General features: G+C 74.8%; 36 protein-coding genes and 1 riboswitch. Of the genes, 12 read left to right on the forward strand and 24 right to left on the reverse strand.

Annotation, left to right across the window (positions count from 1 at the left end):
• Positions 1–506: 506 nt before the first annotated feature.
• The 4 genes from AB0L40_RS06400 to gltB form a co-directional block, all read right to left on the reverse strand.
• The gene (locus tag AB0L40_RS06400) at positions 507–1565 is read right to left on the reverse strand and encodes a hypothetical protein (RefSeq protein WP_364350914.1); all 1059 of its coding nucleotides are present in this window, start codon (positions 1563–1565) and stop codon (positions 507–509) included.
• A gap of 91 nt (positions 1566–1656) precedes the next feature.
• Positions 1657–2295 carry a TetR/AcrR family transcriptional regulator gene (locus AB0L40_RS06405; protein ID WP_364350917.1) on the reverse strand — a complete coding sequence of 213 codons (639 nt, stop codon included), beginning with the start codon at positions 2293–2295 and terminating at the stop codon, positions 1657–1659.
• A 133-nt stretch (positions 2296–2428) separates the two neighbouring features.
• Complete coding sequence (locus AB0L40_RS06410; RefSeq protein ID WP_364350920.1) at positions 2429–3913, reverse strand: glutamate synthase subunit beta; 1485 nt, start codon at positions 3911–3913, stop codon at positions 2429–2431.
• Positions 3914–8539: a glutamate synthase large subunit gene (gene gltB, locus AB0L40_RS06415; protein ID WP_364350923.1), complete on the reverse strand. Its 4626-nt coding sequence runs from the start codon at positions 8537–8539 to the stop codon at positions 3914–3916.
• Between the two features lie 158 nt (positions 8540–8697).
• Here gltB and AB0L40_RS06420 point away from each other — a divergent pair, with 158 nt between their 5' ends.
• Positions 8698–9693, forward strand: coding sequence for a YihY/virulence factor BrkB family protein (locus tag AB0L40_RS06420; RefSeq protein WP_364350926.1), 996 nt, complete (start codon positions 8698–8700; stop codon positions 9691–9693).
• A gap of 7 nt (positions 9694–9700) precedes the next feature.
• Here AB0L40_RS06420 and AB0L40_RS06425 read toward each other — a convergent pair whose 3' ends face one another.
• The 4 genes from AB0L40_RS06425 to AB0L40_RS06440 form a co-directional block, all read right to left on the reverse strand.
• On the reverse strand, positions 9701–13471 hold the full coding sequence (locus AB0L40_RS06425) for a UvrD-helicase domain-containing protein (RefSeq protein ID WP_364350929.1): 3771 nt from the start codon (positions 13469–13471) through the stop codon (positions 9701–9703).
• Positions 13468–16533, reverse strand: coding sequence for a PD-(D/E)XK nuclease family protein (locus tag AB0L40_RS06430; RefSeq protein ID WP_364350932.1), 3066 nt, complete (start codon positions 16531–16533; stop codon positions 13468–13470). Before AB0L40_RS06430 ends, AB0L40_RS06425 begins: the two co-directional genes overlap by 4 nt.
• A 105-nt stretch (positions 16534–16638) precedes the next feature.
• Entirely contained in the window at positions 16639–18981 is a 2343-nt protein-coding gene (locus AB0L40_RS06435; protein WP_364350935.1) for a DNA topoisomerase 3, read from the reverse strand.
• Positions 18982–19108: 127 nt separating this feature from the next.
• Entirely contained in the window at positions 19109–20284 is a 1176-nt protein-coding gene (locus AB0L40_RS06440) for a MarP family serine protease (protein WP_364350938.1), read from the reverse strand.
• 67 nt (positions 20285–20351) lie between these two features.
• Between AB0L40_RS06440 and AB0L40_RS06445 the strand changes: the two genes are divergently transcribed.
• Positions 20352–22235 (forward strand): penicillin-binding transpeptidase domain-containing protein, encoded by a 1884-nt coding sequence (locus AB0L40_RS06445; RefSeq protein WP_364350940.1) that lies wholly within the window; start codon positions 20352–20354, stop codon positions 22233–22235.
• A 346-nt stretch (positions 22236–22581) separates the two neighbouring features.
• Here AB0L40_RS06445 and AB0L40_RS06450 read toward each other — a convergent pair whose 3' ends face one another.
• The 3 genes from AB0L40_RS06450 to AB0L40_RS06460 form a co-directional block, all read right to left on the reverse strand.
• Positions 22582–23235: a hypothetical protein gene (locus tag AB0L40_RS06450; RefSeq protein WP_364350943.1), complete on the reverse strand. Its 654-nt coding sequence runs from the start codon at positions 23233–23235 to the stop codon at positions 22582–22584.
• A 62-nt stretch (positions 23236–23297) separates the two neighbouring features.
• Positions 23298–23885, reverse strand: coding sequence for an SRPBCC family protein (locus tag AB0L40_RS06455; RefSeq protein ID WP_364350946.1), 588 nt, complete (start codon positions 23883–23885; stop codon positions 23298–23300).
• A 149-nt stretch (positions 23886–24034) separates the two neighbouring features.
• Positions 24035–24304 carry a hypothetical protein gene (locus tag AB0L40_RS06460; RefSeq protein WP_364350949.1) on the reverse strand — a complete coding sequence of 90 codons (270 nt, stop codon included), beginning with the start codon at positions 24302–24304 and terminating at the stop codon, positions 24035–24037.
• Positions 24305–24394: 90 nt separating this feature from the next.
• Between AB0L40_RS06460 and AB0L40_RS06465 the strand changes: the two genes are divergently transcribed.
• A complete protein-coding gene (locus AB0L40_RS06465; RefSeq protein WP_364350952.1) occupies positions 24395–25183 on the forward strand; it encodes a ParA family protein in 789 nt (262 codons plus the stop codon).
• An 87-nt stretch (positions 25184–25270) separates the two neighbouring features.
• Here the strand turns inward: AB0L40_RS06465 and thrB are convergent, their stop codons facing one another.
• Positions 25271–26140: a homoserine kinase gene (gene thrB / locus AB0L40_RS06470; protein WP_364350955.1), complete on the reverse strand. Its 870-nt coding sequence runs from the start codon at positions 26138–26140 to the stop codon at positions 25271–25273.
• A 95-nt stretch (positions 26141–26235) separates the two neighbouring features.
• On the opposite strand from thrB, the gene AB0L40_RS06475 reads away from it, so the two are divergent.
• The gene (locus AB0L40_RS06475) at positions 26236–27201 is read left to right on the forward strand and encodes a polysaccharide deacetylase family protein (RefSeq protein WP_364350958.1); all 966 of its coding nucleotides are present in this window, start codon (positions 26236–26238) and stop codon (positions 27199–27201) included.
• Positions 27202–27288: 87 nt separating this feature from the next.
• Here the strand turns inward: AB0L40_RS06475 and thrC are convergent, their stop codons facing one another.
• From thrC to AB0L40_RS06505, 6 genes are all read right to left on the reverse strand, one after another.
• Complete coding sequence (gene thrC, locus AB0L40_RS06480) at positions 27289–28317, reverse strand: threonine synthase (protein ID WP_364351017.1); 1029 nt, start codon at positions 28315–28317, stop codon at positions 27289–27291.
• An 89-nt stretch (positions 28318–28406) separates the two neighbouring features.
• Entirely contained in the window at positions 28407–29660 is a 1254-nt protein-coding gene (locus tag AB0L40_RS06485; protein ID WP_364350961.1) for a homoserine dehydrogenase, read from the reverse strand.
• Positions 29661–29788: 128 nt separating this feature from the next.
• The gene (gene lysA / locus AB0L40_RS06490; protein ID WP_364350964.1) at positions 29789–31069 is read right to left on the reverse strand and encodes a diaminopimelate decarboxylase; all 1281 of its coding nucleotides are present in this window, start codon (positions 31067–31069) and stop codon (positions 29789–29791) included.
• Positions 31070–31114: 45 nt separating this feature from the next.
• Complete coding sequence (locus AB0L40_RS06495) at positions 31115–31762, reverse strand: hypothetical protein (protein ID WP_364350967.1); 648 nt, start codon at positions 31760–31762, stop codon at positions 31115–31117.
• Between the two features lie 77 nt (positions 31763–31839).
• Positions 31840–32601 carry a prolipoprotein diacylglyceryl transferase family protein gene (locus tag AB0L40_RS06500; protein WP_364350970.1) on the reverse strand — a complete coding sequence of 254 codons (762 nt, stop codon included), beginning with the start codon at positions 32599–32601 and terminating at the stop codon, positions 31840–31842.
• Between the two features lie 24 nt (positions 32602–32625).
• Complete coding sequence (locus AB0L40_RS06505; RefSeq protein ID WP_364350973.1) at positions 32626–33855, reverse strand: peptidoglycan DD-metalloendopeptidase family protein; 1230 nt, start codon at positions 33853–33855, stop codon at positions 32626–32628.
• Between the two features lie 254 nt (positions 33856–34109).
• On the opposite strand from AB0L40_RS06505, the gene htpX reads away from it, so the two are divergent.
• Both htpX and AB0L40_RS06515 read left to right on the forward strand, forming a co-directional pair.
• Positions 34110–35018, forward strand: coding sequence for a zinc metalloprotease HtpX (htpX, locus tag AB0L40_RS06510; RefSeq protein ID WP_364350976.1), 909 nt, complete (start codon positions 34110–34112; stop codon positions 35016–35018).
• Between the two features lie 4 nt (positions 35019–35022).
• A complete protein-coding gene (locus AB0L40_RS06515; protein ID WP_364350979.1) occupies positions 35023–35610 on the forward strand; it encodes a hypothetical protein in 588 nt (195 codons plus the stop codon).
• Between the two features lie 98 nt (positions 35611–35708).
• Here the strand turns inward: AB0L40_RS06515 and AB0L40_RS06520 are convergent, their stop codons facing one another.
• The 3 genes from AB0L40_RS06520 to AB0L40_RS06530 all read right to left on the reverse strand — a co-directional run bounded on the left by AB0L40_RS06520 (position 35709) and on the right by AB0L40_RS06530 (position 37464).
• Positions 35709–35999, reverse strand: a complete 291-nt coding sequence (locus tag AB0L40_RS06520; RefSeq protein ID WP_364350982.1) for a hypothetical protein — start codon at positions 35997–35999, stop codon at positions 35709–35711.
• Positions 35996–36790 (reverse strand): PspA/IM30 family protein, encoded by a 795-nt coding sequence (locus tag AB0L40_RS06525; RefSeq protein ID WP_364350985.1) that lies wholly within the window; start codon positions 36788–36790, stop codon positions 35996–35998. The genes AB0L40_RS06520 and AB0L40_RS06525 overlap by 4 nt, the downstream gene beginning before the upstream one ends.
• A gap of 200 nt (positions 36791–36990) precedes the next feature.
• Positions 36991–37464 carry a peptidoglycan endopeptidase gene (locus AB0L40_RS06530; protein WP_364350988.1) on the reverse strand — a complete coding sequence of 158 codons (474 nt, stop codon included), beginning with the start codon at positions 37462–37464 and terminating at the stop codon, positions 36991–36993.
• Between the two features lie 198 nt (positions 37465–37662).
• Positions 37663–37811, reverse strand: a riboswitch (cyclic di-AMP (ydaO/yuaA leader).
• 195 nt (positions 37812–38006) lie between these two features.
• On the opposite strand from AB0L40_RS06530, the gene AB0L40_RS06535 reads away from it, so the two are divergent.
• The 4 genes from AB0L40_RS06535 to AB0L40_RS06550 all read left to right on the forward strand — a co-directional run bounded on the left by AB0L40_RS06535 (position 38007) and on the right by AB0L40_RS06550 (position 41762).
• On the forward strand, positions 38007–39314 hold the full coding sequence (locus tag AB0L40_RS06535; RefSeq protein WP_364350991.1) for a hypothetical protein: 1308 nt from the start codon (positions 38007–38009) through the stop codon (positions 39312–39314).
• A 53-nt stretch (positions 39315–39367) separates the two neighbouring features.
• Positions 39368–39649, forward strand: coding sequence for a hypothetical protein (locus AB0L40_RS06540; protein WP_364350994.1), 282 nt, complete (start codon positions 39368–39370; stop codon positions 39647–39649).
• A gap of 55 nt (positions 39650–39704) precedes the next feature.
• Positions 39705–40793 carry a hypothetical protein gene (locus AB0L40_RS06545; protein ID WP_364350997.1) on the forward strand — a complete coding sequence of 363 codons (1089 nt, stop codon included), beginning with the start codon at positions 39705–39707 and terminating at the stop codon, positions 40791–40793.
• A 174-nt stretch (positions 40794–40967) separates the two neighbouring features.
• Positions 40968–41762, forward strand: a complete 795-nt coding sequence (locus AB0L40_RS06550) for a 3-hydroxyacyl-CoA dehydrogenase family protein (RefSeq protein ID WP_364351000.1) — start codon at positions 40968–40970, stop codon at positions 41760–41762.
• A gap of 408 nt (positions 41763–42170) precedes the next feature.
• On the opposite strand, the gene AB0L40_RS06555 is transcribed toward AB0L40_RS06550, so the two are convergent.
• Entirely contained in the window at positions 42171–42452 is a 282-nt protein-coding gene (locus AB0L40_RS06555) for a 4a-hydroxytetrahydrobiopterin dehydratase (protein WP_364351003.1), read from the reverse strand.
• Positions 42453–42463: 11 nt separating this feature from the next.
• Here AB0L40_RS06555 and AB0L40_RS06560 point away from each other — a divergent pair, with 11 nt between their 5' ends.
• A complete protein-coding gene (locus AB0L40_RS06560) occupies positions 42464–43417 on the forward strand; it encodes a cobalamin-binding protein (protein ID WP_364351006.1) in 954 nt (317 codons plus the stop codon).
• On the forward strand, positions 43414–44589 hold the full coding sequence (locus AB0L40_RS06565) for a glycosyltransferase (RefSeq protein ID WP_364351009.1): 1176 nt from the start codon (positions 43414–43416) through the stop codon (positions 44587–44589). Before AB0L40_RS06560 ends, AB0L40_RS06565 begins: the two co-directional genes overlap by 4 nt.
• On the opposite strand, the gene AB0L40_RS06570 is transcribed toward AB0L40_RS06565, so the two are convergent.
• Both AB0L40_RS06570 and AB0L40_RS06575 read right to left on the reverse strand, forming a co-directional pair.
• Positions 44582–45817, reverse strand: a complete 1236-nt coding sequence (locus AB0L40_RS06570; RefSeq protein ID WP_364351012.1) for a hypothetical protein — start codon at positions 45815–45817, stop codon at positions 44582–44584. The two genes, AB0L40_RS06565 and AB0L40_RS06570, sit on opposite strands and share 8 nt — an antisense overlap.
• Positions 45814–46554: a rhomboid family intramembrane serine protease gene (locus tag AB0L40_RS06575; protein ID WP_364351015.1), complete on the reverse strand. Its 741-nt coding sequence runs from the start codon at positions 46552–46554 to the stop codon at positions 45814–45816. The genes AB0L40_RS06570 and AB0L40_RS06575 overlap by 4 nt, the downstream gene beginning before the upstream one ends.
• Positions 46555–46772 lie beyond the last annotated feature (218 nt).

Here is a 46772-nt window from a genome sequence, read left to right on the forward strand (position 1 = left end):
CGGCCGATCTGGCCGGGGCCCGCCGGCGTGGCGCGCCCGCGGCCGTGCTCCGGCGCCGGAGCACCCGGCAGCGGCAACGGCACGGCGGACGCGGCCACGGGCGGCTGGGCGGGCGCGCCGGCGGGGGTGCCGGCGGCTGATCGGGACGGGTCGGTCGGGACGTCGGGCATGGGGCGGTGTCCGGTTCGGGGACGGCTCACCCGGAGGACCCCCGAGGGCGCATCAAATCACCCCCCGACCTGTGTCGCCACCGTCTCACGCGCCGCGTACGCGCCGCCGATCACCGCGCGGACCAGGTGACGCCGTTCGCCGAAATCCCCGTGCCAGACGGCGGATGCGGCCGGTGCGGCCGAACACCGGGGCCGCCTCGTCCGGGCCCGCGCGCCGCCGCGGGTGGTGCGACGTCGCCCGGCGGCGGCCGCGTCATGCGGCCGCGGTACCGCCGGCCGGACGCGGGTCGACCGGACGCCGCGGGCGTCGGCCGGCGCCCGCGGATCCGCCGGTCGCTACTCCGCGACGGGCGCGGGGGTCTCGAGGCCGAGCTCGGCGGCCAGGAGGGCCACCTCCTCGGCGTCTGGGGCGCTCGGGACGCCGCCCTCGAGGTAACCGAGCGGGACCGACGGGCCGGGACGGAGGTCCCAGTTGCGCAGGCCGAGATCGAAGGCCGCCACCGGGACGCCGACGGCGCGGGCGAACGCGCCGAACCGGCGCTGGAGGAGGACCGCGTCGCCGGTCAGGAAGGCGCGCTTGGCGGCGACGGAGACCGGGTCCCGGCCGGCGTCGAGCAGCAGAGACCACGGCGCCGCGTCCAGCAGGCCGGTCGCGCCGAGCGTCACGAGGAACTCGAAGCGCGCGTCGCGGTGCAGCCCCGGGAGCGCCAGGGCGCGGAAGGCGGCGTCGAAGCGGCGGGCGGGGTCCGTCCCGCCGGCGCCGAGGCCCTTGAGCTGGCCGCCGACGCGCTCCGCCCAGTCGCGGTAGCCCTGCAGCGTCGCGACGCCACGGTCGTGCGCGTGTGCGCCGCGCGGGCCGACGCTGACGCCCGAGAGCACCTCGGCGGCGGGCAGCGCCTCCTCGCGGCGCACGAGCAGGCGGTCGATCTCGCGGAACGGCTCGTCGCCCTCCAGCGGCCCGTAGTAGGCGACCTGGAAGAGGATCCACGTCGCCTCCTCGCGGTCGTCGGCCTCGCCGCCGGCGAGCGCCCGTGCCGTGGCGTAGGGACCCGGCGCGTCGGTCGCGAGGTGGTCGAGGCGCACGCGGGCGCGGGAGAGGTGCCCGAGCAGGTCGAGCGCCTCGCCGCTGGAGCGCAGACCCGGGAGCAGGTCGTGGCCCCAGCCGTCCTCCGCGTGCCGGGTCATCTTCTTGACGCGGACGCTCGACGACGCGGCGGCGCGGCGGGCTCCGACGGCGCCGGCGGCGGCGGTCCGGGACGCGGCGCGGGAGGTCGCGGCGCGGCGGGCGCTCGAGATCTTCCCGTTCGCCTTCTTGGTGGCCGCCTCCCGAGCGCGACGGCGCTCCCCGAGACAGACGATGCAGCGGTCTTCACGGCGACCATGACGGCAGAACACCCACCGATTGTACGGCCCGGCCGCCGTGCCGGACCTCCCCCACCGGACCGCACCGGACGTGCGTCCGTGCTTGTGGGTTCCCGCTCCCGGCTCAGCCGTCGGCGCGGCCGAGGATCCCGTCGACCAGGAGCGCCCGGAGGACCGCGAGGGCGACGGCGGGGTCGTCGCCGCCCCGCTCCGCGAAGCGCATCGCGATGTCCATGCCGGCGCCGATCACGCCGGAGGCCAGGAGCTCGGTGTCGAGATCCGCCGCACCGGCGTCGGCGAGCAGGCGGTCGAGGTCCTCCCGGAAGCTCGCGATCACGTGCGTGAGCATGTCCCCCGCCGCGTAGGCGCGGATCGTCCCGGCGTTGCGGCGGAACATCGCCAGCAGGTCCGCGCGCTCCATCAGGAGCCCGAAGTACGCGGCCGCGCCGCGCTCGACGGCCTCGCGCGGGGTGGTGGCCGCGGCGCGGGCCGCGGTCATCCGCCGGTCGGCCTCCGCCACGTGCTCGCCGACGAGCTCCGTGAGGATCGCGTCCTTGTCGGCGTAGTAGTTGTAGAAGGTGCCCGACGCCAGGGACGTGCGGCGCACGATGTCGCGGACCGTCGTGGCGCCGAAGCCGAGCTCGGAGAACGCATCGACGGCGGCGGCGCGGATCTCCTCGCGGTTGGCGGCCTTCGTCTGCTCGCGCTTGCCGCGCGGCGGGACCGGGGTGTCGAGGGTGCCGCTACGGGGGACGTCGGTCATCGCGAGGACCCCACCCTAGAGAACCGGCGGCCGTCGCCGGAGCCGCATCGGCCGCCCGTTGGCGCCGGGCACGACGCCCCCGGTGGACGACCCGTCCACCGGGGGCGGCGCGGTGACCCGCGCCGCCCGTCGCTCAGGTGCCCGAGAGGGCGGCGGGCCGCGCCTTGCGGCCGGCCTGCTGGGCGAGGTACCGGTCCGTCACGCGGGCGCACTGGCGGCCCTCGTTGATCGCCCAGACGATCAGCGACTGACCGCGGCGGCAGTCGCCGGCGGCGAAGACGCCGTCGACGGACGTCGCGTAGGTCGGCGCCTTGAAGTTGCCGCGCTGGTCCTTGGCGAGGTCCAGGTCGCCCAGCACCGCCGGGTCGGGGTGCAGGAAGCCCATCGCGAGCAGGACGAGCTCCGCGGGCTGCTCGCGGGCGGTGCCGTCGACCGGCCCGAACGGCGGGGCCGGCTGGGCCTGGGCGTAGCGCAGGGTCGCGACGCGGCCCTGCTCGTCGCCGTCGAGCCCGAGCGTCGCGACCGAGAAGTTCTGGACGCCCTTGCCGATGGCCCGGGCCTCCTCCATCGCGTAGCTCAGGCGGAACTTCTGCGGCCACAGCGGCCACGGCGTCCGGTCGTCGGGACGTGACGAGGGCGGCTCGGGGAGCAGCTCGATCTGCACGACGGACGCGGCGTCCTCGCGGATCGACTGCGCGACGCAGTCCGCGCCGGTGTCGCCGCCGCCGATGACGACGACGTGCTTGCCGCGGGCGCTGATGCCGCGGGGCTCGGGCCGGGGCGCCTGGTGGGGCACGCCCTGCTCGTCCTGCGCCCAGCGGGTGCGCTCGTAGAGGAACTCCATGGCGAAGTGCACGCCGTCGAGCTCGCGGCCGTCGACCGGGAGGTCGCGCGGGACGCGGGACCCGGTCGCCAGGACGACGGCGTCGAACTCCTCGCGGAGCTCCTCGAGCGTCACGTCCACGCCGACGTCGACGCCGCAGCGCAGCTCGACGCCCTCGTCGACGAGCTGCTGGACGCGGCGCTCGACGAGGTGCTTCTCGATCTTGAAGTCCGGGACGCCGAAGCGGATCAGGCCGCCGGCGGCCTCGTCGCGCTCGAACAAGGTCACCGCGTGGCCGGCGCGGCGCAGCTGCGGCGCCGCGGCGAGGCCGGCGGGGCCACCGCCGACGACGGCGACCGACTGGCCCGACTCCGCCGCGGGCGGCTGGGCGGCGACCCAGCCCTCGGCCCAGGCGCGGTCGATGATCGTGTTCTCGATCTGCTTGATTGTGACGGCGTCGCCCTCGTTGATCTCCAGCACGCAGGCGGCCTCGCACGGGGCCGGGCAGACGCGGCCGGTGAACTCCGGGAAGTTGTTCGTCGCGTGGAGCTGGTCGATGGCCTCGCGCCAGCGGCCGTTGTAGACGAGGTCGTTCCAGTCCGGGATGAGGTTGCCCAGCGGGCAGCCGTTGTGGCAGAAGGGCACGCCGCAGGACATGCAGCGCGCTCCCTGCTGCTGGACCTCCTCCACCGGACGCGGGGCGATGAACTCCGTGTAGCGGCCGACCCGCTCGCGCGGATCGTCCCACTTCACCGGGGAGCGGTCGATCTTCAGGAACCCACCGAGCTCGCCCATCTAGTACTTCTCCTCGTCGGTCGTCTGCGGAGCCCCGACGGCCTCCGTCGTCTCCTCCTTCGCCGCGCGTGCGCCCACCGCGGCCTCCTCGCGCGCCAGTTGCTCCAGCACCCGGCGATAGTCCGCCGGGAAGACCTTCACGAAGCGCTGCGACAGGTGCTCCCAGTCGCCCAGGACCCGCTCCGCGACGGCCGAGCCGGTGCGGTCGCGGTGCTCGGCGATCAGGTCGCGCAGCTCGATGAGGTCGGCCTCGTCCGGACCCTCCAGCTGGTCGGCGATCGTCGGGTTGACGTTGCGACGGAACGTGTTCTGCTCGTCGAGGACGAACGCGAAGCCGCCGGACATGCCGGCGCCGAAGTTGCGCCCGACCTCGCCCAGGACGACGACCCGGCCGCCGGTCATGTACTCGCAGCCGTGGTCCCCGACGCCCTCGACGACCGTCGAGGCCCCGGAGTTGCGGACGGCGAAGCGCTCGCCGGCCCGGCCGCGGAAGAACGCGCGGCCCTCGGTGGCGCCGTAGAGCACCGTGTTGCCGACGATCTGGTTGTCCTCGGCCACGTAGGTCGCGGACTCCGGCGGGGTGACCGACAGCACGCCGCCGGACAGGCCCTTGCCGGTGTAGTCGTTCGCGTCGCCCGAGAGCGAGAACTCGACGCCGGGCGCGAGCCAGCCGCCGAAGCTCTGGCCCGCGGAGCCGGAGAACGCGATCTTCAGCGTCCCCTCCGCGAGGCCCTCGATGCCCTGCGCCGTGGCGATCCGCGACGAGATGATGCCGCCGACGCAGCGGTCGACGTTGCGGATCTTCGACGTCAGCTGCACCGGCTCGCGCCGCTCGACGGCCGGCAGGGCGTCGGGCAGGAGCTTCCAGTCGAGGTGGTCGTCGAGGTGCCCGGTCAGCTGCGGGTCGATGCCGTACAGCGTGGCGCCCTCGGCGATCTCCGGACGGTGGAAGAGGTTCGCCAGGTCGACGCCGCGCGCCTTCCAGTGGTCCACCGCCTCGTCGGCCTGCAGGAGCTCGACCTTCCCGACGATCTCGTCGATCGTGCGGGCGCCGAGCTCGGCCAGGATCTCCCGGACCTGCTCCGCGACCATCAGGAAGAAGTTGACGACGTGCTCCGGGGTGCCCTTGAAGCGCTTGCGCAGCTCCGGGTCCTGGGTCGCGATGCCGACCGGACAGGTGTTCAGGTGACAGGCGCGCATCATGATGCAGCCCGTCGCGATCAAGGGGGCGGTCGAGAAGCCCATCTCGTCAGCGCCGAGCAGCGCCGCGATCACGACGTCGCGGCCGGTCTTCAGCTGGCCGTCGGTCTGGACCCGGACGCGCGAGCGCAGGTCGTTGAGCAGCAGCGTCTGCTGGGTCTCGGCGAGGCCGATCTCCCACGGCACGCCGGCCGAGACGATCGACGACAGCGGCGACGCGCCGGTGCCGCCGTCGTGACCGGCGACCACGATGTGGTCCGCCCCGGCCTTCGCGACGCCGGAGGCGATCGTGCCGACGCCGACCTCGGAGACGAGCTTCACCGACACCGACGCCTCGGGGTTGCCGCAGCGCAGGTCGTAGATGAGCTGCTTGAGGTCCTCGATCGAGTAGATGTCGTGGTGCGGCGGCGGCGAGATCAGGCCGACGCCCGGCGTGGTGTGCCGGACGGAGCCGATGTACTTGTCGACCTTGTGGCCGGGCAGCTGGCCGCCCTCGCCGGGCTTCGCGCCCTGCGCCATCTTGATCTGCAGCTGGTCCGCGTTGGCGAGGTAGTGCGACGTGACGCCGAAGCGGCCCGACGCGACCTGCTTGATCGACGAGCGCTTGCGGTCGCCGTTGGCCTCGGGCGTGAAGCGCCGCGGGTCCTCGCCGCCCTCCCCCGTGTTGCTGCGACCGCCGAGGCGGTTCATCGCGATGGCGAGGTTCTCGTGCGCCTCGGTCGAGATCGAGCCGAGGGACATCGCGCCGGTCACGAACCGCTTGACGATGGCCGAGGCGGGCTCGACCTCCTCCAGCGGGATCGGCTCGACGCCGTCGGTGTTGAAGGCCATCAGGCCGCGCAGCGTCGCCTTGCGGGTCGCGTCGCCGTTGCTCGTGTCCGAGAACTCGCGGAACTTCGCGCGGGCGTCGTCGTCGGGCTTGTCGCGGTCGCCGACGCGGACCGCGTGCTGAAGCAGCGAGATCGTGGTCGGGTTCCACATGTGGTGCTCGCCGTCGCGGCGCCACGAGTACATGCCGCCGACGGGCAGGAGGGCCTCGACGCGGGCGCCGACCTCGGTGGGGTCGTGCTCGGCGTCGAGGATCCAGGCGCGGGCGTGCCGCTCGAGCGTCTCCTGCGCGAGGACCTCGAGGCCGACGCCGCCGATGCGGGACGCCGTGCCGGTGAAGAAGCGGTCGATGAGGTCGGCGTGCAGGCCGACGGCCTCGAAGATCTGCGCGCCGGAGTACGACGCGATCGTCGAGATGCCCATCTTCGAGATGGCCTTCAGCAGGCCCTTGCCGATGGCCTTGACGACGTTCTTCTGGGCCGTGGCGGCGTCGGTGACGCCGGGGATCCGGCCCTGGGCGACGAGGTCGTCGACCGTGTCGAACATCAGGTACGGGTTGATCGCCGCCGCGCCGTAGCCCAGGAGGGTGGCGAAGTGGTGGACCTCGCGCGGCTCGGCGGACTCGATGACGAGGCCGGCCTCCAGCCGCACGCCCTCGCGGACGAGGTGGTGGTGGACCGCCGCGACCGCGAGCAGCGACGGGATCGCGACGCGGGCGCCGCTGGCGGCGCGGTCCGAAAGGATCAGGACGTTGCGGCCGGCCTGGATCGCGTCGTAGGCCTCGTCGCAGGCGTCCGCGATCCGGCGGTGGATGCCGTCCGGGCCGTCGGCGACGGGCCACGTGATGTCGATCGTGTGCGACTTGAAGACGCCCTGGTCGACCTGACGCAGGGTCTCCATCTCGTCGTTGCGGAGGATCGGGTGCTTGAGCACCAGGTGGTGCGCGTGCTCCGGCGTCTCCTCGAGCAGGTTCTTCTGGCCGCCGATCGAGGCGGACAGGGACATGACGATGTCCTCGCGGATCGGGTCGATCGGCGGGTTCGTCACCTGCGCGAACAGCTGCTTGAAGTAGCTGAACAGCGGCGGGCGCTTGTCCGAGAGGACCGCGAGCGCGGCGTCGTTGCCCATCGAGCCGATCGGCTCGGCGCCGCCGGAGGCCATCGGCGTCAGCAGGACGCGCTCGTCCTCCTGCGTGTAGCCGAACGCCTGCTGGAGCTGGCGCAGGTGCTCGCCGGACTCGTGGACGGCCGTGCGCTTCTCGAGGTCCGAGAAGTGGACGACCTGGTCGCGGTGCCACGCCTCGTACGGGCGCTGGGTGGCGACCTGCTTCTTGATCTCCTCGTCGGAGACCACGCGGTGCTGCTCGAGGTCGACGAGGAAGAGCTGACCCGGGGCCAGGCGGCCGAGGCGCTCGATGTTGCTCGGGTGGATGTCGAGCATCCCGGCCTCGGAGCCGAGGATGATCCAGCCGTCCTTGGTCTGCGCCCAGCGGCCGGGGCGGAGGCCGTTGCGGTCCAGCGTGGCGCCGACCGTGCGGCCGTCGGTGAAGAGCACGGCGGCGGGGCCGTCCCACGGCTCCATCATCAGCGAGTGGTAGGCGTAGAAGCCGGCCAGCTCGGGGGTCAGGTCGTCGCGGCCCTCGTAGGCCTCGGGGACCATCATCATCACCGCGTGCGGCAGCGAGCGGCCCGCGAGCATCAGCAGCTCGAGGACGTTGTCGAACGTCGCGGAGTCCGAGCCGCCGGGGCGGACGACGGGCTTGATCTTCCCGATGTCCCCACCGAACAGGTGCGAGCCGAGCTGCGACTCGCGCGCCCGCATCCAGTTGATGTTGCCGCGCAGGGTGTTGATCTCGCCGTTGTGGGCGATCACGCGGTTGGGGTGCGCGCGGTCCCAGCTCGGGAACGTGTTGGTCGAGAAGCGCGAGTGCACCAGGGCGATCGCGGACTTGAAGCGCTCGTCCTGCAGGTCCGGGAAGAACGCCGGCACCTGGGCGGACAGCAGCATGCCCTTGTAGACCAGCGTCCGCGACGAGAACGTCGACGCGTAGAAGTCGGGCGTCGCCAGCTCGCAGATGCGGCGGATGACGTAGAGCTTGCGCTCGAACGCCTCCTGGTCGTGGTCGAAGCCGGGGCCGGCCTCGATGAAGATCTGGCGGAAGTAGGGGCGCGCCGCGTTGGCGGTGACGCCGATCTCCTCCTCGCGCACCGGCACGTCGCGCCAGCCCAGCACGCGCTGGCCCTCGGTGCGGACGTTGCGCTCCACCATCTCCTCGATGTGGCGGCGCTGGGTGGCGTCCCGCGGCAGGAAGCACATGCCCACGGCGTAGCTGCCGGGCTCCGGCAGCTCGAAGTCCACGACCGCGCGGAGGAACTCGTGCGGGATCTGGACGAGGATGCCCGCGCCGTCGCCCGTGCGGGCGTCGGCACCGGCGGCGCCGCGGTGATCCAGGTTCTCGAGGGCCGTGAGGGCCCGGACGAGCGTCTCGTGCTGCGGCACGTTGTCCAGGCGGGCGACCATCGCCACGCCGCACGCGTCGTGCTCGTTCCGTGGGTCGTAGAGGCCTTGGGCCGCGGGAAGACGGGTGAATCGGGTCATAGGCAAGGGAGGTGCGCCGCGGGAAGGGCCCGCAGGAGCGCTCCGGGGTGGGCGACGAAGCGACCCGGAGGGAACGGCGGATTCTACACCCCGTCCCCAAGGACTCCAGTCCGGCGGGAACGGGTGCGGCGCGCCCGGCCCGGGTAGCTTCTGAGGAGATGGCCTCGGAAGCCGACGAGCAGCGCCCCACGCGGCTGCGCCCACTGCGCGACGTCGATCTCGACGCGCGGGCCTGGCGGGGCGTCTACGTGCGGGCGTTCGGCCAGTTCCGCGAGCAGGGGATGACCGACTGGGCGGCCACGCTGGCCTACTACTCGGTGCTCTCGATGGTGCCGATCCTCCTGGTCGCCGCGGCGCTCCTGACCCTGCTGGGCGCCGACTCGCTGCCGAAGACGATCGCGGACGAGTTCTCGTCGCTGGTCTCCGACCGGACTTCGAGCTCAACCGCCAGCGACAGCGCCAACGCGGTGCGCGGGCTCGTCGAGAACGCGCTGCAGCAGGCCAAGGGCGGCGCCAGCATCGCCCTGGCGATCTCGGTCGCGCTGGCCCTCAACGGGGCGTCCGGGGCCTTCGCCGCGGCCGGGCGGGCGCTCAACGTCGTCCACCACGTGCCCGAGACCCGCGGATTCGTGCGCCACAAGGCCGCCGACGTCGGCATCGCGTTCCTCGCGATCGTCCTGATGGCGTTCGCGGCGATCCTCTTCGTCCTGGGCGGCGGGATCGCCGACGACGTCTTCGACTACCTCGGCCTCGGGAACGCCCCGATCATCTGGCAGGTCCTGCGGCTGCCGGTCGGCCTCGCCGCCCTGCTGCTGGTCATCGGGCTCGTGTACTCGCGGGCGCCCGACCTCCAGGAGCCGAAGCTGCGGCTCTTCACCGCCGGGACGTTCACGGCGCTCGCCGCCTGGGCGCTGGCCACCGTGTTCTTCGCGGCCTACGTCCGCTTCGCCGGCTTCGGCAGCGCCTACGGGGCGCTCGGCGGCGCCGTCGTCCTGCTCTTCTGGCTCTGGCTCTCGTCGGCGGCGTTCCTCTTCGGCGCCCAGGTCGAGGCCGAGACCGAGCGGACGCGCCTGCTGCGCGGCGGCCCGCCGGCCGCGATGGGCGTGCCGCTCGAGGACGAGCTCCTCGACGAGGACACGGCCGACCTGCGGTGAACGCGGCTCAGGCCCGCGCGCCGGCCCGGCCCGCGCGGTCGACCTCCGCCGCGACGCGCTCCTGGAGGTCGTCGCGACGGGCCGCCGGGAACGGGTAGGACGCCGGGGCGTCGGGCGCCTCGGCGAAGACGAAGACGACCTCGACCGCCGTGGCCCCCGCGAGCAGCGCCGCGAGCGCGTAGACGTCGCGCTGCAGCGCGTAGTGGGCGTCGACGACCGCGCTGGGAGCCCGCCCCGCCAGGCGGTTGGTCTTCCAGTCGACGATGGTCGCCCGGCCCCCGGCCTCCTCGAGCCAGAGGTCGACGAAGCCCTGGACCAGCGGCCGCCCGGCACCGACGTCGAAGAGGAACGGGCGCTCGAGGTGGCGGCGCTCCGGCGGGAGGGCCAGGGCGCGACGCGCGACCTCGGTCCCCTCCAGCCGCGCCGCCATCGCGACCAGGGCCTCGGCGTCGTGAGCGTCGAGCGCCCCGAGCCCGGGGAACTCGTCGGCGAGCACGGCGCGGACGTCGGCCTCGGTCGCCGGGGTGCCGCCGGCCGCGGCGGGCGACGCGCCCCCGAGGCGGGCCTCGAGCAGGCCGTGGACCGCCACGCCGCGCGTCCGGGCGTCCAGCGCCGCGGTCGTGAACAGCGTCGGCGGCGGCGTGGCCGGCAACCCCGCCGGGTCGTCGTCCGTCCGCTCCTCGTCCGCGGTCGCCCGGACGTGCCGGACGTCGCCGGGGTCGGACTCGAGGCCCAGCCGGTCGGCGAGCGCGGAGTAGCTGACCGGGTCGGGCAGCGGCAGCGCCGGGGGCGGCTCGGGCTCGTGGCCTGCGCGCTCCGGGTCCCAGCCCGGCCCCGCGGCGGCGACCGGGGTGGACGCCGGGGCGGGAGCGATGTCCTCGGGTCCGGCCGTCGCCGCCGGGTCGCGCACGACGAGCCGGACCGATGCCGGGGTCGTGATCCGGCCGGTCGGGTCGGCGACGTCGAACGTCCGCTCGTCCCCCATGCTCGGCCAGGCGTCGACGGGGACGGCGATCGGCAGCAGCCAGCGCAGCGGCGGCGTCCGGGGCGCGCCGTCGTGGTCGTCGGGCAGCGTGGCGGTGGCCTTGGACTCGTCGAGCCGGTCCAGCAGCACGCGCTCGGCGCCGCTGCCTTCGGTGGCCCGCGGCCACGTGCCGCAGAGCAGCAGGCGCTCCTTCGCACGGGTGACCGCGACGTGGACGAGCCGGCGTTCCTCCTCCGCCTGCGCGCGGTCCGCGGCGGCCGAGAGCCGGTCGTAGTCCCAGAGCCGCACGGGCTCGCCGGCGACGCTGGTGCGCAGGCCGACGCGCTCGCTCGCGGGATCGGCGTCCAGCAGGATGCCCGCACGGGACGCGTTGATCGGGGACCCGAGGTCGCAGCAGACGACGACCGGCCACTCGAGGCCCTTCGAGCGGTGGACGGTGGTGATCCGCACCGCGTCGCCGTCGGTCAGGACCGGGGCGTCGGGGCCGTCACGGTCCTCGGCGATCCGGCGCAGCACGCCGACGAGGTCGTCGCCCGCGGCCTCCTGCTCCTCCACCCAGGCGACCAGCGCCTCGACGCCGGCCCACCGGCGCGCGCCGCCCGGCCGGGCGAGGATCGCGGAGCGGTAGGCCTCGTTGCCGCGGACGTCGGCGAGCAGCGCCGCCGGGCCGAGCCGCCGGGCGAGCCCGCGGTGGCGGACGAGCGCCATCGTCTGCAGGTCGAGCTCGTCCCGGGCGTCGTCGGGCATCACGTGGACGGCCCGGTGGCCGGGCGTCCCGGTTGCGCGCAGGGTGTCCCAGAGCGCCGGCCGCGGCTGGCGGGCCTCGCGGGCGCGCTCCAGCGCGTCGCGGTGCTCGGCGGCGAGCGGCACGATCGCGTCGGCGTCGACCGCCGCGGTCGGCAGCCGCAGGGCGCCGAGCAGCGCGACGTCGTCGAGCGGGTTGACGACGGCCCGCAGCCAGGCCTCGAGCTCCTGCGCCTCCAGCGTCCGCAGCAGCGGGCTGGCCACGACCGGGACCGCGTCGACGCCGCGCTCCAGCAGCGCGCGCTCCAGTGCGGCGACGGGGGCGGTGCGGCGGACGAGGATCGCGACGTCGGCGGCGGACCGGCCCGCGGCGAGCAGCTCGGCGACGAGCCCCGCGACGTACTCGGCCTCCCCCGGCTCGATCGGTGTCTCGCCGCCGTCCTCCGGGTCGGGCTCGCGGGCCGCCGCGGAACGCGGGTCGGTGCCCAGGACGTGGATCTCGACCGGCGGCGCCGCGCGCGTGTCCTGCGGCGGACGGCCGTGGCCGCCGACGAGCGGCTGGTAGCCGTCGTGGCCCGGGTCCCCCAGGCGATTGGCGAGCGCCAGGACGTCGGCCGGGCAACGGAAGGTCTCGTCCAGCAGCAGGCGGCCCTCGCCCTCGGCGGCCCGGCGCGCGGCCTCGTCGAAGCCCGCGACGGTCGCGTGGCGGAACCCGTAGATCGCCTGCAGCCGGTCGCCGACCTGGAAGCGCGCCTCGGGGGTGGACAGCCGCTCCACGAGCTCGAGCTGCACGGGGTTCGTGTCCTGGTACTCGTCGACGAGCACCTGGCGGAACCGCGCGCGGAGCCGCGCCTCGACGTCCGGCCGGCGGCGCAGCAGGGCGAGCAGCGCGAGCAGGAGGTCGTCGAAGTCCATCACCGCGCGCTCGCGCTTGAGGCGGCGGTAGGCGCGGGCGGTCGCGACGAGGAGCGCCTCGCGCAGCCGCAGGTCGCGCTCCGCCGCGGGGGCGACGAGGACCGCGCGGTGGAGGTCGACGGCCCCCGCGATCGCGTCGCGCAGGGCGCCGACCGACGGGCCCTTGCCGACCTTCGGCGCTCGCGTCGGCATCGTCCACGTGGCGAGCACCGCGGCCGGCGGGAGGGCGGGATCGGGGCCGTCCGGGTCGCCGACGTCGGCGTGGACCCCGGAGACCGCGTCGAGGACGAGGTCCAGCGCGCGCTGCCCGGCCTCGGTCGGCTTGCCGGACGCGAAGGCCTCGCGGGCCTCGTCGGCGGCGGGGACCGCGGCGTCGCGCAGCGCGCGCAGCGCGGCGCGGACGTCGTCGTCGAGCGTCGGGGGCGCCGGCAGCGCCCGCCCCGGTGTGACCGCGGGATCGCGGCCCTGGGTCCGGCGCAGCGCCAGGAGCCCGAGGGTCTCGTCGCCCAACGCGTCCGGGCCGACCGCCGCGGCCAGGCTCAGCGCCGCGGCGCCGTCGGCGGGGGGCGCACCCTCGGGGGCCTCCGGCGGCGTGCCGCCGCGGGCCCGCAGCGGGTCGTCGAGCCAGGCGGCCAGGGCCTGCTCGAACGCGAGCTCCCGCAGCTCGCGGGCCCGGCCCTCGTCCGCGACCTGCGCGTCGGGGTCGATGCCCGCGGCCAGCGCGTAGCGGCGCAGCAGCCGCTGGGCGATGCCGTGGAAGGTCCCGATCCAGGCGTCCTCGAGCCGCCAGCGCTCGGGCAGCTCGACGTCGCCGCCGACCAGGGCCTCGAGCCGGCGGCGGACGCGCTCGCGCATCTCGGCCGCGGCCTTGTCGGTGAACGTGATCGCCAGGACGGCGCCCGTGGCGAGGGTGTCGTCGCCCTCCAGGAGCCGCAGGTAGCGCTCGACCAGGACGCTCGTCTTGCCGGCGCCCGCTCCGGCGGAGACGAGCGTCTCGCCCCGCCGCTCGATCGCCGCCGCCTGGCGCTCCGAGAACACGGCCTCGCCCGGGAGCTCACGGCGCAGCCGGCCGTCGGGCGCGTAGAGCCGGTCGCGCGCGATCGGCGAGCTGCGGAGGTCCTCGGGGGCGCTCACGGCAGCAGCCTCGCGACCGCGGCGTGGTCGCAGACGCCGCTGTCCGCGTGGATCGACGCCCCGGCCAGCGGGGTCACCGCCCCGGCGCGCAGCAGCGCGACGGCCTCGGCCGCGCGAGCACGGACGGCCTCCACCGCGGCGGCCACGTCGTCGAGCTCCTTGAGCCCGGACCGGCCCCCGAGCACGCCGCGCAGCTCGAGCCCGGCCGGGGGGCGGGCGCCCGGGTCGACGCCCGTGGCCGGGGACGTCGGCTGGTAGAGCGCGAAGGCGACGGGCTCCGACGGCGTCGCGATCGCGCCCGCGTAGAGCCCGGCCTGCAGCGTCGCGGTCGCCGCCCAGCGGCCGGCCCCGACCGCCCCCCCGACGCCGAGCTTGTAGTCCACGACGCCCTGGCCGCGGCGGCCGTCCGGCAGGTCGACCACGTCGACGCGGTCGATCCGGCCGACCGCCTCGACGCCGTCGCCGAGGTCGATCGCGGGCACCGCGCCGTCGCCGCCGACGACGACCTCCGTCGCCCGCAGGGCCGCCGGCCCGTAGCGCTCCGGCAGCGCCGCGAGCAGGGCCGACACGCCGACGTCGACCCGGCGCAGCAGGACGCGAGCGCGGTGGGCGGGCATCCCGGCGGTGGCCCGCGGCCCCTCGGCCCGCAGCGCCGCCCGGCCGGCCGTCACCAGCACGGCCGGGTCGATGTCCCCGTACGGGATGCCGTCGGAGGCGGCGTCGACCAGCGCGCGCTCGAGCACCCGGTGGACGAGGTTGCCGTGGACCTGGGCCTCGGAGTCGGGCGTGGCGTCGTCCGCCCGGGCGAGGTGCTCGACGACCCAGCAGACGGGGCAGCGCGCGAGCCGCTCGACCTCGCGCACCGCGAATCGCTTGCGGTCCAGCAGCGCGCGACGGACGGCCTCGCGCCCCGGGCCGTCGAGCTCGGCACCGAACGGCGCGGCGACCGCCAGCGCGCGGCGGCGACCGGGCCGGACGGCCGAGGCGCCGCGGAACACGGTCAGCGGCCGGCCGGGGTGCAGCGCGGCGGCCACGTCGGCCAGGAACGGGGCCGGCGGCAGGACCTCGCCGGCGTCGGAGGCGACGGGCCGCGACAGCACGAGCCGGCGCGTCGGCCGCGCGACGAGCTCGAGGAAGAGGACGCGCTCGGCGGCGAGCCGGGCGACGGGGAGCCCGAGCGTCGTGCCGCCCGCGCGGGCCAGGACCTCGCGGGCGTCGCGGTCGACGAGCGGATCGACGGGCTCCGGCGCCGGGAACGCCTGCTCGCGGAGGTCCGCCAGCGCCAGCACCGCCACCTGCCGGCCACGCAGGGACGGCGGGTCCGCGATCTCCAGGCGGCCGGGGCCCGCGGGCTCGCCGACCGGCACCGGCAGCTCGGCGAGCTCCTCGGCGAGCTCGGCCGGCCCCGGGAGCAGGCCGGCGTCGGCGCCCGCCAGGGTCGAGAGCGCCACGAGGTGCTCGCGGATCCGCCGCGCTGCGGCGAGCTCGGGATCGCGGTCGGCGGGGCCCGTGGGCGCAGCGAGCAGCTCCTCGAGCAGAGGCAGCGCGGCCAGCAGGCCGTCGAGCAGGTGCTCGGCGCCGGGGTCGCGCCGGTCCGCCGGCACGGTGCCGAGCAGGTCGCGGCCCTCGAGCGTGGGCGAGAACTCGTGCGCGCGGTGCTCCGCCGCGGCGGCGTCGGTCAGCCCCGAGCGGCGGAGGTCGAGCGCGAAGGCGTCGACGGCCTCGACGTTCTGCAGCGAGGCGCCGGCGCGCAGCACCGCGACGACGTCGTCGGCGGAGCCCGCCCTGGTGCGGATCCGCGCCAGGGCGGCCACCGCGGCACCGATCGCCGTGCGCCGGGCGGGGACGTCGCGCCGGCGGGCGACCGGGACGCCGCGGGAGACGAGCTCGCGCTCCAGCCGGGCGCCGGCGGCGCCTCCGGCCTCGCGGACCGCCACCGCGACGTCGTGCCACTCCAGCGTCAGCTCGTCGACGACCGCCAAGAGCTCGTCGGCCAGGGCCTCCGCCTCGGCGCGGGCGCTCCCGCCCTCGACGAGGACGACGTCGTCGAACGTCGCGGCGCCGGGCGCGTCGGCCGACGGGGCAACGTCCTCGGCCCGCCCGTCCGCAGCCGCGGGCCGCGGCTCGAACAGCCGGCGCTCCAGCACGCCACGCCCGCCCTCCCCGCTGCCGGCCGACAGCGCGACCTCGTGGCGGCCGAGGGACGCGACGGCGACGTCGGCGAGCTCGGGCGACCCGTCCTTCAGCGGCAGCGCGCCGGTGCTCCCGCGGGAGCGCCCGGCCGCGTCGGCGGCGACGGCGCGGAGCTCGTCGACGACGGGCCGGCGGGCGCTCGTGGCCAGGCGCTCGTCCTCGAACGGCAGCGAGACGACGACGTCCGCGGCGCGCGCAAGCGTCCGGACCAGGGCCATCTGCCCGAACGTCAGGTCGTCGAAGCCGTAGAACGCGACCGGGCGGCCGCCCCACAGCGCCGGGTCCGCGGCGACCACCTGGCGGACGATGCGGGCCTGGGCCGCGGGCGAGGGCAGCGGATGGCCCTGGCCGTCGACGAGGCCGGACGACGAGGTCGCGACGTCGCGCAGCACGCCCCGGAGGTCCTCGACGAGCTGCCCGTCGACGCCGTGCTCGAGCGGGTCCAGGTCGGCGAGGTCGGCGTGCAGGGCGTCGGGGCCGAAGCCGCGCTCGGCGAGCTCCTCGAGCAGGCCGTCCAGCCGCCGGCGGACGCCGGGGCGGTCGGCGGTGCGCCCGAGCGGCCGTCCCGGCGCGACGTGGGCGAGCGCCGCGGCGAGCAGCCGCTCCCGGGCGAGCGGCCCGAGGGTGGCCGCCGGGACCCCGGCGGCGCGGCGCACGAGCTCGGTCAGCCGGCCGAACGTCCCGACGGTCACGCCGACCGACACGCCGCCGGAGACCCGCAGCAGCTCGCGGCGGTAGCGGTCCGCGTCGGGGCCGGTCGGGACGACGAGGACCGGCGAGCGGCTCTCCGCGCCCCAGCGCCGGACGAGGCCGAGGACGACGCCCGCCTTGCTGGCGTTCGTCGGCCCGGTGACGAGCTGGAGGGTCACCCTTCGACCGTCTCAGGACGGCCGGACGACCTGCAGACCGCGTTGCAGCGGGCGCTCCCGGGGGCGACGACCGACGACCGCACCCGGGAGGACAACGTGCTGCCCTCAGGCGGCGACGTCGGAGCCGTCGGCCGCCGGGGCGGCCTCCACCGCGACCGCGACCGCGGCCTCGCCCGTGGCCGCGGCGGTCGCGGCCTCGGCGGCCGCGATCTCCTCCGGCGTCGGGTTCTTGAGCCCGTCCTGGGCCCACGGCTCGTCGAACTCGACGCGCCACTTCCCCTCGTCGGTCTGGTGCAGCGCCAGGCGGGCGCGGAAGTTGCGCCCCGCCCGGCTCTTGAAGCCCGTGACCGGCTTGATCGTGCGCCCGGTCTTGATGAGCTCCTTGGCCACCACCGGGGCCAGGGTCTTGCCGGCTTTGTTCTTCCAGATCACGAAGCCGCAGCCCGGATCGTCCTTCGACCAGCAGGAGAAGCCCTTGCGGTTCTCCGAGATGTCGCGACCGCAGACCGGGCAGGGCCCGAGGTTCGCCCGCGGGATGCGGACGTCCTTGAGCTTCGCGTCGAGCTCCTCGACCGTGGACTTCGCGAACAGCGCGATCGCGTCCATGAACGTCTTGCGGGACTCCTCGCCCGACTCGATCTTCGCCAGCCGGTGCTCCCAGTCGCCCGTCAGGGACGGCGACGTCAGCTGGTGCCCGTCGAGCAGCCGGATGACGTTCAGGCCCTTCTCGGTCACGAGCAGGGCGCGGCCGTCGCGCTCCGTGTACCCGACGTCGATCAGCCGCTCGATGATCGCGGCGCGGGTCGCCGGCGTGCCGATGCCGGCGTCCTTCATCGCCTCGCGGGCCTCGTCGTCGTCGACGAGCTGGCCGGCGGTCTCCATCGCGCCCAGCAGCGACGCGTCGCTGTAGCGCCGCGGCGGCTTGGTGACCTTCTCGTCCGAGGTCACCTTCGTGACCTTCGCGTCCTCGCCCTTGAGGAGCTTCGGCAGCGTCTGGTTCGCGCCCTCGGCGTCGTCGTCGTCGCCGCGCTCCTCGATCTCGCCGTAGACCCCGCGCCAGCCCGGCACCAGCAGCACGCGGCCGCGGGTGCGGAAGACGTGCGGGCCCTGGGCGATCTCGGGCGCGTCCGGCGTCTCCACCGTCGTCTCGATGCGGGTGTTCTCGAACTCCGCGTCGGGGTGGAAGACCGCGAGGAAGCGGCGGACGACCATGTCGTAGATGCGGCGGTCGTCGTCGCCCATCTTGTCCAGCACGTGCTGAGCGTTGGTCGGGATGATCGCGTGGTGGTCGGCGACCTTCTCGTCGTTGACGACCTTGCCCAGCGGCAGCGAGTCGAGGCCCTGGACGTAGTTGGCGGCGTCGCGGTACTCGGGGCGCGAGCCGACCTGGCCGGCGGTCGGCTTGATCTCGGGGATCATGTCGGTCGTCAGGTACCGCGAGGCCGTACGCGGGTAGGTCAGCGCCTTGTGCTCCTCGTAGCAGCGCTGGGCGGCACCGAGGGTGCGGCGGGCGGTGAAGCCGAAGCGGGAGCCGGCGTCGCGCTGCAACGACGTCAGGTCGTACAGCATCGGCGCCTTCTCCTTCCGGCGCACCTTGTCCAGCTTCGTGATCGTGCCGGTACGGCCCTTGACGGCCGCGGCGATCGCGTCGGACTCCTCCGCCGTCTTCAGGCGCGGCTCGGTGCCCTGGTACAGGCGGCCGAGGTAGGTCCGCGGCTTCGGGGAGTCCGGGCCGGGCCCCGCGTCGAAGCGGGCGTCCACGAGCCAGTAGGGCTCGGGGACGAACGCGCGGATCTCCTCCTCGCGGCGCGCCAGGATCGCCAGGGTCGGCGTCTGCACGCGCCCCAGGGAGACGGCGCCGTCGAAGCTCGACCGCAGGCGGATCGTGGCCGCCCGCGTGGCGTTCATGCCGACGAGCCAGTCGGCCTCGGACCGCGACTGCGCGGCCTCGCCCAGCAGGATCAGCTCGTCCGGGGAGCGGAGCTCCGCCAGCGCCCGGCGCATGGCGGCCTCGGTCATCGAGGACAGCCAGAGCCGCTCGACGGGCTGGGTGCCGCCGCCCGCGGTGTACACCCACTTGAAGATGAGCTCGCCCTCGCGCCCGGCATCGCAGGCGTTGATCACGCCGTCGATGTCGTCCCGGTGCAGGAGGTTCTTGATGACCGCCATCTGCTTCTTGGAGCTGTCGTCGCGCTCGACGAGCTGGAACTCCTCCGGGACGATCGGGAGGTCCTCCATCTTCCAGCGCTTGAACCGCTTGTCGTACGCGTCGGGCTCGGCCAGCTGGACCAGGTGGCCGATCGCCCAGGTGATCACGTGGTCGGGCCCCTCCATCCAGCGCGCGCTGCGCTCGCCGGTCGGCTTGCCGATCGCGAACGATCCGGGAAGGACCTTGGCGAGGTCGCGCCCGACGGACGGCTTCTCGGCGATGACCAGCGTTTTGCCCACGCGCCGCAGCGTAGCGGGACGCCACTCCCGGCTCCGTCACCCTCCGTGCCGGTCCCGTGCCGGGACGGCGACGGAACGCGCGTGCCGCACCGGCCCCGGGCGCGCGGGCAGGCGGACGCGGGCGGCCTCAGTGGCTGCAGGGTCCCGTGGACACCCGGACGTCGGACCGCGCCGCGGCGAGCGCCTTGGCGACGACCTCGTTGGGGACCGCGAACCCGCGGCGCTGGCCGCTCCCCGTCGAGGAGGCGAAGACCGTGCCCACGACCGCGCCCCGCCGGTCCACGAGCGGCCCGCCGCTGTTGCCCTGCTGGACCAGGCCGCGGAAGGGGAGGATCCGGCGGCGGATCGGGCCCTGGCCGTAGGAGTCCTCGCCGTTGACGGTCTGGGGCGAGGCGATGCGTACCGCGCGCGCCCGGAACGGGCCGGCGAGGGGGTAGCCGAGGATCGCCGCGGACGTCCCGCTGGCGGGGTCGTCGACGAGCGTGAGCGCCGCCGCCTCGAGCCCCGGGGCCGCCAGGATCGCGATGTCCTGGGCGCGATCGGCGTAGATCGCGTGAGCGTCGTAGCGCTCGCCGCCGACCTCCGCGGTGACCGAGGTGTCGTCCTCCCCCGCGATCACGTGCTGGTTGGTCACCACGATCCCGGGCCGCGCGACCCAGCCGGTGCCGACGATCCCGACCCCGCAGGCGGAGCCCTCCACGCGGACGACGCCCCGGCGCCCCTCGGCGACCCCGGCGCGGCGGAGGATCGCCGGGTCGGGGGCGTCGACCGCCGCTCGCGGGCCCGCGAACCCGGGGAGCGGGTCGAAGCGGGACAGCAGCGCCAGCGCGTCGTCCGCCGGCGGGAGCGCGCTGCGCAGCCGCTTGAGGACGGAGGAGTGGCGCACCTCCGAGCGCCACGACGAGGGCACCCCCGGGGTCTGCAGCACCATCGCCGACACGAACCAGGCGGCGATCACGACCAGCGCACCGGTGAACACGGCGCCGAGCGTGGCGTCGAGGACCCGCCCGACCCGGAACCCCCCGTTCCGCCCCGCGTGCAGGCGGCCCCGCAGGTGGTCCCCCACCCGCTGGAGCCCGACGCCGAGCAGGATCCCGAGCGCGGCCGCGCCGACGATCGCCGCGGCGGCCCCGTCCGGCCCGTCCGCCCCGCCCGACACGACGAGCGGCCCGAGACGGGCGCCCGCGAGCGCCCCGCCCATGAATCCGGCGAAGCCCAGGGCCGAGGCCAGAAATCCCTGCGTGGTCCCGCCCGCGGCCGCGAGCACCAGGACCGCCACCAGTACCCAGTCGAGGCCCGTCACAGGCGATCCAGGCTACCCGGTCGGCACGGCGGCCGGGCCGCTATCCGCCGGTAGTATTCGGCGTCGCATGCCCGCCCCCGGACGCCGACGTCCTCCCCAGCGACGCACCTCCGGTGCACAGGCGCGGCCGTTCGCCACCGTCTCCCGTGCCCCGTCCGGCCGCGGCGGCGGGCGCCGTCGCGGGGGTCGCCGTGCCCGCCGGCGGGTCGTCCCGGCGATCGTCGTCACCGCCCTGGTCGTCGCGGGCGTGGCGGCCTACCTCGTGCTCGATGCCCGCGCCAACCGCGCCGCGGAGCGCGACCTCGCCGCCGCCTACCTCAAGCACTGGTCCGCGCAGGACTTCGCCGCCATGCACGGGGAGCTCGGCAGCGACGCCGCCGGGCGCGTGTCCGAGGCCCGCTTCGCCCAGATCATGCGCGGGACGCTGACCACCGCGACGGCACAGACGATCACGACGGGCAAGCCGCAGCGGACCGACGACGGCTTCGAGGCCCCGGTCGCGGTGCGCACGCGCCTCTTCGGGACCCTCCGCGGCACCGTCCAGATCCCGCTGCAGGGGTCGGGCAAGGAGGCCGGGATCGCCTGGACCCGGCGGATGGCGCTGCCGGGCCTGCGCACCGGCGAGGCCCTGACCCGCACGACGGAGATGCCGGACCGCGCGGACATCCTCGCCCGCGACGGCAGCACGGTCCTGGCCGGCGGCGCCACCCGCGCGTCGGACGTCCCGAACATCGCCGGCCAGGTCGTCGGCACCCTCGGCACCGCGTCGCCCGAGGACGCCCCGGCGCTGCGCAAGCTCGGCGTGCCGGACGGCGCCAAGGTCGGGGTCTCCGGGCTCGAGCGCCTGCTGAACCCCGAGCTCGTCGGCACGCCCGGCGGCACGTTGAAGGCCGGCGACCGCGTGCTCGCGAAGGTCGCGCCGAAGAAGGCCCGCGCCGTGCGCAGCTCGATCTCGATCGCCGTCGTCAAGGCGGCGGCCGCCGCCCAGGCCAACGCCCCGGACGCCAGCGGCACGACGGTCATCGACTCGCGGACCGGCGAGGTGCTCGGCTTCCAGGGCAGCGCGTGGTCCGCCCGCCAGCCGCCCGGATCGACGATGAAGATCGTCACCGCCGCGGCCGCGCTCGAGGACGGCGTCGCGAAGACGACGACGGTGTACCCGCGCGAGACCGAGGCCAAGGGCTTCGGCATCCAGAACTCCGACGAGGAGCTCTGCGGCGGCACGCTCGTGGAGTCCTTCGCGCACTCGTGCAACTCGGTCTTCGTGCCGCTGGGCGCGAAGCTCGGCGCCAAGCGCCTCGTCGACATGGCCGAGGCCTTCGGCTTCAACAAGCCCACGCCGGGGCTGCCGGGCGCGGCGGAGTCGACGATCCCGCCGGCGTCGGACCTCGGCCTGCCCGAGGTCGCGGCGTCCGCGATCGGCCAGGGCCGCGTCGAGGCCACGAGCCTGCAGATCGCCCTGATGACCGCGACGATCGCCAACGGCGGACGTCAGCCGACCCTGACCTTCCTGCGCACGAGCAAGACCGCCAAGACCCACCGGGTGATCAGCGCGAAGACCGCCGCGTCGATGCGCCAGCTGATGGCGGCCGTGATCGCCAACGGCACCGGGGAGGACGCCCGCGTCAACATCTCCGGCGTGACCACGGCCGGCAAGACCGGCACGGCCGAGCTGGCCTCGACGCAGGGCGCGCAGTGCGACGCCGAGGCCGCGGCGAAGGCCGAGGCCCAGCAGCCCGACTCCGTGACCGACGCGCCGGAGCCCGTCTCGCCCTGCGGCAACGCGGACGGCAAGTCCACGACGGCGTGGATGTCGGCGTTCGCGCCGATCCGGCGGCAGAACGGCGTCGACCCCGTCGCGGTCGGGGTCCTGCGCGCGCGGAACTTCCAGGGCGGCGCCACCGCCGCCCCCGTCGCGCGCCAGGTCCTGACGGCCGCCCTCGGCGGCTGAGGTCCGGTCCGCCCGGCGGGCCCGGGCGGACCGGACCCTGCCCGCCACGCCCGCCTACGTCGGGGAGGCTGCGCTGGCCGTGGACCCGGCGATCGCCGGACACGGCGCGGCGCACGGGGACGATCGGAGCAGGAGAACGACCGGCCGCCCCTGGGACGCCCGGCCGCCCGCGCGCACCTAGGACGCCCGGCCGCCCCCGCCCAGGACGCCGGCCGCCCACCCAGGACGACCGGCCGCGCCGGCCCTGCGGTCGCTGCGCGCAGAACATCCCGGAACGACGACGGGGCGCCCGTAGGCGCCCCGTCGTGGGTCCTGCGTGGCCGGCTCCGCGCCGGCCGGGTGTCGCTCAGACGTCGAGGTCGACCTCGGCCTCGCCGCCGTCGACGCCCTTGATGTGCAGGACGAGCGGCCGGTTCTCGAGGTCCGACTGCGGGATCTTGAAGACGAGCAGCTCGGCGGCCGTGGTGCTCGAGCCGGCGGGGCTGTTGGCGAGCGGCTGGTAGCCGCTGCCGGTGCCCGTCGCGCCGGGGACGATCGCCTGGCGGTAGAGGAACGGGTTGCCGGGGTCGGCGGGGTCCAGCGCGGCGATCGGCTCGAAGACGTGCGCCTCGGAGCCCGCCTCGCCCTCAGTGAACTGCGAGTCCTTGATCTCGAAGCCCGACAGCGCCGCGGACTTCAGCGGCTGCTTGTTGTCGTTGGCGACCTGGATGAAGACGCCGAAGTAGACCTGGTCGTCCAGGGGCTTCTTGGGGTTCTTCGTGAGGGCGAGCTCGTCTTCCGGGATGCCCTTGAGGTACTCGGAGTCCTCGGGATCGATCTTCTCCTGATCACCGCGCGCGGCGGTGTTCTGGAAGTCGCCGGGGTTGAGCTGCCGGGAGACCTGGACCTGGTACTTCAGGTATGGGCCGCCCTTGGGGCCGACTGAGACGTAGACCGCCTCGGTCTCGGCGTGGGTGACCACGTCCTCCTTGGAGCCGCACGCCGTGAGGGTCGTGGACACCAAGGCGACCGCAAGCAGAGGGAGGAGCCGCTGACGCATGAGGCGGCAGTCTAGTCGAGCGCTCACGACGCCGCGTGCGCGCGCGAGCCGTCGACCGGGTCGGCCGTCGTGGCGAGGTCCTGCGGGAGCCGGAAGCCGGACGCCGGCTTGCGTGCACCACCCGCGATCCCGACCGGCGCGGAGCCCTCGGCGCCGTCCTCGAGGATCGCGCGCAGGCGCTCGAGGCCCTTCTTCAGGGCGCGCTTCGCGACGCCGCGCTGGCCGGCGACGGCCTCCATGATGCCGTCGGAGGGCAGCTGGGTCTCGGTCTCGATCGTCCACGTCAGCTTCGAGCCGTGGGCGCCCTCCTCGCGGATCGTGATCTCCGCGATCACGAGCGTCCGGTCGTACTTGCCGCCGCGGCCGACCATCGCCATCCGGTAGGGCGGCTCCATCTCCGTGAAGGTGACGTCGAAGTACGAGAAGCGGTTGAAGAGGAGCTTGGCCTTCACCCGGACGCCGGCGCCGAGGCCGATCGAGTCCTCACGGGTGAGGTGCCAGTGGGTGAGCTTCCCGTCCAGGAAGCGCTTGTGGTTCGCGATGTCCGAGAGGTACGCGAACACCTCCTCCCGCGGGCGATCGATGCTGATCGTGCTGCTCACCGGATCCACGTCCCCCAGTGTATCCGCGCGGCCGCCGGTCCGACGGTGCGCACGCGCACCCGGGAGACGTCCGGGGCACCGGCGCCGGACGATCCCCACGGCGGCGGAGCGACCGGCGCGTCGCCGGGCAGCCGGTGCGCGACGGCCGGCCGGCGCGATCAGGCGACGTCGGTGACCGGCGGCGTGAGCCGCTGGGCGCGGATCTCCTCGCCGTGGCGCACGGGGATCGACGCCAGCGGCCGGTCGCGGCGGTACGGCACGCAGAGCGCGCAGATCGTGCGCTCCCGTGCGTAGCGGTAGACGACCTCGCCGACCAGCGGCGTCCGCTTGCAGCGGTCGCACTGGAGGCGGTCGGCGTGGAGCGAGGAGACGGAGCGCCGCAGCAGCTGGCGCTCGAGGTCGGCTTCGGAGAGGGGCTGGCGGCGCATGACACCACCCGGTTCGACGGCGGCGGCGCCGTTCCTCCTCCGCGCGACCCCGCGCCCGGAGCCCTCCGGTGTCCCGCATACACTGCGCCGATGGCCCACCGGATCGCCGTGCTGTCCCAGAAGGGCGGCACCGGGAAGACCACCACCGTCCGCACGCTCGCCGACGCGTTCCGACGCGGCGGCCTGCGCGTCCTGGTCGTCGACCTGGACCCGCAGGGCAACCTCTCGGACTACTTCGACGTCCCACCGGACGCGACGCCGACGATCGCCGAGGTCCTGACCGGCCGCGCCGAGGCCTCCGCCGCGATCCACGACGGGATCGTCCCGGCCAACCTCCAGCTCGCCGAGGCGGAGCTCGCGCTCGCCGGCAAGATGGGCCGCGAGCTCACGCTCCGCAAGGTCCTGCGCGGCGCCGACGACGACGTCGACGTCGTGCTGCTGGACTGCCCGCCGAACCTCGGGCTCCTGACCGTCAACGCGCTGGTGGCCGCGACCCACGCGCTGATCGCCTGCGAGGCCCAGTACTTCGCGCTCCAGGGCGTCGAGCAGGCCCTGCAGGTGATCGAGCTGGCCAAGGACGGCCTGAACCCCGACCTCGAGTTCCTCGGCGCCGTCGTGACGAAGGCGGACCTCCGCACGGTCCACTCGCGCGAGGCCGTCGTGGCCCTGCGCGAGGCGCACCCGGGGAAGATCTTCGACGCCGTCATCCGGCAGTCGATCGCCTACGCCGAGTCGTCGGAGCGCGGCGTGTCGATCCTCGACCACCGTCCCGCCCTGGGCGCCGACTACCTGGACCTCGCGGGCGAGATCGCGGCGGCGCTGGGCGAGGCGTCGGCGAAGCGCCGGCTCGGCACGCTCGCCAAGGCGGCGCGGGCCTAGGAGCCCACCGGCGGTCGCGCACGTCCGGGGCGGCGAGCGGGCCCCGACGAGGCGCCGGGACGGGGTCGGCCGGGCGGAAGGGCCCGGTCAGTCGGGGACGACGACCGCGACCCGCGCGCCGTCGCCGACGAACGGGGCGTGCAGGACGGTCGCCCAGCCGTGGGCCCGCTCGCGCGCAGCCTCCAGCACGGCCGGCGCGTCGTCGGTGCTCGTCCACAGCATCACCGTCGGGCCGGCGCCGGAGACGGTCGCCCCGATGGCGCCGAGGCTCGTTGCGTCGTCGATCAGCTCGGACGAGCGCGGGAACAGCGCCGCGCGGTGCGGCTGGTGCAGGACGTCGCGCAGGCTGTGGGCGACGATCTCGAGGTCGCCGCGCTCCAGGCCGATCGCCAGCGACGCGCCCCAGGCGACGTTGGCCGTCGCGTCCTCCAGCGGCACGTGCTGCGGGAGGACCGCGCGCGCGGCAGCGGTGCGGACGGCCTCGTCGGGGACGACGAAGACGGCCTCGAGACCCTCGGGCGGGGCGATCCGGACCGTCCAGCTGCCGTCGGTCAGGACGATGCCCCCGAACAACGCGGCCGTGACGTTGTCGGGGTGACCCTCGACGTCGATGGCCAGCGGCAGCAGGGCCTCCGGCTCGGTGCTGCCGCCGTCGAGCGCCGCGGCGGCCGCCAGGCCCGCCACGATCGCCGTCGCGCTGGAGCCGAGGCCGCCGGCGAGCGGGATGTCGGTGCGGACCCGGAACGTCACGCCGTCGGCGGACCGCAGGCGCTCGAAGGCCTGGACGATGACGTTGTCGCGGCCCGTCGAGAGCGGCAGGTCGTGCTCGACGGCGAAGGTCCCGGTCTCCTCGACCTCGACGTGCAGCCAGAGGCCCAGGGCCGCGGCCATGCAGTCGAATCCCGGACCGAGGTTGGCGCTCGACGCGGGGACGGAGACGGAGACGGTGCGACCCATGCGAGGCCTACCGTACCCCACCCGGCGACCCGGCACGCGGGCCCCGGACGGGTCGGGAGGACGGTCCGTGGGGGCCGTGTGGCAGGCTGACGGGCGTGGCACCAGCGTCCCGCCGAGCGCCCCGCTCGCTCGTCCCCGTGATCGTGCTGCTGAGCGTCGTCCTGGCCGGGCTGATCGCCGTGATCGTCCTCCGCGGGAGCGACGCCCCCGCCGGCGGGACGACCGTCGCGCAGACGGTGCCGACCCCCGGCCCCGCCGCCCGGCCGCCGACCGCGACGGTCGCCGCGGCCACCGCCGCGCTCGACGGACGGCCGGCCCGCCGCGACACCTCGGCGTGGACCACGCGCGGGGCCCGCGCGAAGGCGGCGGCCGTGCCGATCCTCATGTGGCACGTCGTCGCCACGCCGCGGCCCGGCACCCCCTACCCCGACCTCTGGGTCACCCCGGAGGCGTTCGCCGCCCAGGTCGCCGGCCTGCGCGACGCCGGGTTCACGGCGGTGACGATGCACGACGTCTGGACCGCCTGGAAGGACGGCACCCCGCTGCCGCGGCGCCCCGTCGTCCTGAGCTTCGACGACGGCGACCTCTCCCACGTGACGAACGTCGCGCCGGTCCTCTCCCGCGAGCGGTGGCCGGGCGTCCTGAACCTCGCGGTGAACCACCTCGGCCCCAAGGGCCTGCCGATGTGGGGCGCCCGGCGCCTGATCCGCGAGGGCTGGGAGATCGACTCGCACACCGTCGACCACCTCGACCTGACCACCCTGGACGACGCCGCGCTGGCCGACCAGCTCGTGCGCTCGCGGCGCCTGATCAAGAGCCGCCTGGGGGTCTCGACGCGGTTCCTCTGCTACCCGGCGGGGCGCAACGACGACCGCGTCCGCGCCGCCGCGCTGCAGGCCGGCTACGTCGCGGCGACGACGGTGGAGCCGGGCATCGCGGCGCCCGCCGACGACCCGTTCCTGCTGCCGCGGATCCGCGTCGGCCCGGGCACGACGCCCGAGGCCCTGGTCCAGCAGGCGCGCGGGACCGCGGCGCCGCCGGCCGGCGGCGGTCCCGCCTGACGGCGGGCACCCCTGCGGGTGCCCCGAGCCTCGCCGCAGTCCGGGCACGGTCCCGACCCGCTCGGGGCGGGCCCCGCACCCCGCCAACTAGCTGATCAGGACCTTCTCGAGCGCCTTCAGCGTCGGCTCGCACGGCACGACCGGCGGCGACTCGTCCAGCGCCGTCTGCGGGTCCTTCAGGCCGTGGCCGGTGAGCACGCAGACGATCCGCTGGGCCTCGCCGGCGCCGTGCTTCAGGAGCCCGGCGACCGACGTGGCCGACGACGGCTCGCAGAAGACGCCCTCGTTGCGGGCGAGGAAGCGGTAGGCGTCGAGGATCTCCTCGTCGGTGACGTCGGCGACGTTGCCGCCGGAGCCGGTCATCGCCGCCATCGCCTCCTCCCACCGTGCCGGGGCGCCGATGCGGATCGCGGAAGCGATCGTCTCGGGCTCGGAGACCATCTCGCCGCGGACCAGCGGGTTGGCGCCGCGGGCCTGGAAGCCGTGCATCGCGGGCAGCTGGACCGACGGGTCCTCGGCGTGGAGCTCCTGGAAGCCCTTCCAGTACGCGGTGATGTTGCCGGCGTTGCCGACGGGGATGCAGAGCGCGTCGAGCCGGCCGTCGAGGTCCTCCATGACCTCGAAGGCGGCGCACTTCTGGCCCGCGATGCGGAAGTCGTTGACCGAGTTGACCAGCGCGATCGGGTGGATCTGCGTGATCTCGCGGACGAGGCGCAGGGCCTCGTCGAAGTTGCCGCGCAGCGCGACGACCTGCGCGCCGTGCATCAGGGCCTGGGCGAGCTTGCCGGCGGCGATCTTGCCGTCGGGGACGAGCACGACGCCGCGGATGCCGGCGCGCGCGGCGTAGGCGGCCAGCGACGCGGCGGTGTTGCCGGTCGACGCGCAGATCACGGCGTCGGCGCCGTCCCGGACGGCGGCCGAGACCGCGCAGGTCATCCCGCGGTCCTTGAACGATCCGGTCGGGTTGAGGCCCTCGTACTTCAGGAAGACCTCGGCGCCGACGCGCTCGGACAGCCGCGGGGCGAAGATCAGCGGCGTCGAGCCCTCGTTCAGCGAGACGATCGGGTCGCCCGGCTCGAACGGCAGCCGGTCCATGTAGCGCTCGATCAGGCCCATGCGGCGGATCGAGTCCTCGCCGGTCAGGCGGAAGGCCGGGGCCTCGGCGCGGGCGCCGCCGGGCGGGGTGATGAGGTCGTCGGGGCGGCTCACGACGCGAACTCCTCGTCGATCACGCGGATGGCGCGCGGGGTGGCGGTCACGAAGTCCTTCGAGGCGATCAGCTGGACGGCCCCGTAGAAGCGGGACTCCAGCACCGGGTGGACGACCAGGACGAGCCGGGCAGGGTGGGGAAGGGGACCCTTTCCGGTGCCCTTCTGGACGACGCTCTTGACGGAGACGCCCTGCAGGCCGAGGACCTGGGCGATCTGGGCGAGCACGCCGGGCCGGTCCGCGACCTCGACGTGCAGGTAGAAGCTCGACTCGACGTCGGCGACGAAGCCCAGCTGGTTCTGCGTCGGCGGCGTCTGGGCGGGCGGGATCATCGCGGAGATGACGTCGCCGATCACCGCCGTGGCCGTCTGCGGGCCGCCGGCGCCGGGACCGGAGAGCGTGATCTCCGTGATCGCGGGCGACTCGATGGTGACCGCGTTGAACGGGCCGTCGACGGACGACAGCGGGTGGCCGGCGTAGAGGAACGCCGGGTGCACCCGGACGGCGAGCTCGTCGCCGATCCGCTCGGCGGTGCCGATCAGCCGGAGCGACAGGCCGAGCTCGCGGGCGTACTCGATGTCCTCGGTCGTCAGGTGCTCGATGCCCTCGTACGGAACGTCGGAGAGGTGCACCGGGGTGTCGAAGGCCAGGCGCGCGAGGATCGCCATCTTGGCGGCGGCGTCCTTGCCCGACACGTCGTCGGAGGGGTCGGACTCGGCGTAGCCGAGCTCCTGGGCCTCCTTCAGCGCCTCGCCGTACGACGCGCCGGTGGCGGCCATCTGGCTGAGGATGAAGTTCGTGGTGCCGTTGACGATGCCGTGCAGCCGGTCGATGTGCTGGCCGGTCAGCGATTCCTGCAGCACCCGGATGATCGGCACGACGCCGGCCACCGCGGCCTCGAAGCGCAGCTGCACGCGGTGCTCGCGGGCCAGCGCCCAGAGCTCCTCGCCGTGCTCGGCCAGGAGCTGCTTGTTCGCCGTGACGACGTGCTTGCCCGCCCGGATGGCGCGCGTGACGTACTCGTGCGCGGGGTGGATCCCGCCCATGACCTCGACGATGAGGTCGGCGTTCGCGAGGATCTCCTCGAAGTCGCCGCGGCTGGTCGTGAGCACCCCCGTGACCTCCGGCCGCAGGCCGGTGACGTGGGCGATCGCGTCCGCGCGCTCGGGCAGCAGCAGGTCGACGGCCGAGCCGACGGTGCCGTGGCCGAGCAGGCCGACGCGGAACGGGGCAGGGGCGTCCGGCGACATCGCGCCGGATCATCGCACGCGCCCCTGGGACGACGGCCTCACGTGGACGACGGACCCGCCCCGTCCGACGCCGGTCGTGAACGCCCCGCGGCGAGGGCTCCGCGTGGACGACGTGCACACCCGCGGCGTCAGACGTCCCGCGACCAGAGCTCGTCGATGCGCTCGCGGCGCACGACGACGCGCGAGCGGCCGCCGGAGACGAAGACCACCGGCGGGCGGGGCACGCCGTTGTACGTGTTCGCCATCGCGTAGCCGTAGGCCCCGGTCACCGGCGTCACGAGGACGTCCCCCGGCTTCGGGTCGTCGAGCTCGGCGTCGGCGACCAGCACGTCGCTGGACTCGCAGTGCTTGCCGACGACGCGGCACGCCGTCGCGCCGGCGGCGCCGCGCGCGACGAAGCGGTCGGCGATCTGGGCCTCGTAGCGGGCGCCGTAGAGCATCGGGCGCAGGTTGTCGGCCATGCCGCCGTCGACCGCGACCCACGTGGAGACGTTCCGCTTGACGGTCTCCACGGTGTAGAGCGTCACGCCGCTGCGGCCGACCAGGGAGCGGCCGGGCTCGTCGGAGATCCGCACGCGCTCGCCGATCAGGTCCCGGACCGCCGAGACCTTGACGCGCGCGTACTCGTCGACGGTCGGCAGCCGGCCGGCCTCGTCGGCCGTGTAGGCCACGCCGAGCCCGCCCCCGAGGTTGACCTCGGCGATCCCGTCGGTCAGCGGCGCGATCGCCGCGACCGCGCGGCGGAAGACGTCGAGCTCCAGGAGCTGGGACCCGACGTGGAAGTGCAGCGCCTCCAGCCGCAGCGAGCCGAGCCCGCGGATCCGGTCGATCGTCGCCCGCGCCTCGTCGAGGCCGAGCCCGAACTTCGAGTCGGCCTGGCCGGTCGAGATCCCGTCGTGCGTGTCGCCGCGGACGTCGGGCGTGACGCGGATCGAGACGGCCTGGACCGTCCCCCGATCCGCGGCGATCCGCGCGAGGCGCGTGACGTCGTCCCCGTTGTCGACGACGACCTGCCGGAGGCCGTGATCGACGGCGGCCTGCAGCTCGCCCTCGGACTTCGCGTTGCCGTGCAGGTGGATCCGGTCCGGGGCGAACCCGGCGTTCAGCGCGAGGGCGAGCTCGCCGCCCGACGCGACGTCGCAACCCAGGCCCTCCTCCTCCAGCACGCGCAGGACCGCGGTGCACGGGAAGGCCTTCGACGCGAACGACACGTGCGCGCCCGGCGCGTAGCGGTCGAAGGCCACGCGGTACGCGCGGGCCTGCTCGCGCAGGTCCTCCTCCGCGACGACGTACGCGGGGGTGCCGTGCTCGCGGGCCAGCTCGAGCGCGTCGCAGCCGCCGAGCAGCAGGTGCCCGTGGTCGTCCAGGGCACTGCCCCGGGGGTAGACGGCGAGCGGATCGGCGGACATCGCCGCCGGATGATGGCAGCGCCGCCCGGACGGCGGCGGGTGGCGCTACTTGGCGCCGAGCGCCCCGCCGAGCCCGTCGCCGAGGCCGCGGACCGTCTCGTCGATCGCGGTGCCCAGGCCCTTCACGAGCCCGCCGAGCGCGGACTGCGGCCCGCCGACCACGGCGGCGAGACCGTCGGTCACGGCCGACGTGACGTCCGCGAGGTGCTCCGTCGTCTCGTTCAGCGACTTGCCGAGCCCGGCGACGGGGGTCGTCACGGGCGCGGCCGCCGTGACCGGGTTGGTGGCCGGCGGCGTCGCCGACGGTCCTTCGACCGACGGCGTGGACTTCGAAGGTGCGGGCGCGGTCGGAGCGCGCAGCGGCGTCGGCTCCGACGCCGTGGTCGTCCCGGTCGTCGTGGCCGGGGTCCCCTGCGGGGTCGCGGCGGCGACGGTCGTCGGGGCGGCCGTGGCGGGCGGGGCCGGCAGCGCCACCGACGCGTCGGCGTCGCCCGACGCGACGAGGGCCGGGGCCGCGGCGCGGCTGTCCCCCACGACCAATGGCGCGTCGGTCCCGGGGGCCGGCAGGCTCACGACGCCCGTGCTGCCGAGCACGCCCGCCGCCCCGGCGGCCAGGACGACGGCGGCCACGACCGGGAGCGCCCCGAGGCTGACCCCGGGCACCACCGATCCAATGAGGCGCAGGCGGGCCATGCTCGAGCGATCGGCAGCCCTCGGCCGCCGCACGAGCCCCCGGCGGCCGAACTGGACGGACGTACGAGCGTTCTGCGTCAGGATGCGACCTGGGTGCGGGCGGCGCGGAGCCGCCAGACGAGGAGCGCGCCGCCGACGATCAGCATCCCGATGCTCGTGACCTGCGCGGTCGTGAGCCCGAGATCGACGTCGGGGTTGCGGCGCCAGAACTCCACGACGAAGCGCTCCAGCCCGGCGAACACCAGGTAGAGCCCGAACAGCGCGCCGGCGGGGAGCCGGTCGCGGAGCTGCCAGAGGATCATCGCGGCGACCCCCATGACGACGGTCTCGAAGATCGGCGTCGGCAGCACCGTGACGCCGGGGTCGGTCGCGACGGCGCCCTTCGGGTAGCCCATCGCCCACGGCGCGTCGGACGTCCGGCCGTAGTCCCCGTCGCCGGAGACCTGGCAGCCGACGCGGCCGAGCGCGTAGCCGAGCGCGAGGGACGGCGCCGCGGCGTCGAGCAGACGGGCGTTCAGGTGCCCGCGCCACCGCGCCCAGGCCAGGACGGCGAGGGCGCCGCCGAGCGCACCGCCGTACCAGGTGAGCCCGGAGCCGCCGAAGATCGAGCCGAAGACGTCGCCCTTCGCGTCGGACCAGTTGTCGATCAACCAGTACGCGCGGGCACCGACGAGGCCGCCGAGCAGCGCGGCCAGGAGGGCCTCCGTCGCCTGGTCGCCGGGCCAGCGCAGCTCGCGGAAGCGCCGCGTCAGCAGCGCGCCGGCGGCGAGGAAGGCGAGGGCGAAGCACAGCCCGAACGTCTTGATCGGGAGGCCCAGCAGGTCGATCTCGGGCTGCACGACGGAAAGGCTAGCCCCCCGGACCTACAGGTAGCCCATCGGGTCCTTCTGGACCCCGCCCACGCGCGTCTCGAAGTGGATGTGCGGGCCGGTCGAGTTGCCGGTGTTGCCGCTGGCGGCCACCACCTGGCCCTTGGCGACCTTCTGGCCGACGGTGACGCCCAGCCGCGAGTTGTGGCCGTAGCACGTGGACAGCCCGCCACCGTGGTCGATGCAGACGTAGTTGCCGTAGCCGCCGACCCAGCCGGCGATGCGCACGGTGCCCGCCGCGGCGGCGTGGACCGGCGTGCCGACGGGCACGGCGATGTCGATGCCGCCGTGCAGGCGCCCCCAGCGGTAGCCGAAGGGCGAGGTGAACTGCCCGTCGGCCGGCCAGTCCAGCGCCCCGCTGCCCTTCTTGATCCCGCCGCCACCGCTCGGCATCCCGGAGAGCTGCGACTGGATCTTGCTCTCCTCCTTCTCGAGGCCGTCGAGGTGCTCCTCGAGGTCGTGGCGGTCGCCGCGGACGCTCTTCAGGAGCGTCTTGCGCGACGCGCGGGCCTCGCTCATCGAGCTGCGGGCGCTGACGAGGCGGCCCTTGACCTGGACGACCTCGTTGCGGCGCGACTCGATGCGGTCGTTCGCGGAGCGCTGCCCGCGCTCCAGCACCGCCAGCTTCTTCTCGGTGCCGACGGCGTCGGCCTTGGCGGCCTTCACGGTCTCCATCACGCGCTGGTCCTGGGCGCCGATGCGCGCGAGGAACTCGCCGCGCTCGACGAGGTCCGAGAAGCCGCGCGCGGAGACCACGACGGACACGAGGTCCGGCTTGTCCGCCTGGTACAGCTCGACGAGCCGGGCGGCCAGGATCTCGCGCGACTCCTTCAGCCGGGCCTGCAGGCGCACGAGCCGGGCGCGCTCGGTGCGCAGCTCCGCCTGCGTGCGCGTGAGCTCCGCCTGGCTGCGGTCGAGGTCCGCCTGGACCGCGTCCTGCTTGCCCTGCAGCACGTCGATCTTGCCCTGCAGGCCGCCGATCTGACTGCTGTAGCGCCGGACGTCGGCGGTCAGGACCCGCTCGCGGCGCTTCTTCGCCTCGACCTTGCCGCGGGCCGAGCCGATCTTGCCGCGCAGCTGCTCGAGCTGCTGCTGCGAGGCGGCCTCGGCCTCCGATGGACCGGCGAGGGCTCCCCCGCCGGTGGCGAGTCCGGCCGTGACGAGGACGGCGACGCCGGTCGAGGCGAGCAGGCGTGAAGGGCGGCGGGCGGAGGTCCGGGGCACAGACGTCCGAAGGTACGGGCGGCGCGGGCCCCGACCAAGCCGTGCAACCCCCTTTGCGGGCCTTGCCCCGCGGCCGACGGGTCCTGCCGGGGCTGGCGTGCCGCCGCTCGGCGCCTCCTGGCGCCCCGCAACGGACCTGGCGCGGCGCCACTGGCGGCCCCCGCCGCGTAAGGGGCGCTGAGCACCGGGTAAATCTTCGGCGCGCAGGGCGATTCCGCGGCGGCCGGAGGCCCGCCGTGTGGGACGATGGACCCATGCCTCGCGGTGCATCGTTCGGAAAGGACCCCGGCCTCCAGGCCCGGATGGTCGGAACCCTCTTCGCACTGGGCCTGCTCTACGTCGTGTTCATGGGGGTGCTGTTCGCCGCCCTGGGCAACGCGGGGCCCGTGATCATCATCTGCCTGGCCCTGCTGCTGTTCCAGTTCTTCACGGCGGACAAGCTCGCGCTCCGCTCGATGCACGCGCACGAGGTGACGCCCGAGCAGGCGCCGGAGCTGCACGCCCTCGTCGACCGGCTCTGCCTCCAGGCCGACCTGCCGAAGCCGAAGGTCGCGATCGCCGACGACCGGATGCCCAACGCGTTCGCGATCGGCCGCACCCGCAAGAGCGCGACCGTCGCGGTCACCACCGGGGTGCTCGAGCTGCTGCCGCCGGCGGAGCTCGAGGGCGTCCTCGCGCACGAGCTCGCCCACATCGCCCACCGCGACGTCATGGTCATGACGCTCGCGAGCTTCTTCGCCTCGCTCGCCGCGATGATCGTCCAGAACGCCATCTGGTTCGGCGGCGGCAGCAGCGACCGCGACGACGACGACGGCCCGGGCCTCCTGGCCGTCATCGCGATCTCCGCGCTCGTCTACGCGATCAGCTTCTTCCTCCTGCGCGCGCTGTCGCGGTACCGCGAGTACGCGGCCGACCGCGGCGCAGCGATCGTGACGGGGCGTCCCAGTGCCCTGGCCGCGGCGCTGGTCCGCATCAGCGACGGGATCGAGAAGACCCCGCAGCGGGACCTCCGCGAGGTCGGGGCCGTCCAGGCGTTCTACATCCTGCCCCCGCGCGCGAAGAACGCGATCGGCAGCCTCTTCTCGACGCACCCGCCGATGGAGAAGCGGATCGCCGCGCTGCAGCAGATCGAGACGCAGCTCCAGCTCGGCCGGACGGTCTGACCCCGTGGGCTTCCTCGACACGCTCTTCGGGCGCACCAAGACCGTCAAGCAGGTCCGCCCGGACCGCCTCTTCGCGCTGACGACCGCCGCCGTCGACCTCGAGGCCGGCCACGGCATCGTCACCACCGGCGAGGCCGCCATCGTCTTCCAGCCGCTGGCGACCGGCGACTTCAACGAGATCGCCGACGACGCGGAGGCGATCCTCCGCAGCTCCGGCGAGGACACCGGCACCACGGTCGTCCGCCGCGACGACGAGTTCGGCTACCGCTGGATGGTCCTGCAGGACCCCGACGTCGACGACCAGGTCATCGGCGTCAACGCGGTGATGGAGTCGTTGCAGGCCGGCGGCTACGCCGACCGGGTGCTCTGCGCGGTCTTCGCGTTCCGAGAGGAGCGGACGTCGAGCCCGCTGCACCTCGTGTACCTCGCCAAGCGCGGAACCTGGTACCCGTTCGTCCCCGTGCCGGGCCAGACGAAGGAGCGCGGCCGTGAGCGCGAGCTGCAGCTGCGCGCCGTCCTGGACCCGATGATGGGCCTCGAGCCCGAGATGGACCGCTGGTACCCCCTCTGGGGCGCCCCGATCGGCGCCTGAGCGGCCCAGCCCCCTGGGAACGCAGAAGGCCCGCCATCGGCGGGCCTTCTGCGTTCCGTGCGACCCGGGCCCGTCGGGCACCGTGCCGCCGGCCGGGGTTAGGCCTCGGCCGGGTCCGGGACGAGGCCCTCGCCTGTGAACTCCTGGCCGGCCTCGGCGAAGGAGAAGTCGTCCGCCGGGATCAGCACGTCGGAGCCGATGAGCTCGTCGTCGGCCAGCGGGGTCCCCTTCTCGCGCACGAACGCCAGGAGCTTGGCGAACTCGCGGGCGTAGCCCTCGGGGTCCCCGGCGTCGACGGCCGCGACGACCGCGTCGTCGATGTCGTTGAGCGCCGCGTGCGTGTCGTCCGCCAGCCGGTACTGCTGGTCCATGAAGATCCGGACGATCACGCCTCCTTCTCCTGGCTCTGTGGCGCCGGGGCCGCGTCGGGAGCCGGGGTGCCGCCGGCGCCCAGCTCGGCGGCCGGGGCGCTGCCCTGGCCGAGCTCGGCCTTCATCCGCTCGAGCTCGGAGTCGACCTGCGACCCGGCGGAGAGCGCCTCGAGCTGACGATCGATGTCGTCCTTGCCCGAGCCGAGCTCCATCATGTCGCCGAACGTGCCGGCCTCCTCGAGCTCCGCGACGGCGTCCGCGCGGGCCTTCATGTTCTCCGTCTTGTCGACGGCGCGCTGCATCGCCATGCCGACCTCGGCCATGGACTCGCCGACGCCGGTGGCCGCCTCCGAGATCCGGACCTGGGCCTCCGCGGCGTTGTACTGCGCCTTGATGACCTCCTTCTTGGTCCGGAACTGCTCGACCTTCGTGCGCAGCTTCTGCTCGCTGGCGACGAGGGCCTGCTGCTGGTTCTCGAGGTCCTGGATCTGACCGCTCAGGCCCTGAAGCTCGGTCTGGATCAGCGTCTTGCGCTCCAGCGCGGTGCGGGCGAGGTCCTCCTGCCCGGCGGCGAGCGCCTGACGGGCCTGCGTGTCGAGCTTGACGATCGACTGCTGCTGCTTGTCGGTCTGCAGCTGCAGGCGCTTCTTCGCCGTGACGACGTCGGCGATGCCCTTCTTGACGTTCTGGAGGTTCTCCAGCTGCTTCTGGTAGCTGTAGTCGAGCGTCTCGCCGGGGTCCTCGGCCTTGTCCAGAACCCGGGACAGCTTCGCTTTGATGGTGGTGGACATGCGGGCGCCGAGACCCATGTGGTGCTCCTCGTGGCGTTCTTGGGGATGATCGCCGGTCAGCCTATCGGTCCTGCCTCAACGGTCCGTGAAGTCGACGCGGGCCGGGGACGTGGCGCGCCGGGAGTCGTCGCCCGCGACGAGGCCCCGGAACGACGAGAGGCGCCGCGATGCGGCGCCTCTCGGAAGCGGGGCGGGCCGTCGGGCCCGGGGCCGGCGGCCTACAGGCCGTCGGGGTGCGTGACGACGTACTCGTCCTCGTCGGTGCGGTTGTCCGGGCGCCACTGCGGGCCCTTGGCGCCGCTGGGGTCCTTCGCGGCGGAGGTGTCGAGGCGCAGGCCGGCGATGATCGCGAAGGCGTGGCCGGAGTTCCCGTAGACCGAGATCCACTGGCCCTCGCCCTCGATGCCGTTCTTCCAGGCGTCGTCGAACTCGTAGGACGCGAGCGGGGTCTTCAGCAGGCCGCCGCCGATGAGCGCGTAGGAGACGGTGCCGGAGCAGTCGTAGGCCGTGTCCTCGACGCGGGCGTGGCCGCCGCCGAGGCGGTAGGGCTTGCCGACGATCTTGTTCGCCGCGACGACCGCGGACTGGACCTGCGCCGGGGCCTTCAGCGGAACCCGGGCGAACCAGGCGGTGCGACCGTCGACCGTCTTGCCCTTGTACCGCTTGGCCTTGATGCCGTTGGTGGTGCGCATCCCGACGGGGATGACGACGGTGCCTGGCGCCGCGGGCGCCGCCGGCGTGACCGGGGCGGGTGCGGGCGTGGGAACCGTCGGGGCGACACCGCCGGTGGCCGGAGCCGCCGTCTGTGCTGAAGCGGAAGCCGTGACGCCGGTGAACCCGGCGGCCAGGACGGCGGTCATCGCTATGGCCCGTGAAGTCAAACGCACTACGTGCTCTCTTTCGTCGGCCTACGGGGTTAGCTGACGGGCTAGCGCAGAAAGAGACAGCGCTTCCACCGGAAGACCGGCGAATTAGCCCCAAGAACACGTGGTTCCCCCGCCCACCGGATTCGACTCCGGTGATTCGGCTGCCGGGACAGTAGCAGTCCTGCCGCAAGACGGCACCCACTGTTGCAACGAGCCGTGCAGCCGCGAGGGTTCCGTGCGCCCGGGCGGTGGGTCGTGCGAGGCCGAGACCTCCGGCGACGACGCACGTACCCGCGAGAGGGCGCCGCCGACCCCTCGTCGCTGTGCGTTCGCGCACGGACGGCGGCCGTGCGGTTACCGTGCCCCCGATGCGTCCGGTCCCCACCCGCTCCCGCCGCGCGACGGCGGCCGCCGCCCTGGCCGTCTCGGCCGCCCTCGTCCTCGCCGGCTGCGGCGGGGGCGACGACGCCGAGTCGCCCTTCACCCCGCCGAAGGGCGACGACTCCTCGGCGTCCGCGCTCGGGTTCCCCGTCGTCGCCACCCGGAACACGACCCGGACGGGTACGAAGGACCCGGTGGACGCCGCCGCGGCCGTCGCCCGCGCGGCGTACCCGGACGGCTCGGAGGCCAGCCGCGCGAAGGCCGTGACGATCGTCGACGACCAGGACTGGCGGACGGCGCTGGCCGCCACGTCGCTCGCCGCGCCCCCGATCGGCGCACCCCTCCTGTTCAGCGACGGCGCGAAGCTCCCGGACGCCACGGTGTCCGCGATCGACGCCCTGAAGCCGTCCGGCAGCGACGCGGCCGGCAAGGCGCAGGCCGTGCTCGTCGGCAAGGTCGGACGGCCCTCCGGCCTGCGGACGGACGCCATCGAGGGCGCCGACCCCTACGAGCTGGCGCGCGCGATCGACCGGTACACCACGCAGGCCCGCGGCCGCTCGAGCGACCGCGTCCTCGTCGTCAGCGCCGATCGCCCCGAGTACGCCGTGCCGGCCGCCGCCTGGCTGGCGAAGTCCGGGGACCCGCTCGCGTTCGTGACGAGCAAGGGCATCCCGCCGGCCACCGCCCGTCAGCTCGCGTCGCACCCGAAGGCGACCATCTACGTGCTGGGGCCCAGCGCCGTGGTCCGCCCGTCGGTCACCAAGCAGCTGCGCAAGTACGGCACCGTCAAGCGCGTCGGCGGCGTCAGCCCGACCGACAACGCGATCGGCTTCGCCCGCTACAAGGACGGCTCGTTCGGCTGGAACGTCAACCAGCCCGGCCACGGGTTCCTCATCGCGCGGGACACCGACACGCTCGGCGCGATCAGCCTCGCGCCGTTCGCGGCCTCCGGCCTGCACGGCCCGCTGCTGCTCCTGGACTCCTCCGACCAGCTCTCGGTCCCCGTGCGCGAGTACCTGCGCGACGTCAAGCAGGGGTACTACCCCGACGACCCGACCCTCGACGCGACCGCGGTCGCGCGCTACAACCGCGCGTGGCTGACCGGCGACGTCTCGCAGATCAGCGCGAAGGTCCAGGCGCAGATCGACACGCTGCTCGAGCTCGCGCCCGTGGACGACTCGCCGTCCGGCGGCGACGACGGGCTGCCCCGCGACGGCTCCGGCACGACCACGGCCCCGAAGTCGACCACGAAGGCCCCGGCCACCACCACGACGCCGACGCCGAAGGCGCCCTGAGCGCGCGGCCCCGCCACGTGGCGGGGCCGCGCGGGGATCGGTACAACAGACGCATGAGCGAAGCGCAGCGGCCGGACCAACGCGATCTCGGCGTCGCCGTCACGGTCGACGACATCCGCCGGCTCACGGGCGCCGCCACCCCGCACTTCGCGCAGCAGATCCGCAACCGCGTCGCGCGGCTGATCGACGGCCTGCCCGCGCAGCACCCCGCGCGCCTGGTCGGCGAGGCCGAGGTCCGCCGGCTGACGGCGCTGGGGACGAGCGGGGAGGTCCGCGGCGGCACCGCGCAGCCCGGCATGCCCGGCCTGCCCTCCACCGCCCTGCCCAAGGGCTGACCCGGGCCGGCCCGCCCGGCCGGCCACGCCCGTCCGTCCCGCACCCGAGGTCCAGATGCCCGCGTCCGTCCCGCCCCCCACGCCCGGCCCGCCGCTCTGGGAGGCCGTCCGGGGGCTGCGGCTCCACGTCGACGGACTCGAGCTGCAGACCCTCGAGCGCCCGACGAAGATGGGCGTGCGCCTGACGACCGTCGTCCGCCTGCGCGGCGCCGGCCACGAGGGCGTCGGCGAGGACGTGACGTACGACCCGTTCTCGCACGCGGCGCTCCAGGGATGGGACGGCCTGCCCGAGGTGCGCGGAGACTGGACCACCGAGTCGTTCTCCGCGATCTTCGACAGCGTCTCGCTCTTCCCGGCCCCGCCCGTCCACGACGTCGACGAGCGCTACCGCCGGTGGGCGTTCGAGTCCGCCGCGCTGGACCTGGCGCTCCGCCAGTCCGGCACCGACTGGGCCACGGCCGTCGGTCGCGAGGTCGGCCCCCTGACGTTCGTCTCCTCGCGCGGCGTCGGCGACCCGCCGGAGGCCGCGACGATCGACGACCTGCGGCGCCGGTCCCCGGGGCTCGGCATGAAGCTCGACCTCGGGCGCGAGTGGGACGCCGCGTCGATCGCGGCCCTGGCGGCCACGGGCGCCGCCACCACCGTCGACCTCAAGGGCCTCTACCGCGGCACGCCGGTCGACGCCCCGATCGACGCCGAGCTCTACGCGCTGCTGGTCGACGGCCTGCCGGACGCCTGGTTCGAGGACCCGTTCGTCGACGACGACACGCGGCCGGTCCTGGCACCGCACGCCGGGCGCCTGACGTGGGACGTGCCGCTGCACGACGTCGCGGACCTCGACGCGCTGCCCTTCGCGCCCTCCGCGGTCAACCTGAAGCCGTCGCGGATCGGCAGCCTCCGGGAGCTCTCGGCCTTCTACGAGGCCTGCCGCGAGCGCGGGATCGGCACGTACTCGGGCGGTCAGACCGAGCTCGGCCCGGGGCGCGGCCAGGCGCAGCTGCTGGCCGCGACCTACCATCCGGGCGGCCCGAACGACCTCGCCCCGATGCCGTTCAACGACGTCGACCTGCCCAGCGAGCTCCCGTCGTCCCCGCTGGCACTGGCGGTCTCCCCCACGGGCTTCCGGCTCGCGGGCGACGAGTAGCCCCGCCGGGGCAGCGCCCGGGTTGCAGCGCCCCGGGCCCCGGGCCGGATCGCCCACGGTGGACACGGTGCGCTGTCCGTTCCGACAGCCGCGCGACGCGGCGGGGTGCCGCGGTTTCCGACGGCCGGTAGGATGCCGCGCTTCCCCGTCTTCGTTCAGCGAACCTGGAACCCCATGTCTGAGACAGTCGCCGTCGCCGGATCCGGCACCATCGCCACCGGTATCGCGGTCACCGCCGCCAAGACCTCGCCCGTGCTGCTGTGGGCACGCTCCCCGGAGAGCGCCGCCCGCGCGCAGAAGGCGATCGACAAGCAGGGCGCCAAGCTCGAGATCGACGTCACCGGCGTCACGGTCACGACGGACATCGAGGACCTCGCGAAGGGCACCTACCTGATCGAGGCCGTGTCCGAGGACCACGCCACCAAGGCCGAGGTCTTCGACAAGCTCGAGTCGATCATCCACGAGGGCGCGATCCTCGCGACGACGACGTCGTCGCTGTCGATCGAGACGCTCGCGGAGGCCTCCGGCATCCACGAGCGGTTCGTCGGCCTGCACGTCTTCAACCCCGTCACGAAGATGGAGCTCATCGAGCTCATCTTCCCGGCCGCCGCGTCGGAGGACACCAAGGAGCGCTCCCGCGCGCTCGCGCTCGCCTGGGAGAAGACGGCGGTCGAGATGCCCGACATCCCCGGGTTCGTCGTCAACAAGCTGCTGTTCCCGTTCCTCTTCAACGCCGTCGAGCTGAAGGAGCAGACCGGCCTGGCCGCCAAGGACATCGACACCTGCATGCAGCTCGGTGCCGGCCAGCCGATGGGGCCGTTCGCGCTGCTGGACTTCGTCGGGCTCGACGTCTCCAAGGCGATCGGCGAGGTCATCGGCGCCCCGGTCCCCGCCGCGCTCGAGGCGCTCGTCGCCGAGGGCAAGCTCGGCCGCAAGACCGGCGAGGGCTTCCTCGACTGGAGCCGCTGAGGCCCGGGCGTCGCCGGCGCGGAGCCGCCGGCCCGCAGCAGCACCCGAGGGCCCGCGACGCGGGCCCTCGCCCGTTCGGGGACGTGAGACACCCCGGCAAACAAATGACCCCGAGGAGCGAGCTCCTCGGGGTCATCCGTGCGTGTGTGTGGTGGTCGAGGCGACGAATCGCCCCTCCCGTATGTTGCTGCAGCGCCGTCCCGGGCACTGCAGCGTGTTGTCCCGTCCAGCCGCACCAGGATCGGCTCGGACAAGGACATATTGACTGATCCGAGACAGATCGTTCGCCGCGAAACCTTCGTTTGGCGGCAAAAGACTCAAGTCCTTAGGTTCCGCACATTGTGTTGACCCAAACGGGCCATCTCGAAAACGAGCCCTCGAAGGCCGCCCGACGACCCTGGATGGACGTCACTGCAGCTCGTCCACCCGCTCCGCGAGTTCCAGGTCGTTCTCCGTGATGCCCCCGGAGCTGTGCGTCCGGAGCCGCAGGCGCACCTGGTTGTAGTCGTGCAGCGCGATGTCGGGGTGATGCCCCTGGGACTCCGCCAGACCACCCACCGCAGTGACGAAACCGAGGGCCGCCGCGAAGTCCCGGAACGACCACTCGCGCTCGAGCCCCCCGTCCCTCAGTGCCCACGCGTGCCCCTCGAGCCACGTGCCGAGCCGTCCTTCACCGATCAGGTCTGCCATAAACAGGGATAGTGGAGCACCTGCCGCCCGGACGCCATCACCTCCGCGGGCCGCGGCGCATCGTCTCGCTCGTCCCGCACGCGACGGAGCTCCTGTTCGCGCTCGGCCTCGGCGACCGCGTGGTCGGCGTGACGCACGAGTGCGACCACCCCGCGGCCGCCCGGTCGCTGCCGCGCGTGACGTCGAGCGTCCTGCCCGCCGGCCTGGACGCCGCGGGTATCGACGCCGCCGTCAGCGCGCTCGCGCGCGCCGGCGGATCGCCCAACCGCCTGGACGCCGACGCGCTCGAGGAGCTGCGCCCGGACCTGATCATCACCCAGGAGCTGTGCGCCGTCTGCGCGGTGTCCCACGACGACGTGCTCGCCCTGACCGCGGACCTGCCCGGCCCGCCGGACGTCCTGTCGCTGGATCCCCACACCTTCGGCGAGACGCTCGACGACGTCCGGATGCTCGCCGCCCTCTGCGACGTGCGCGAGGCCGGCGACGCGCTGCTGCGGGAGATCGGCGGGCGCGTCGACCGCGTCCGGATCGCCCTGCGCGCCGCCGACCGCCCGCGCGTCGCCGCGATCGAGTGGTTCGACCCGGTCTACGCGGCGGGCCATTGGACGCCGCAGCTCGTCGAGATGGCCGGTGGGATCGATCTCCTCGGCCTGCCCGGCGAGCACAGCGCCCGGACCACGTGGGAGGACGTGGCCCTGCTGCGCCCCGACGTCGTCGTCTGCATGCCGTGCGGCTACGACGCCGAGCGCTCGCGCGCCGAGGCGCTCCCGCACCTCGCGCGCCTGCGGGCGACGGGCGCGGGGCGGATCGTCGCCGTCGACGCCTCCGGGCTGTTCTCGCGGCCCGGCCCGCGCCTGGTCGCCGGCCTCGAGACGCTCGCCCACGCGCTGCACCCGAACCTCGTGGCGTCGGCTCCCGGACTCGTCCTGGACCTGCCGGCGACCCCCGCGGTGGCGCCCCGATGAGCGTCCCGAGCCGCGTCCTGTACCTCCACAGCTCCGCGGGCCGCTACGGCGCCGACCGGCAGCTCGTGGCGATGGCCGGTGGGCTGGACCCCGACCGCTACCGCGCGACGGCCGTCCTGGCTGAGGACGGCCCGCTCGTCGGGGACCTCGAGGACGTCGGCGTCGACGTCGTCGTCCGGCCGCTGGCCGTGCTCCGGCGGGAGCTCCTGTCCCCCGGCGGTCTCGTCCGGGTCGGGCGCGAATGGGCGTCCGACCTGCTCGGTCTCGGCCGGCTGGCGCGTGCCCGCGGGGTCCGGATCCTCCACACCAACACGTCGGTGACGCTCGGCGGCGCGCCGGCCGCCGCGGCCCTCGGGATCCCCCACGTGTGGCACGTCCGGGAGATCTACACCGGCTTCGAGCGGTACTGGCCGGCCTACGGGCGGATGCTGCTGACGGCCGACGCCGTCCCGTGCGTGAGCGAGGCGGTGCGCGAGCAGTTCGCGGGCCTCCCCCGCGCCGCGCGGGCGGCGGTCCTGCACGACGGGCTCGCGCTGCGTCCCGACCCCGTCGGCCGGGCGCAGGCGCGCGCGGCCCTGGGCGTGCCGGCCGACGCCTTCGTCGTGGCGCTGCTCGGGCGCCTGTCCGCCTGGAAGGGCCAGCAGCTCCTCGTCGAGGCGCTCGGCCGCGAGCCGCTGGCCGCCGACGGGCGCAGCGTCGTCCTCCTGGCGGGCTCCGCGTGGCGCGACGATCCGGCCCTCGGAGACGCCCTCCGGGCGCGCGCCGCGGCGCTCGGCGTCGCCGACCGCGTCCTGCTCCCCGGGTTCGTCGACCGCGTCGGCCTCGTCTACGCCGCCGCCGACGTCGTCGCGGTGCCCTCGACCCATCCCGACCCCCTCCCGAACTCCGCGCTGGAGGCCGCCGCGGCCGGGTGCTGCGTCGTGGCCGCGGACCACGGCGGCCTGCGCGAGATCCTCGACGGGGGCCGGACCGGGGTGCTGGTGCCGCCGGGGGACGCCGGCGGCCTGGCGGATGCGCTGGCGACGCTGCGCGACGACCCGGACCGCCGCGCGCGACTCGGGGGCCTCGCCGCCGAGGACGCCGCGGCGCGCTTCGGGGCCGAGCGGCTGGCCGCGGGCCTGCAGGACCTCTACGACGCGGTGCTGGCGCGCCGCGGCGGCACGATCAGCTGATCGTGCCGCACTCGCGGAAGCCCAACGCCATCAGGGCGTCGAGCGAGCTCTGCTGCGCGAGGTCGAGCTGCGCCGCGGTGGTGTCGCTCGTCTCCCCCGCAGCCGCCTGCTCCGCCAGGCTCTCGGCGAGCGCCGCGACCTCCTGACCCGAGCGCACGGCGTCGGCCTGGACCGGCGCCAGCGTCGCGGCACCGGTGAGGTCGATCCGGCTCACGCCGTCGCTGATCCGGCGCCACGCGTCGGCGAGCCCGCGGAAGCCGACGCCGATGCCGGCCGTCGACGTCGCGCGGCCGACCGTCCGGTACCCGCCGTCGACGCGCGGCCGGAGCTCGCCGCAGATCGCGTTGCCGGTCCGGACCGCGGACGGCGAGCTCGGGCCGCCGAGGCACGGGGCGCCGAGCTCGCGAAGCGAGGCGAACGCCTCGAGCAGCTGGAGGACGGACGGTAGCTGCGAGCTGTCGGGGGCGTTGCGGGCGAGCGTCGCCGCGTCGCCGGTCTCCGTCGCCCGGAGCGCCTCGCGGAGCCCGTCGCGGAGCTCCACCAGGCCACTGCGGGGCTCCCCGACGAGGCCGTTCAGGACGTTCGGGAGCTCGTCGTCCTGGAGCATGTCGAGGACCTCGGAGACGCCGCGCAGCCGGACGGTCACCGCCCGGCGGTAGCCCGCCGGGTCGGTCGTCAGGGGCGCCAGGCGGCTCGTCGTCAGCGCACGGGAGCAGCGCCGGGCGGTCTCCAGGCGCCAGGCGCCCAGGCCGCCGACGCCCGGGTCCGCGCGCCAGCCCGCGCCCGCGCGCGTGGCGCGCGAGACCTCCGGACCGCCCTTCACGCTGACCGTGGCGACGTCGCCGTCGACCACGGCCTCCAGGGGCTTGCCGATCGTCGCCGGCAGCGGCTCGAGCGCGGCGCGCAGCAGGCGGTTGGGGACGTTCCGGCACTCGGTGCGGGGCGACGGGAGGAAGCTCGCCAGGTCCGCGAGCTCCTTGCGCGTGCGGTCGCCGACGGCGGCGCACAGGCGACGCGAGGTCGGCGTCGGGCGACCGGTGACGGACGCCGCCAGGCGATCGGTGGCCTCGATGGCCCCGCGCCGCTCCTCCGGGCTGCCGCCCCCGCCTCCGAGGAGCAGGACGACGGCGACGGCGACGACCACGACGAGGGCGACCACCCCGCCGAACAGCGGCAGGCGGCCCAGGCGGCGACGACCGCCGCCGGCGAGCGGGGTGGCTGGGCTCATCGGAGCGTCGCCGTCTCGTACAGGGGCTCGGACACGCCCACGGCCGCGACGACGGCGATCACGCAGAGCCCCGCGCAGAGCGCCGGGCCGAGCCAGGCCGGGCCGCGCTTGCGGCCCTCGTGCAGCGCGACGGCCGCGAGCGCGCCGAAGACGAGGCCGCCGAGGTGCCCGCCCCAGCTGACGTCCGGGCGGAACGAGAGCACGAGGTTGATGACCAGCAGGAACCCGAGCTGGCTCTGGAAGATGTTCTCGCCGCGACGGCGCATCTCGACGACGAGGTAGCCCGCCAGGCCGAAGACCGCGCCGGAGGCCCCGACCGTGACGCCCTGGGTCTGGATGATCGCGCCGAGCGACCCGCCGAGCAGCCCGACGAGGTAGATGAGCGCGAAGCGCCCGCTGCCCTCGCGGCCCTCGATCTCGCTGCCCAGGAACCACAGGAGCAGCATGTTGAAGGCGATGTGGATGATGCCGGCGTGCAGGAAGCCGCCGGTGACCAGACGCCAGTACTGACCGTCGTTGACCTCCCAGCCGGTCAGCCAGCCGTTGCGGTCGATCCAGGACTGGTTCGTGCCCTCGAGCCCGAAGTTGCCGCCCGCGAGGAACGCGACGACGCAGACGGCGATGATCGCCTGCGTGACCTGCGGCAGGTGCCCGCCGCCGATCGACGAGATCGTGCGGACCTTCGTGCGCTGCTTGGCGCACTCCGGGCACCGCATGCCGACGGGCGTGGACGTCATGCAATCGGGGCAGATCGGACGGTCGCAGTTCGAGCAGGACACGCCTGTCTCGCGCGCCGGGTGGCGGTAACAGGTGGCCATCGGCTGGGGAGCGTATCGGTCGCGGCTGAGGCGGCGATCAACGCCTGCCGAGGCGCTCGACGCCCCGATCCACGACCATCGAGAGTGCGGTCCTCCTCGTCTGAGGAGGACCACCGCACTCTCGATGCCCCAGCGTG

This window comes from Patulibacter sp. NPDC049589, assembly GCF_040675535.1.
In the GTDB taxonomy this organism is placed as follows: Bacteria; Actinomycetota; Thermoleophilia; order Solirubrobacterales; family Solirubrobacteraceae; genus Patulibacter.

Excerpts from the sequence above, each read along its gene's own strand:
- AB0L40_RS06535 (WP_364350991.1), top strand. The coding sequence starts at position 38,007 with ATGCGTCCGGTCCCCACCCGCTCCCGCCGCGCGACGGCGGCCGCCGCC.
- AB0L40_RS06575 (WP_364351015.1), bottom strand. The coding sequence starts at position 46,554 with ATGACGTCCACGCCCGTCGGCATGCGGTGCCCGGAGTGCGCCAAGCAG.
- AB0L40_RS06485 (WP_364350961.1), bottom strand. The coding sequence starts at position 29,660 with ATGTCGCCGGACGCCCCTGCCCCGTTCCGCGTCGGCCTGCTCGGCCAC.
- AB0L40_RS06460 (WP_364350949.1), bottom strand. The coding sequence starts at position 24,304 with ATGCGCCGCCAGCCCCTCTCCGAAGCCGACCTCGAGCGCCAGCTGCTG.
- AB0L40_RS06570 (WP_364351012.1), bottom strand. The coding sequence starts at position 45,817 with ATGAGCCCAGCCACCCCGCTCGCCGGCGGCGGTCGTCGCCGCCTGGGC.
- lysA (WP_364350964.1), bottom strand. The coding sequence starts at position 31,069 with ATGTCCGCCGATCCGCTCGCCGTCTACCCCCGGGGCAGTGCCCTGGAC.
- AB0L40_RS06465 (WP_364350952.1), top strand. The coding sequence starts at position 24,395 with ATGGCCCACCGGATCGCCGTGCTGTCCCAGAAGGGCGGCACCGGGAAG.
- thrB (WP_364350955.1), bottom strand. The coding sequence starts at position 26,140 with ATGGGTCGCACCGTCTCCGTCTCCGTCCCCGCGTCGAGCGCCAACCTC.
- htpX (WP_364350976.1), top strand. The coding sequence starts at position 34,110 with ATGCCTCGCGGTGCATCGTTCGGAAAGGACCCCGGCCTCCAGGCCCGG.
- gltB (WP_364350923.1), bottom strand. The coding sequence starts at position 8,539 with ATGACCCGATTCACCCGTCTTCCCGCGGCCCAAGGCCTCTACGACCCA.
- AB0L40_RS06530 (WP_364350988.1), bottom strand. The coding sequence starts at position 37,464 with ATGCGCACCACCAACGGCATCAAGGCCAAGCGGTACAAGGGCAAGACG.
- AB0L40_RS06555 (WP_364351003.1), bottom strand. The coding sequence starts at position 42,452 with ATGGCAGACCTGATCGGTGAAGGACGGCTCGGCACGTGGCTCGAGGGG.
- AB0L40_RS06495 (WP_364350967.1), bottom strand. The coding sequence starts at position 31,762 with ATGGCCCGCCTGCGCCTCATTGGATCGGTGGTGCCCGGGGTCAGCCTC.
- AB0L40_RS06540 (WP_364350994.1), top strand. The coding sequence starts at position 39,368 with ATGAGCGAAGCGCAGCGGCCGGACCAACGCGATCTCGGCGTCGCCGTC.
- AB0L40_RS06550 (WP_364351000.1), top strand. The coding sequence starts at position 40,968 with ATGTCTGAGACAGTCGCCGTCGCCGGATCCGGCACCATCGCCACCGGT.
- thrC (WP_364351017.1), bottom strand. The coding sequence starts at position 28,317 with ATGGGCCTGATCGAGCGCTACATGGACCGGCTGCCGTTCGAGCCGGGC.
- AB0L40_RS06545 (WP_364350997.1), top strand. The coding sequence starts at position 39,705 with ATGCCCGCGTCCGTCCCGCCCCCCACGCCCGGCCCGCCGCTCTGGGAG.
- AB0L40_RS06565 (WP_364351009.1), top strand. The coding sequence starts at position 43,414 with ATGAGCGTCCCGAGCCGCGTCCTGTACCTCCACAGCTCCGCGGGCCGC.
- AB0L40_RS06525 (WP_364350985.1), bottom strand. The coding sequence starts at position 36,790 with ATGGGTCTCGGCGCCCGCATGTCCACCACCATCAAAGCGAAGCTGTCC.
- AB0L40_RS06445 (WP_364350940.1), top strand. The coding sequence starts at position 20,352 with ATGCCCGCCCCCGGACGCCGACGTCCTCCCCAGCGACGCACCTCCGGT.
- AB0L40_RS06405 (WP_364350917.1), bottom strand. The coding sequence starts at position 2,295 with ATGACCGACGTCCCCCGTAGCGGCACCCTCGACACCCCGGTCCCGCCG.
- AB0L40_RS06420 (WP_364350926.1), top strand. The coding sequence starts at position 8,698 with ATGGCCTCGGAAGCCGACGAGCAGCGCCCCACGCGGCTGCGCCCACTG.
- AB0L40_RS06410 (WP_364350920.1), bottom strand. The coding sequence starts at position 3,913 with ATGGGCGAGCTCGGTGGGTTCCTGAAGATCGACCGCTCCCCGGTGAAG.